This window comes from Polaromonas sp., assembly GCF_039932935.1.
Classification (GTDB): domain Bacteria; phylum Pseudomonadota; class Gammaproteobacteria; order Burkholderiales; family Burkholderiaceae_C; genus Polaromonas.
The window spans coordinates 169,505-221,667 of sequence record NZ_JBDTPB010000039.1; the positions used below are offsets into that span (position 1 = coordinate 169,505).

Below are 52,163 nucleotides of genomic sequence, written 5' to 3' on the forward strand. Positions count from 1 at the left end.
CTGGCTGTTGACCACACCGTTGATGTTGAGGCGAAACGGCCCGGACGTGCCGTTGGCGCGGAACTCTTGCACCAGCTGTGTCGTCGCGGTGCGACTGGCGAAACCTTCCACGGTTACGGCGCCTTCCTGGTAGCGACCTTTGACACCATTCAGGGCACGGGAGTATTGCGTGAGCTGGCGCGCAGCATTGTCACTCTGGGTGGAGTAGTCGCCCAGCAGCGCGTAGTTGGTGCCGTTTTGCAGCATCACATACAGCTTGCCCGTCGACTGGGCGTCAAAACCCCGAGCCGATGAGTCGCCGTACACCGGATAAAACTGGTTGGGCTGGATATCGCGGAACAGCGCTGTGTCGGAGGGTTTGTCGGAATCGTAGGCCAGCGTCAGCAGCGAAGAGCCCAGCACCTTGCCTTTGAGAAACAGCGCAGTCCGCGCAGCCGCGTCGCCCTTGCCGCCGGAAAGGCTGCGCGATGTGCTCCGTATTTGCCGCTCAAAAACATCCCCGCTTTGCGCAGGCTGCAAGGCCGAAGGATTGAGGCTGCGCAGGTTGAGGGTGCCCTCCACGATACCGGCGGCAATCATGGGCCGCAGGTTGGGCATGAATTCAATCACCGCTGCCGACTTGACCGTCCCGCTGGCGATGCCCAGCTCCGCTTTCCCGGGCTGCGCAGGAGGCAGCAGCAGGAAGCGGCCTTCCCCGCCTTCGACAAACACTTGCGTGCCCGGCTGGCGCGCATCGAGATCGGGGGTCTGCCACTGGCCGAGGCTGGCCTGCAGGGTCACCTGGGTGCGCGCGGCAACCGGCAGCCCTTGCGCGTCACGCAGGGAGATGGTGATGGGAACGGCCGTTGCGCCGTCGGCAATCAGCTGCGGCGGTGCGCCCACTTCAATCTTTGCCAGCGCGCCCGGAACCAGCACCGTGACCTGCGCTGTTCCCCGCGCATTGCCGAAGCTGTCGACAGCGCGCACGCCCAGCGTGTTGCGGCCGGGCCGGAGGTCCACCCCGATGTACTCCCAGGCCACCACGCGGTTTTTTTCCAGGCTGCTTTTTTTGCCGACTTGCGTGACGGGCACCACCTGCCCGTTGAGGGTGACCTCGAACGTGGCGCCTAAAGGGCCTTTCACGCGCACGCGGGTCTGCGCTGATGGCAGCACCTGGTCATTGACAAGCCCGATGAAACCGGTCTCAGCATTGAGTTCTGGCAGGAGATCCTCCAGCGGCGGCATTGCCTGCCCGGTTTCAGTGCCAGTGCCGGCCGCCACGGAAGGCTGCGCCTCAGGAGCGATTTGCAAAGGGGTGTAAATCGGCTTCGGCAGACCCTGGGCGTTAGGCGCGTAGGGTCCGCCCGGATCGCCTGCGGCGCCCAGCGTGCCCGGCAGCGGCGCCGCCGAACCAGCGGGACTGTTGTTTTGCAGCGCCCCTGGCAAGCCGAGCGCACCGCTGGAAGGAAGCGTCCGGCTGTCCACCGTAGAGGCGCTGCGGTTGGTCTGCAGCAGCAGGCCCGCAGCCTGTGTGATCTCTGATGAGTTGCCCAAGGCCTTGCGGCGCGCCGCGATCTGCTCACGGATGCCGGGGGTGCATTCGGCGATGGCAAAGTCGGCTTTGTGGAGTTCGCCGTTGGTCAGGTCCAAAAAACGGCTGGCAGCGTCGAGGGCATTTCGATTGTTGAGCACCTGGAGCGAGGCACCCGCAGGCAATGTGATGCTGTCGACCTTGGCGACGTGGGTGCGTGGCTCCAGGCCGTAAAAGCTGTATTTGCCTTCTTCGTCCGTCACGGCATAGGTGCCGTCTTCCAGATAAATACGAACGCCCGGAATACCGGGCTCACCCGCGTCCTGCACACCGTTTCGGCTGCAATCGGCAAACACCTTGCCGATGACATAGGCCTTGTTGGAAAACACACCGCCCACAACCTGCACGCGAACGCTGGACCGGTTGGAGCGCACAGCGCCGCTGGCCGCCTGCGCGGTGTTGATGCCGTCGCCACCCTGGCTACCTACGCCGACGCGCACGCGGTAGGTCAGGGTCGGCTGCGCGCCGGAAGCAATCGAGCCCACCGCAAACTGCAGGCTTGGGCCTGCGCCGCCCGCCGGATCGGCGAGGGGGCTTCCGTCAAGCCGCGCGGTGCCGCGTACGTAGGCAAACCCGGCCGGCAGACTGTCACTGACGACGACGCCGGGAAGTGCCCCGGCGCTGACATTGTTGAACTTGATCGAGTAATCAACAAAGTCCCCGACCTCGGCTGTCTTCTTGTTGGCCGTCTTCTGGATAAACAGACCGCCCGCACTGGCACCCGGATCCAGCGGTACATCGAAATGCACTGCCACGCCAGCCACCAGGAAACTGCCACCGTAAGAGCCGGGCGTATCGATCAGCCGCCCTGCGGGCTGCAGCCCCGCAGGAAGCAGGGATGGAAAGGTGAAACCCGCCGGTTGGGTAATTACCAGCTTGTATGTACTGTTGGCCACCAGCGGAAACTCATAAAACCCGTCAGCCGCCGTCACGACAACGCTGGGAGCCGGCGTCACACCGTCGACCTGGAATATGACAGCCGGCCCACCGGGAACGCCGCCGTTGCCTGCTCCGGTCACGTCGATCAGCGCCACTGTGGCGCCGGCAACGGGCTGGTTGGTGGCCGAGTTGAAAACAACACCCGAGGGGTCGACCAGCAGTGTCGTCGAAGCCGAGACAGTGATGCCTCCGCACGACGAGATTGTGGCCGTCACGGTGTCGTTTCGCAGCACTTCCAGTATGCCGTCCCCGGAAGCCACGGTATGCGACGCACCGTTGGCGGTGGGCACCGAAGGCTGTATCCGGAAGATGCCCGTATTGGGACCGGTTTCCACGGCGATGAAGGTCTCGATATCACCGGTTAGCCGGCTGGAAAGGGTGACCGGCACGGTGCCTACTACCGTTGCGTCGGCGTTGCATATGGACGCATTGGTCTGCACGAACAGCGGACGGCCGGGTGTGCCCAGCGTGGTCTGGTTAGCGTAGCTTGCAGTGCTGTAAAAAACAATGTCTGCAGCATACGACGGCAACGCCAGCACCACGGTGTTGCTGGCCGTGGTCAGTGGCGCGGCGGCGTCGGTCCAGTCGGCGTACGCGGCGCCGCTCACGTTACCGGAGGCGTTCGAATTCACCATGACGCTGAACTGCCCCTGGAACAGTCCGCCCTGCGGCAAGGTAGCGATGGCCCAGGCCACTGCATCCACTGTGGCCCCGCCGGGTACCGACGTGACATAACTGTTGGCCGCGGCGCCCAGCAGGTGGTAGAGCGTTTGAGCACCCGGGCTGGTGGAGGGCTGGGCCGCGGTGAAGCCTGTGTTCAGCGGAACCGGGGCACGCAAAATAAACAGCGCGGCCGGCGCGCCATTGACAAGCACGTTCGCGGGAGCTGCGGCCATGTTGCCGTTGTTAATGGCCCTTGCATTGAAACTGAGAGGGGCGCCTTGCGTTGCCGTAGCAGAGGAAGCCGAGTAACTCACCTGGACCGCCGCGCCATTGGTGAGGTTGAGGGTATCGGTATTGACAGCGTTCGCGCCCTGAAGCTGGCTCGAAGCACTTAAGGTAATTTGAGCAGTCTGCCCGGGTGTGGCGCCCGGCGGTATCTGGCCGGTGATCAACAGCCCCGCATTGGCGCCTACACCGAGCATCACAACGCCGCCGGCAGGAACCACGGGCTCACCGGCGTCGGCCAGGCCGTTGCCATTGACGTCCAGCACCACTTGAAGGTTGAGCGGCGTGAAGGCGCTGCCGCCGGCAACACTGGCCGTGACCAGATAGTTCGTTGTGCTGTTGCCGGTATTGGCCAGATTGTGGCTGACCGTGAACGTGGCGCCCGTTCCAATCAGAAGATTCTGGCTGGACGCCAGTGTAAGGGCCTCCAGCACCGCCACCGTGGTGTTCACAGTGTTGGAGGTGAGATGGACCGACAGGCCTGTGGCCGCATCAACAAAGGTGGCCGTTGCCGTGTTGCTGATCACCGTCCCCGCCGGGCTCGGCGCTGCCTGTGCCGCAACCCAGAAGAGCAGCAACATGCAGGAAATCAGCAGCTTGCGCAGCAGGCGGAAAAGCATGGTTGACGGACTTGTTGGTTCGGTTTGCGGCAGGACGTCGCTTTCCAAAGAGCACACACGTACTCTTTGAAAAGCGGGGAAGCTTGGTGCCTCCCCGCGCTGAATCAACGGGAATTAAGGGTCGATCCGCACGCCGAAAGTCATCAACGCCGACTGACCCGGGGTCAGGGTGCCGATCGTTGCAGTGACGGTACCGGCGGAGCCTACGGCTGGCTGGGTCAAGGTTCCCACCGACGTGGTGGCTGCACTGCTCAACTTGGTATAGCTAGGCGTTGCATCGGACACCACCACGGTGGTCGCGTTGGCCGACCCCACATTGGTCACCGTGATCTGGTACAGCACGCACTGGTTGGGCCTGGCGCTCAGGGTGGCTGCGGCATAAACCGTACCGCCGTTAGGGCCCGCGCAGGTCGTGTCCAGGGCTTGCGCCTTGGTCAGGGTCAGATTGCCGGCGATCACCGTGGTGCTGTCCACAGCGGTTGCTACGACAGGAACTGTTGTCACGTAACTGCCGTTGCTGGTGGTCACGGTGATGGTCGTTGCGTCCACTGCGCCAGGCGTTGCACCGCTGGGCGCAATCACCTTGTTGAACACGGTGACGGCTGCGCCAGGAGCCAGGCCGGCGGGCAGGACGCCCGCAGCATGCAGGTTGCCGGAAATCAGGGGGTCGGTCGCATCCAGCACACCGTTGCTGTTCGCGTCGTAGTACAGCGACGACGTCCAGCCGGCCTGGTTGTTGGCGGAGGACAGGGCGATCGTGCTGACCGTTCCGTTGCCTTCGATCACATTGCCGGTGTTGGTCAGGGTGTGGCTGTACACGTAGGAGCCGCCGGGGTAGGTCTGGCCCGCGCCGTTGGGCGTGAAGGTGACCGAGCGCACCGCATTGACCGTCACGGCATCATGCAGCGTGTCCGAGGCATTCGACGTGGGGGACAGCGTGCGGAAGTACAGCTGGGTGGTTCCGGCGGCAAAGCCGGAAGGCACATTGACCAGCGCGCAGACCACAACATTGCCGCCAGCAGCCACGGAGCCGGTGTTGGTGATGGTCGCACCGGTCGTCGAGCAGTTGCCCGCACCGCCGTCTGCACGGAAGCTGACCGTCCAGCCGGCCGGCAGCGTCACGCTGGCAAAGGTACTGACCGTACTGGCGCCCAGGTTGTAGCTGTCCGGCGAAGGGCCGGTGTTGTTGGCCACGATCGTGAAGGTTGTGGCCGCGCCCGGATTCAGGGTATTGGTTACCTGTGCGGCGGCTTCACCATTGGCAAATACGCCGACGCCGGGAACACCCACCGCGGTCGGCAGGTTGTTGGTGGCGTCAACCGCTGCGGCGGACACAGCGGTCAGCTGGTCGTTCGCGCTGGCGGTCTTGGTCGGATCGAACACGGAGGTAGCCGTCTTGGCGATGATGAAGGGCGCGCCGGCACCGGTCGCGTTCGGCGGCAGCGTGGCCTTCAGGATCACGTTGTAGATGGCGCCCGCGGCCAGAGGGCCGGTGTCAACGGTACCGTCGCTGTTCGTATCGACCAGCGGGGTTACGCCATCGCTCTTGAACAGCTGGAAGGTGGTCCCCGACGGGAAGTTGCCGGCGCTCAGCGTGATGTTGAACGTGTCCGAACCATTGCCGGTGTTGGTCACGATGTTGGTGAAGCTCACCGTGGAACCAGGAGCAGCCGGCCCGGCAACCGTGGAGCCCGTCATCGTGACGTTGGCAGCCTGCAGAACCGTGAAAGGTACGGTATTGGAGGAGCCGGTCACCGTGGCGGCGCCGTTGTTGTAAGAGGTCGTGGCCGTGTTGTTGAGCACGCCAGGTGCGGTGCCTCCGGCCACCGTCACGCCGAAGCTGATGGTGCCCGATTGACCGGCCGTTACCTGGTTAAGCGTGACCAGCAAGGTCTTGGTGCCTACGGTGTAGCTCGAAGTCAAGGTGTTGGGCGCCGAGCCGCTGGAACCACCGCTGTCGCTCAGCGCTGTGGCGCCTGTCACGCTCCAGCGTGCTGAGGCCGGGGTGTAGGTCAGGCCAGCCGGCAGAACGTCGGTGACCGCCACGGCAGTCGCCGTGCTGTTACCCGTGTTCGTATAGGTCAGGGTGTAGGTGATGGCCGTGCCGGCGGGGCCGCTGGAAACGCTGGCCGATTTGGTCAACGTGACAACCGCATTGGTGGTCACGGTCGTTACATCGGTGTTGGACTGGGTCTTGGTCGGGTCGAACACACTGGTGCCGGTCACCGTGATGGTGTTGGTCTGTGCTGCCGTAGCAGTGCCCGGCAAAGTGGCGACCACGATGTACTTGAAGAGGCCGCCCGCAGCCAGTGCGCCGGTCGATGTGATGGCGGGGCCCGTCGGCGTGCCGCTGCCATTATCGGCAAAGATCTGGACGCTGGCCATGGAGAACCCGCCAGTGTTGCTGGTGGTCAGGTTGAAGGTGTCCGTGCCGTTACCCGTGTTGGTCAGGGTGTGCGGGTAGTACACCACGCTGCCGGGCGTTGCGTTTTGCGCGCCGTTGGCGGTCAGGGTCAAGCTGGCGATCTGTTGCACCGTGGTCTGCACCACGTTCGATGTCACCGTGCGCGTCTGGCCCGATGCATCCGAATAGGTGGCTGACGCCTGATTGCTGATGGACGTGCCTGCGGGCGGCGGCGCGGCATGTGCCGCAAAGCCGGCCAGCGCGAGCGCGAGCGCAACGAACAATCCCACAATCCAGTGGGTAAAGAAGTGCTGCAGCCCTAAAGGCTGCGGACTGGTGGGATTGGCATACATGGCTTTTTTCTCCTGGCTACAAGACAACGGTGGATCAACTGACGGTTAACAAAAAACAAAAAGGCGAATGCGCTGACCAACCGTCGAAAAGCGCAATTGCAGGGGGACCCGGGCCGTTATCACGGCTTGGCGGCCGGCACGGCCGCAGGTGAATCGATGCGTACACGCAGGCTGACGACAGTGCTCGCGCCCGCAGCCAGGGTGCCGATTTCCCAACGCAGGGCGCGGTAGTCGGCCAGCGGAACAGGCTCTTTACGGACGCTGCCGTCGGCCTGTTTGACCATGCGGGTCAGCGGCATGGGGGCGAAGACGTTGCCGTCTGTGGAAGCCAAAGCCAGCGCGGGGTCGGCGCTTGCGGCAATCAAGGTGGTGCCGGGAGGCACCGGAACGGTCGCCAGAAGCTTGTCCGCCGCTGCCGCGCTGGTGTTGCGATACGTAGCGCTGTATTGCAGGACATCTCCGGGCTTTCCGTCACCGGCTGGCTTGAGCACCGGCTTTCCGGCCACCAATTCCACTCGCTGCGCGAGGAGCTGGGAAGACACGGGCGAGGCTTGCGCCAGTACGGCTTGGCCAAGCGCCAAACCAGCGGCAAAAATGCAAAATTTCAGAGCGGATTTCATTGATAACGTCCTTTCGTGACTCTTGGCACCCATGGCCCCGGAGAGTCATCGGGGCAGTGCAGGCAACATGTGGCGCCTAAAATGTGATTAGTCGTAACTTTATGTTACTTATCGATTTTTAGGGGGATAACCGTCTCACGAAGTGCACTTTTTGACTAATAAAAAGCAGATTTTCGTGAAATACCGCGCAAGAATGTATCAATACGGATGAATGTTCGGTCAATTTTTGACATTACACACAAAAAGTTACATTTCAAATTATGGCAAAATCACCACGATATTTAGGGAAATTAATTCGAAATTCTTAATTTCATCTTTGAGCAGAGAAAATTCCCTATCTAGATGTAACAAAGAAAAACACAGTGTGATTTCCAGTGCAGCCGGTGTCGAACCGGTGTCGAACCGGTGCGGAGCGTCGGCGAGTGGGCGCTCTGCAGAGAACGCCCTGTAGAGACGGTGGGGACAGGGACCGGGAGGCAACAGAATGAGCGCAGGCCTCCCCGCAGCCAGGGCGATGGTCAAGAACCCCTTCTTTACTGACGCAAGGCCTGACGGCGACGCGCAGCATCCCCACACCGAAGTTGCAGGGCTCCTGCGTGGCGCGAACCCGGCGGCCGCGCAGAAAGCGGGTGCTACTTCACCGCGTCGCGCAAACGCGCAAACACTTTCCAGAAAGCCGCTTCCTGGGTGGTCGCAAAGTTGATGCGCATCAAGGTGCCGGGTTTTCGCACGGCGTGAAACAACCCACCAGGCGCGATCAGGTAACCCTCGTCCAGCATGCGCTGCGACAACGCGTCGGTATCGACGCCGGTATCCACCCAGCCGAACAGCCCTGCGGGCTCAGCGGCAAAGGTGCAGCCGTGGGCCAGGGCCAGCTTGACGCTGCGCGCGCGCGCGCCGTCAAGCCGGGTGCGGATGCGCTCGGCGTGGCGGCGCAACTGGCCCTGGTCTATACACCAGGCAAGCGCTTTTTCCAGCAAGGCAGGTGTCGTCAGCGTGGCCAGCAGTTTGGTGTCCAGCAGGCGCTCGACCAGGTCGGGTGGAGCCGCCATGAACCCCACACGCCAGCCGGGCGCCAGTATCTTGGCGAAGCCGCTGACATAGATCGTGCGCTGCAGGCCATCGAGCGCGCACAGCCGCGTGGCATGCTCGGGCGCCAGATGGCTATAGGTGTCATCTTCAACAATGTGAAAGTCATGCTGCATGGCCAGCTGCAGCACGCGATGGGCGCTGCCAGGGGTGAGGCAATAACCGGTGGGATTGTGAAACACGCTCACGCTGACAAACAGCTTGGGTTGGTGAATTTCACAGTACTGCGCCATGACCTCCAGGTCGGGCCCGTCGGCCCGGCGAGGCACCGCCAATATCCGCATGCCAAGGGCGTCAAGCCGCGCAAATTCCACAGCCCAGCCGGGCTCCTCCACCATCACGCAGTCGCCGGCGCGCAGCAGGGTGCGGCTCACGATGTCCAGGGCGTGCGTGGCGCCGACGCTGGTGATGATCTGTTCGGGTGCCGCGTGCACATTGAGCGCGCTGAGCTTCTGCGAGAGCGCGCGGCGCAGGCCGCTATCGCCCATGGGTTCACCGTACTGCAGCGAAAAATCCCGCAGCGCGCTGACACTGGTGACTTTGCGGACGGCAGCCGGCATGAAGGTGGTTTCGAGCCAGTCCGACGGAAACACGCCCATGCCGGGCTGTGGCTTGTTGCTGACCTTGTGGAACATGCCGCGGATCAGCGCTGTGGCATCCACCGGCGCCTGGCGCGTTGCCATCCAGCTTGCGGTGCTCCATGCCCCGGACGGGCCACCCGCTGCAGCATCCATTTTTTCGGCTGCTATGTTTTTAGTAGCTGCAGGCACCCTTGGAGCCTGCGCCAGCACCGCATTGAGTGAAGCATCACGAACAAAAAAACCCCGGTTCTTGCGCGCCACCACCAAGCCTTGCGCCAGCAGCTGGTCATAGGCCGCCACCACGGTGGAGGCGCTGACGCCCTGCTGCTCGGCACACAGCCGCACGGAGGGAAGGCGCGCACCCGGCGCCAGCAAGCGGCTGCGAATGCGCTCGGCAAAACGCGCCGACAACTGTTCGGTCAGAGACTGCGATGCGGTTTTCATCAACATGGTTTGTGCGGCCTTCGGCGCTGTGAATACGGTAGGTGTGCTGGCAATTTAACCAATACAGTTTTGTCATTTGTACCAACAACTGTATTGGTAGTGTATTGTTTTCAACTATAAAGTCTGAAGCATGAATTGGCAAGAATTTACCGCTCTACTGGTGCTGGCCACGGCAATGAGTTTTTCGCCGGGGCCCAACACCACGCTGTCGACCGCACTTGGCGCCAACCACGGATTCAGGCGCGCGCTGCCCTTTGTCTGCGCTGTGCCGGTGGGCTGGGGCGTGCTGCTGCTGGTGTGCGCGCTGGGCCTGGGGGCGCTGGTGGTGGCGGTGCCGCTGCTGAGCTGGGCCGTCAAGATCATCGGCGTGGTCTATCTGTTGTGGCTGGCCTTCAAGGTTTCGCAGTCGCGCCAGCTCAGCCAGGCCGATGCCGACCGGCTGAATGTCACCTTCTGGCAGGGCGCGGCGCTGCAGTTCGTCAACATCAAGGCGTGGATGCTCGCGCTGGCCATCGTCAGCGGCTGGATCGCCGGGCGCGAAGAGCCCGCCATGCGCCTGGCCACCGTGCTGCCCGTGATGCTGGCTTACGCCTTTGTGAGCAACTTGGTCTACGCGTTGGCCGGCTCACTGCTGCGCGACTGGCTCACGGGACCGGCCGGCAGCGGCCGGCGGCTTCGCTGGTTCAACTATGTGATGGCCGGCGTGCTGGTGGTCACGGCGATCTGGATGCTCTTTATATGAACCCGGGCACATCACAAATCACCAAAGGCCTGTGGCTGGGCCTGCTGGGCATCGTGATCTTTTCGGTCACGCTGCCGATGACACGCCTGGCCGTGGGCACGCCCAACGCGCCGCAGATGTCAGGCGTCTTCATCGCGCTGGGCCGCGCGGTGGTGGCCGCGGGATTGTCGGCCGTATTTTTGCTGGCCACACGCGCGCCCTTTCCCCGGCGCGAAGACTGGTGGCCGCTGGCCATCACCGCAGGCGGCGTGGTGTTCGGCTTTCCGCTCTTCACCTCGATTGCCATGCGTTACGTAGAGGCCGTGCACGCCAGTGTGATCGTCGGTGTGTTGCCGCTGGCCACTGCGGCGGTGGGGGCGCTGCTGCACCGCCAGCGCCCTTCCGCCGGCTTCTGGCTTTGCGCCGTACTGGGCAGCGCGCTGGTCGTGGCCTTTGCCATGCTGCGCTCAGGCAACGGCGGCCTGTCGATCAGCCTGGCTGACCTGCTGCTGCTTGCTGCCATGGGCTGTGCCGCAGTGGGTTACGGTTACGGCGCCAAGCTTTCGCAACACATGCAGGCCGAGCACGTGATCTGCTGGGCGCTGGTGCTGGCACTGCCGCTGACCTTGCCGCTGGCGGCATTCAGCTGGCCCACTGAACCGATCAAGGCATCCGCCTGGTGGGGCTTTGCTTATGTGGCAGTGTTTTCGATGTGGCTGGGCTTTTTTGCGTGGTACCGCGGTCTGGCGCTGGGCGGCACGGTGCGCGTGAGCCAGGTGCAATTGGTGCAGCCGTTTTTGTCTATGCTGTTTGCCGTGCCGCTGCTGGGCGAGCGCCTGGACGCGGTGACCGTGGGCTTCAGCCTGGCGGTGATCGCCACGGTTTTCATCGGCAAGAAAATGCCGGTTCACCCTTCCACCAACGCACCCAGCCCGCAGCTGCAACCGAGGAAGACCTGATGTACTCCGCCGCCTTTATTTTTGAACCCGGCACTTACGATGAGCGCTTTCACGCGCTGGACGCCTTGATTGAAGAGGCCGCGCTCGCCACCCCGGGTTACCTGGGCGCCGAGACCTGGCGCTCGCCCGACGGCACGCGCAACAACGCGACCTACTTCTGGGACAACCAGGAAGCGCTGCGCGCGTTTTCCGCCCACCCCAAACACCTGGAAGCCAAGCGCCAGTACACCAATTGGTACAAGGGATTTCATATCGTCATCTCGCAGGTTTTGCGCTCTTACGGCGACGGCACGATTGCCCACGTCACGCCCAATCAACGCAAGGCGGCCTGAGCCGCCGCTCCGGCCTCTGCGCAAACCCTTTCAACCAATATCCGTACTCCAAGGAATCCACGCATGACACCCGAACAACGTTTGCAGCAACTAGGCCTGATTCTTCCGCCCGTGGTGACGCCCCGCGGCAGCTTTGAAGCCTGGGTGCTTGATGGCTCGATGCTCTATCTGTCCGGCAAGGGCTCGCCCCTTCGGCAGGACCTGTCCCAGGTACCCAAGGTCGGACGCGAGATCAGCGCCGACGAAGCGCGAGCCCATGCGCACGAGGTCGGCCTCAACCTGATCGCCACCATGAAGTCTGCGCTCGGTGAACTCTCTCGTGTGCGTCGTGTCGTCAAGCTGCTGGGCATGGTCAACGCCACGCCTGACTTCACCGGGCATACGGAAGTGATCAATGGGTGCTCTGATTTGATGGTGCAGGTTTTTGGCGACGCCGGCCGTCACGCGCGATCAGCGGTCGGTGTGAGTTCCCTGCCGCGCGGATTCGCCGTGGAAATCGAAGCCATCGTGTCGATCACGGAGTAAGCAGCATGCAGATCGATGGAATCCCCTTCGGCACCACCGACTGGTCCGGCATCGAGCGCACCGAGCATTCAGCCCTGGAAGGCAAGGCCTTCTGGCGCACGCAGCAGTTTGGCGAGGTGCGTGTGCGCATGGTCGAATACACCCCCGGCTATGTGTCAGACCACTGGTGCAAGAAAGGCCACGTGCTGCTCTGCCTGCAGGGGCAGCTGCACACCGAGCTCGAAGACGGCCGCCGCTTCACGCTGGAGCCCGGCATGAGCTACCAGGTGGCCGACCAGGCCGAGGCGCACCGCTCCACGTCGCCGCTGGGTGCGACGCTGTTTGTCGTGGACTGACACGATCGTTGCTGAACAAAGCCAAGGTGACCTCATGCACATAGCCATCCTCACATTCGACGGATTCAACGAACTGGATTCACTCATCGCCTACGGAATGTTGAGCCGTATTTCATTGCGGGGCGATACCGACTGGAAAGTCAGCATTGCCAGCCCGACGCCGCGTGTGACATCCATGAACGGGCTGACCATCGACACACACATCGGCCTGAAGGAAGCCAACCAGGCCGACGCCGTACTCATCGGCAGCGGCATGAAGACGCGTGAGGTCGCAAATGACGCGTCCGTCCTCGGCCAGCTTCAGCTGAATCCGCAAAGGCAACTCATCGCTGCACAGTGCTCCGGCACCTTTCTGCTGGCCAAGCTGGGCCTGATCGGCCAGGTGCCAGCCTGCACAGACACCACCAGCAAGCCCTGGGTGCAGGCGGCCGGCGTCAAGGTGTTGAATCAGGCTTTTTTTGCGCAGGGCAACATTGCCACGGCAGGCGGTTGCCTCTCTGCCCAATACGTGACGGCCTGGCTGGTCGGGCGGCTCAAGGGTGCGGCTGATGCCCGGGAAGTGCTGCACTACTTTGCGCCAGTCGGTGAAAAAGACGAGTACGTGGCGCGCGCGTTGTCGCATATCAGTGCGCACCTGCCCGAGCAGGCGGCACTCCCGGCGACTTCCGGCGCAGAATGAAAGTGTTGCTTCGAAGAAATTTTTGACCCGGGCTACCTTTAACAGCCCCAAGCAGGAGAGTGAGATGAGCAAGATGGAATGGACCCAGGCGAAACGCGCCCACAAGATGAACCCCTCGGTGATCCGCGAGATCCTGAAGGTCACCGAAAAGCCCGGCATCATCAGCTTCGCCGGCGGGCTGCCTTCGCCCAAGACCTTTCCCGTCGCCGCCTTTCGCGAAGCCTGCGACAAGGTGCTGCGCGAAGACGGCCACGCGGCGCTGCAATATGCGGCCAGCGAAGGCTATGCCCCGCTGCGCGAAATGGTGGCCGCCATGTTGCCCTGGGACGTCGACTCGGCGCAGGTGCTGATCACCACCGGCTCCCAGCAGGGCCTGGATTTGATCGCCAAGATCCTGATCGACGAAGGCAGCCGCGTGCTGGTGGAAACGCCCACCTACCTGGGTGCACTGCAGGCCTTCACGCCGATGGAGCCTGAAATCGTTGGCGTGGCCAGCGACGACGAAGGCGTGGATATCAAGGACCTCGCAGCCAAAGCCGCCGGTGTCCGTTTCTTTTATGTGCTACCCAACTTCCAGAACCCGACCGGCCGCACCATGACCGAGGCACGCCGCGCCGCACTGAGCGCCGAGGCCGCGCGCCTGGGCCTGCCCATTGTTGAAGACAACCCTTATGGCGACCTGTGGTTTGACACACCGCCGCCGCTGCCGCTCACCGCGCGCAACCCTGAAGGCTGCATTTACATGGGTTCGTTCTCCAAAATCCTGGCGCCCGGTTTGCGCCTGGGTTTCCTGGTCGCCCCAAAGTCGCTGTACCCCAAGCTGCTGCAGGCCAAGCAGGCCGCCGACCTGCACACGCCCGGCTTCAATCAGCGCATGGTGGTCGAGACCATGAAGGACAACTTTCTGGACCGCCACGTGCCCACCATACGCGCGCTCTACAAATCGCAGCGCGACGCCATGCTCGCCGCGATGAAACGCGACATGCCGGAAGGCGTGAGCTGGAACACACCCGCCGGCGGCATGTTCCTGTGGGTGCGCCTGCCCGAAGGCATGAACGCCATCGATCTCTTGCCCAAGGCGGTAGAGCGCAATGTCGCCTTTGTGCCGGGCTGGGCTTTCTATGCCGACCATGCCGATGCGCGAACGCTGCGTCTGTCGTTCGTAACGTCCAGCGTGGAGCAGATCAACATTGGCATCGCCGCGCTGGCTGCCGCCATCCGCGAGCAATTGCCTGCCGGCGTTGCTAAAGAGCTGCGCGCCGCATGATGGACATGGGCACTTTGTCGCTCTTCGTGTTGGCGGTGCTGGCGCTTTTCCTGTCGCCCGGCCCCAACATGGCCTTTGTGTTGTCGCACGGCCTGGCGCATGGCGTGCGCGGCGGCTTCGCGGCCGCCATCGGCATCTCGGCGGCAGACCTCGTTCACACGCTGTGCGCCGCCACCGGCGTGACCGCGGTGGTCGCGGCCTGGCCGCCCTCCTTCGACGCGCTGCGTTATGCCGGCGCGCTGTATTTGCTGTGGTTGGCCTGGCAGGCCTTGCGCCCTGCTGGCGCACGCAGCGCCGCTCAGGCCACTTCCGCTGGTTTCGCCGGCTTCGCGCGCATCGTGCGCATGGCGCTGCTGAACAACCTGGTCAATCCAAAGGCGCTTCTGTTTTTCATGGTGTTCCTGCCGCAGTTCGTCAACCCGGCGCGCGGCCACGTCACGCTGCAGTTGCTGGTGCTGGGCGTGCTGTTGTCGGCCATGGCGCTGGTGTTCAACACCATGCTGGGCGCTTTCAGCGGGCAGATCGGGCGCCGCCTGCAGGCGCGGCCCGGCGCCGCGAAATTCCAGCGCGGCTTTTTGGCCTTTGTCATGGCCGGGCTCGCGCTGCGGCTGTTGTTGCTTGACCGTCCCTCCAAAGGAATCTGATCCATGAGCATGCTTCATCTCTGGGGGCGCATCAGCTCCATCAACGTGCGAAAAGTCGTGTGGGCCGCGCAAGAGCTGGGCCTCACGATGCAGCGCACCGATGCCGGTGGCCAATTCGGCATCGTGAAAGAGCCGGGCTACCGCGAGAAGAACCCGAATTCGCTGGTGCCGCTGATCGAAGACGGTGAAGTGCGCCTCTGGGAGTCCAACGTCATCGTGCGTTACCTCTGCGCCAAACATTCGCATGGCGATTTTTACCCTGCAGGCTTGCCTGAGCAGTTTGCCGCCGAGCAATGGATGGACTGGCAGCAGACCACCTTCAACCCGGCCGGCCGCGCCGCCTTTATCCAGTGGATCCGCACACCCACGGAGCAGCGCGATCCGGCGGTGATTGCGCAGTCGGTGGCTGCCACCGAACCCCTGCTCGCCTTGCTGGACGCGCACCTGGCCAACCACGCCTTCATCGGTGGCGAGCGCTTCGGCATGGCCGATATCCCGCTGGCCTGCGAAATGCAGCGCTGGTTTGGCCTGCCGCAGCCACGCGCCGCGCGCCCGCACCTGGACCGCTGGTACCAGGCCATCCTGGCACGGCCCGCCACGCACGGTGTGCTGGACCTGCCTTTGTCATAAATCCTGAAAACCTGATCTTCAAACTCACCTGGAAAACTGAAAGCCTCCATGAAGCAGCGCGCATTCAAGCAAATCGATGTGTTTACCCCCACCCCTTACTTCGGCAACCCCCTGGCCGTGGTGATGGACGGTACCGGCCTGGACGAAGCCGCCATGCAGCGCTTTGCCCAATGGACCAACCTTTCGGAAACCACTTTTCTGCTGCCGCCCACTGAAGCCACCGCCGACTACGGTGTGCGCATCTTCACGCCCGGCGGTGAACTGCCTTTTGCCGGCCACCCGACGCTGGGCAGTTGCCATAGCTGGCTGCAGGCGGGTGGACAGCCGCACAGCAAAGACTTCATCGTGCAGGAATGCAAAGTGGGCCTAGTGAAGATTCGCCGCGAGCCTGGCACGCAGCGCCTGGCCTTTGCCGCGCCGGCCCTCAAGCGCTCCGCACCCAGCCCCGCCGTGTTGGCCCAGGTGGCCGGCGCGCTGGGACTGAAAGCGACAAGCATCCTCACCGCCCAATGCCTGGACAACGGCCCACTGTGGTTGGGCCTGCTGTTGGACAGCCCCGACACCGTATTGCAATTGACACCCGACCATAAAGCGCTGGCCAAGCTGGGCATCAAGGTCGGCGTTGCCGCACGATACCCGCGTGAAGACACGGCGCCGCTGATCGCGCGGGCCAACCGCGAAGCCAGGGCTTTTGCGGCCTCAGCGCCTGCAATTGCACCTGACTTTGAAGTGCGCGCTTTTGCCTCGCCCATCGGCGTCGACGAAGACCCCGTCACCGGTAGCCTCAATGCCAGCCTGGCGCAGTGGCTGATTGCCGAGGGCCACGCGCCCGAGCGCTACACCGCCTCACAAGGCGTCTGCCTGGGACGCGCAGGCCAGGTGCACATCGAGCGCGATGCGGCAGGCCAGGTTTGGGTGGGTGGCGAATCAGTCACCTGCATTGACGGAAGCGTGACGCTTTAAACCATGGAGCACATCACCACGCCGCCATTGGCTTCGCAAGTCGACCACCTCGTGGTCGTTGCGACCAGCCTTGTCGAGGGCGTGCAGTGGTGCGAACGCGTGCTGGGCATCACGCCCGGGCCTGGCGGTGAACACGGGCTGATGGGCACGCACAACCGGCTGTTCACGGTGGCCTCGCCGGCCTTCCCGCGGGCCTATTTCGAAATCATTGCGATCAACCCGGAAAAGCAAAACCCGCGTGTGGCGCCGGCCAGACGCTGGTTTGATCTGGATGACCGGGAGCTGCAACTGCGGCTGGACAAAACCGGCCCGCAACTCGCGCACTTTGTGGCCTCTACGTCCCGCGTGCAGGCCGCGGTAAGAGCGCTTGACGGCCTGGGGCTGGACCGCGGCGAAGTGCTGGAAGCTTCGCGCAAGACACCGCAAGGCCTGCTGTCCTGGAAGATCACCGTGCGCGAAGACGGCCAGCGGCTGTTTTACGGCGCACTGCCCACGCTGATCCAGTGGGGTGACTCCCATCCAGCCGACGGCATGGCGCCATCGGGCGTCACGCTGCAGTCGCTGCACGCGAGCCACCCGCGACCCGACGCGCTGCGTGGGGGCTATGAAGCCATCGGCCTCGCGGGCGTAGGCCTGGCGGAGGGCCCGCCCAATCTCATCGCCACGCTGCAAACACCGCGCGGCCTGGTCACGCTTGACTCCAAAGGAGCCTGAAATGTTGTCAGCCATAGAACTTGCCTGGTTTGCCCTCGCCGCCCTGGTGCTAGTGCTCACACCCGGGCCCAACATGATTTATTGCATCTCGCGCACGCTGTGCCAGGGCCCCCGCGCCGGCATGGTGTCGCTCAGCGGCGTGGCGCTGGGATTTGTGGTGCACCTGCTGGCCGCGTCCTTCGGGCTGACGGCGCTGCTGCTGGCCGTGCCGCTGGCCTTTGACGCGATCAAGGTGGTGGGCGCGGCCTACCTGCTGTGGATGGCCTGGCAGGCCGTCAAGCCGGGTGGCCTGGCGCCCTTTGAAACGCGCGAACTGCCGCAGGACCCGCCGCGCACGCTGTTCCTCATGGGCTTTATGACCAACCTGCTCAATCCCAAAGTGGCGATGTTCTATCTCTCCTTCTTCCCGCAGTTCCTGCACCCTGAACGCGGCGACCTGCTGCTGCAAAGCCTGACGCTGGGCGCGGTGCAGATCAGCGTGAGCACCGGCGTCAACACCGTGCTGATCTGCTTTGCCGCGGCCATCGCCGGCTTCCTGAACCGCAACATCAGCTGGATGCGCGTGCAGCGCTATGTGATGGGCACGGTGCTGGGCCTGCTGGCGCTGCGCCTGCTGACCGAAAAACGGGCGGCCGCATGAGCCGCCGGGCCGTTCCCAGGGCGAACACCGCAGCGCGCAGAGTGAGGGCTACCCAATGAGTGCCGTGCTGGACCGCCCAACGAATCTGGAGAACAACATGCTGCCTTCGCTGCAAGAGATTGAAGATGCGGCGCGTGTCGTCTACCGCGAATTCCAGGCCACGCCGCAATACCGCTGGGGCCTCTCCAGCCAGCGGCTGGGCACCGACTGCTGGATCAAGCACGAGAACCACACACCGGTGGGCGCGTTCAAGCTGCGCGGCGGGCTCACCTACTTTGACGGGCTCAGGCAACGCGGCGACATGCCGAAAGAAGTCATCAGCGCCACGCGCGGCAACCACGGCCAGAGCATAGGTTGGGCCGCGCGTGCCCACGGCGTGGCCTGCACCATCGTGGTTCCGCATGGCAATTCGATCGAAAAAAACGCCGCCATGCGCGCCCTCGGCGTCACGCTGATCGAGCACGGCAACGACTTCCAGGAAAGCCGCGAGTTCGCTGTTGCCCTGGCCGCCGAACGCGGCGCCCACATGGTGCCCAGCTTTCACGCCGACCTGCTGAGCGGTGTCAGCACCTATTGGTGGGAATTCATGCTGGCCGTACCCCAGCTCAACGTGGTCTATGTGCCCATAGGCCAGGGCTCGGGCGCCTGCTCGGCCATTGCAGCCAAGCTGGCGCTGGGCCGCACGCTGCGCATCGTCGGCGTGGTGAGTGCCCACGCCACCACTTATGCCGATTCACTGGCTGCCGGACGCGTGGTGGAAGCACCCGTCACCACACAGCTGGCCGACGGCATGGCCTGCCGCGTTGCCGACCCCGCCGCGCTCGACATCCTGCTGCCGCACCTGGACCGCGTCGTGAAGGTGAGCGACGCCGAAGTGGCCCAGGCCATGCGTGACCTGTACACCGACACCCACAACGTGGCCGAGGGTGCGGGTGCCGCGAGTTTTGCCGCAGCCATGAAGGAGCGCGGCCAGCTCAAAGGCCAGGTGGTGGGCACCACCTTGTGCGGAGGCAATGTGGACCGGACCGTGTTTGCGGGTGTCCTCGCCGGGCCTCAAGCCTGAGTTGCTGCGGCCTGCCGGATCCCGCCCGGGTCAGCGGGCCGCGGGCATTGCCAGGCGCGGAGCCAGGGCTGAAAGCATTCGCAAAACAGGAACCGGGACCAGCCTGAACAGCAAGGCGAGGTGCCGCAGCGGCACCCGTGCCTTGAGGATGGCGCCGTAATCACAAGAGGCCTCGTGCGGAAAGTAGTTTTCCCGGACCGCGACGATGTCTCGCCACCCTTTGCCATGGTAGTAGCGCAACTGCGGATCAACAGGCAGGCCTGACCGGGTCGCCCGCGCATAGGCCTCCACGGATGCGCCGGGATGGCGATCGAGATGGCGTTTCAACCCCGGCATCGGCGAGCCCAGGAATATTTCGCTGTATCCGCGTTTGAGCAGGTAGAGGTAATAGAAGGCCAGAAGCTGGAGTGCCGCACCGGGATCCACACTGGTCAGGCTGATGCCGAACATGCAGCGCGTCCGCGTCTGAGGCGGCCCCCCCAGGTCGGCGCTTTGCGCCCAGCTGCCGGGCTCCGTCCATTCGGCATCATGGGTGGGCTTCGCAAAGACAGAGCTCAGAAGCTCGCCGGTGCGGGCGCAGAAAGCGCCGCCACACAGGTCGGGATAGGCCGCCATCCTCGCCCGGAAGTCCGCTGCGCCGGCCGCCTGTTCGGCGGTCCACTGCCTGCGTTCGAGTTCCAGCAGCGCGGGAATGTCGTCCGCCCGTAAAAACCTTGTCCTGAACCTGCGTTGCTCTGGTGCTGAAGCCTTGGCCAAAACGGTGTCCTTTCGTTGAATCAACAGGTGCTAGGAGGTGGGTACTCAGCTGGCGGCATGGCAGGTGCATCGCCTGCCGGGAAAAGGCGTTGCGTCGTGGATGAGCTGGCGCGTACCCGTCAAAAGCCACAGGCCGACAACACTCGGCACCGATCCGAAAAATCCGCCGAGGAAAATGCTGCTTTCCAGGTTGACGACTTCATGCCACCAGCCCTTTGGCACATAAATGGCGTCACCCGGATGGAGATCGGCAACAAACAGCGAGGCTTCAGGCAGCTTGCGCGCGGCGAGCCCCTGGATTCCGATGTCGGCCAGCCGCGCCCAGCGGTCGTACTTTGACGACAGTGCCCCTTGCGACTCAACCACACCGGGCCGTGCCAGATAAAACCGCTTGGCGCCCCGCAGCAGGACCGCCAGGTTGTCCAGCAGGTCATAGTGCAGGCCCGTGTGGGCGCCTCGCGGCCCAATCCATGCGCTGCTGGAGACATGGCTACGCGGGGGAAGCAAAGCCTGCGTGTCCACGTCTGTTCGAAGCGCGGGAAATTCGTGCAGCAGGTCGAACTCTTTGAGGTGCGCGGTGCTGGCCCCTTCTCCCCAGATCGGCCCGTTGGACGCCAGACTGCCGACGCATGCGCGAAAGGTCGACAGAACGAATCCGGTTTCTCCCAGCTCCCGGTTACCGAGCACCAGTTTCACGGGCCGGTCCCCGCCCCGTGTCGCGAGATAGTCAAATGTCCAGCGCTGTGTCGCCGGCCATTGCAGAGCGGCGCCACGCATGACACAGGGAACCCGCGCGCCGGAGTCGATGATGTGCGTGCCCTGGTGCTCATCCACAGGCGCCAGCAAGCCGGGGTCAATGTCTGGAATCATTTGAATTTATGGGTGATGGCCAAAGCATGGGACACGTACGTTGCAGTACCGTGACAAAAACAATTCGCACCAGGGTGTTACTTCGCCGGTCGCACGTGCGACTGGCGCGCGGCGGGCGATTCGCCACAATTTGCCCATGGGAACCCTCTACCTCGTGCGCCACGGCCAGGCCTCGTTTGGCGAAGACGATTACGACGTGCTCAGCCCCATGGGGCGCCAGCAAAGCGTGCGGCTGGGCGAGTACTTCAAGTACAAGGGCATCGCCTTTGATGCCGCCTTCACCGGCACGCTGAACCGCCAGATCAACACCTTCGCCGGTATTTGTGAAGGCATGGGAATTGAACTGCAAGCTGCGCAACGTCCCGGACTCAACGAGTACGACAGCCATGCGGTCATAGGCGCCATCCACCCGCACAAGCTTGAAAAACCCACCACACCCGAGGAATACCGCGGCCACTTCCGCCTGCTGCGCGATGGCCTGGCGCAGTGGATGGCCGGAGTGGTCAGCCCCAGAGGCATGCCCAGCTACACCGAATTTGTTGCCGGTGTTACCGACGTGCTCGACCACATCCGGACCACCCACACCGGCAATGTGCTGCTGGTTTCCAGCGGCGGGCCTATCTCGACCGCTGTCGGTCACGTGTTGGGTACCAGCCCCGAAACCACGATTGAGCTCAATCTGCGCATACGCAACTGCTCACTCACCGAGTTCGCCTTTAACCCAAAACGCCACATGCTGGTGACTTACAACACCCTGCCGCACCTGGACGCGCCCGAACACGCAAGCTGGGTCACCTACGCCTGAGCAGCCGATCCGGCGGGGACTCCGTGGTTTTTCCGCCATTGCCCAATTCACGGCAAGCAAAGATACTTTGCGGCAACATGACCGCCGCCGTCCTGATGCCCAGCCTTCGCTCCGCCGGAATTCGCCTTTACGGTGAAACGGCCGGCGCGCTGGCGGCGGCCACTTACAGTTTTCTGATGCAGCTTGAGAAGCTCGGCCTGCAGGACGCGGTCGAAACGGCAGAACTTACCGCAAGCTCCCCCTCCGCCAGAAGTTTTTGCCTGCCGGCCGGACTCGCCGCACAATGGGCGCCGGCCCTGGACACCCTGGGCCTGGCAGAACGGCTGCAGCTGCACACGCTGGACAGCGACGAAGACCTGGAACGCGAAATCCTCCTGGCCATGCTGCTCAGCCCCGTCGCCTTCGACTTTCCGAGCCATGCGGAACTCGCGTCTGCTGTGCGCATACGCCGCAACATCGTGCTGGCTGCGCGCAAGACAGCTTTGGCGTTCCACACGACCGAGGTCGACCGGCCCGAAGACTGCTGGACCTATTCTGAAGACCACGGGTTCACCGTCATGCCCGGCCACGCGCTGATTCCCGCGCTGGAAAAAGCCACCCAGCCCGAGGCCTCCGGCAAGCTGTATTCCTTTTCTTGCTACCGTGCGACCGAATACGTCATCCTGCTGGCCATTGCACAGGAACTCGAAGCCTGCAACCCGCCGCTATTGGCCGCATTGCAGCAGCGCTGGGAAAAGAGCGCCATCATGTCAGGCAAGTTCCACGACGTGTTCCTGCGCGAGTACGGCACCATGGAGCAGCCGCTGCCACCCAAATACTATGTGCCGGGTGACCGCCTGTGGTTCCGCAATCCCGATGCGCACTCTTCCGATGTATCGGGCTATGAAGGCTCCTGGGTGTTCTATCTGGGTGCCGGCCTTTTTACCAACTTCTGGAAACGTGACCAGCCCTACACGCTGGTGGACAAATGCCTGGAGCTTTTTCACTGGCGGCACGCCACGTACACCGACGACGCTGGCGAGCTGCGCATCGACGAAGCTGTGGTCGAGGCCCGCGTTAAAGCGTCACGGGCCGACCCGTCGGAAACAGCCCGCATCCTGGCGTTGATGTTGCGCATGCGTGAGCCCAAGGGCGTCTATGAATCGGGTGGGTGCATTGATACCTCCCGGGAATATCCCCGCTGGGTCGGTCCCGGTACCGCAGACATGTCGCTGCCGACGGCGTGAGACGCAGGCCCAGCCCGAAACGCTATCAAATTAATAGCTGCTTGCGCCCGTCCCTCAACGGCTTCAGGCACTTTTCTCTTGAATTTTCAGCGCCAGATTATTTCAGTGAGCCGCTGACGCGCCAGACGACATTGCCCACGTCGTCGGCGACCAGCAGCGTGCCGCGCCGGTCCATCGCCACGCCCACCGGCCGGCCGTAGGCGTGACCTTCCGCGCTCAGAAAGCCGGAGAGCACGTCGACCGGCAAACCCGCCGGCAGGCCTTGGCGAAACGGCACAAACACCACCTTGTAGCCGCTGTGCGGCACGCGGTTCCAGGAGCCGTGTTCCCCGATAAACACCCCCGCGGCCAGCGATGGCGACAATGCGCTGCCTTCTGAAAACACCATGCCCAGGGGCGCCACGTGCGAGCCCAGCGCGTAGTCGGGTACCACCGCTTGCGCCACCAGGTCTGGCTGCGGTGGTTTGACGCGGTCATCAACGTTGCGTCCGTAATAGCTGTACGGCCAACCGTAGAACGCGCCGTCGCGCACCGACGTCAGGTAGTCGGGGACGAGGTCGCTGCCGATCTCATCGCGCTCGTTCACCACTGTCCAAAGCGCACCGCTGCCGGGCGCCCATCCCATGCCATTGGGATTGCGCAGGCCCGAGGCAAAGACACGGTGGCTGCCGGTTTTGGGGTCGACCTCCCATATGGCGGCGCGACCGGCTTCGGCGTCCATGCCGCGTTCGCCGACATTGCTGTTGGAGCCCACCGTCACGTACAGCTTGCTGCCATCAGGACTGGCAATGAGGTTCTTGGTCCAGTGGTGGTTGATCGGGCCGGCCGGCAAGTCCACCACTTTGGTGGGGGCAGCCGTGATGCTCGTCTGGCCTGCCTGGTAGGGAAAGCGCACCACGGCGTCGGTGTTGGCGACATACAAATCGTTACCCACCAATGCCATGCCGAAGGGCGAATTGAGGTTTTGCAAAAAGACCGTGCGAACTTCCGCCCTGCCGTCTCCGTCAGCATCGCGCAGCAAGGTGATGCGGTTGGCACTGGGCACACCGGCGCCGGCCCGGCCCATCACCTGCTTCATGATCCAGCCCTTGATGCCCTTGCTGTCCTCGGGTTTGGGTGGCGCATTGCTTTCGGCCACCAGCACATCGCCGTTGGGCAATACATGCAGCCAGCGCGGATGGTCCAGCCCGGCGGCCAATGGTGTCACCCCCAGCCCGGCCGCAGGCGTGGGCATGACGCCCTCGGGCCAGCCTTTGGCCGGCGCGATGTTCACTGTCGGGAACAAGGTCTTGTTGGGCTTGGGGAGAGTGGGGTTGGACCCCATCCCGGCCTCCGGCGGCAACAAAGCCGTGTCGCCGCATGCCGCCAACGCGCAGGTGAGCGTCACGCACAGTACCGGAAGCTGCCAGATGCGTTGAAAGGCTGTGGGTCGCATGAAATCTCCTGAAGATGGGGGCAATGCCGACGCCGGGCGCTCCGCATGGCGGGCACCGCTTCAGTGTGGGCCAGCGACACGCAGCCCAGCTGTCAGCAGGCCCCACCAACGATTGTCAGCGCACGCCGACCTGCGCTAGCCGGGCAGTAGCGGCAAGTCGGCCTTCTTCAGCGTGCGCAGCACAAAGCTCGACTTGCTGTGGCGTATGCCCTTGATCTTGTAGAGCCGCTCGCGCAACAGGCGCTCGTAATCTTTGGTGTCTTGCACGGCGATGCGCAGCAGGTAATCGTATTCACCCGACACCAGCCACGCCTCGATCACTTCTGGAATCGCGGCCAGCGTTTCGCCGAATTTCTCCAGCGTGTTGTCGGAGTGGCTGTCGAGCGTGACCTGCACCATCACCGTGTCGCCCAGACCCAGCGCCTGCGCATTGAGGCGCACCGTGTAGCCCTCGATCACGCCGGCTTCTTCCATCTTCTTGATGCGGCCCCAGCAGGGCGAAGGGCTGAGGCCCACGGCTTGGCCGATGTCTTGCAGGCTGGTGCGCGCATCGGCCTGCAACACCTGAAGAATTTTCCGATCTAAAGCGTCCATTCAGGTAATTTATCTGAAATTCTATGATTTGCAGATTTTTTATCTGTTTTCAGCAAATTCAGCAGCAAATCAGGCAAATTATTCGGCGCGCCCCCAGCGATACTTTCTTCCATGGCAGCGGGCTTACCGGTCCGTCTGGCAAGACACAGCCCCCAGCGCGTTACCGCCCGCTGGGGGCTTTGATTTTTATGGCAATCGAATCAGCCGGTCGCGCATTGCAGGCGCAACTCCAGGCACACGCCACTGCCCAGGTTACGCGCAGTGATGGTGCCACCCATCTTGGCCATATACGTTTTGGCGACAAACAAGCCCTGCCCGCGCTGGCCCGCTGCGCCGGTGTCTGGCTGGTCGGACACGCCGTACTCGAAGATTTTGTCCAGCAGTCCGGGCTCGATCTGCGGACCCTGGTTGCTGATGGCGATCACCGCCTCCGGCGCGGTGCCTTCCTGCGCCTGCTGCGACAAGGTGATGCGGATCAGGCTGCCGGGCAAACGGTAGCGCTCGGCATTGCGCAGTACGTGCGACACCACATCTTCCAGCGAGTATTCATCGGCACGCACTGTCACAGCCTGGGTCAGGGGCTCAAAGGCCACGCCGGGAATGCCTGCGGCTTCGGCATTGCGGGCGACATGGCTCAGGAATTCGTTGGCGTCGAGCGTCTGCACATTGAGCGCGGTGGATTCAAAGGCTTCGCTGGGTGAGGCGCTGCCGTACAGCACGCGCACGGCCTGCTGCATGCGGCTGATGTAGCGGTGCGCCGGATCGTCCGCATTGCCGTGCAGCACCATGAGCGACTGCAGCGGCGACATGATTTCGTGGCCCACCGCGTGCCAGGTGTCTTTTTCCTGGGCCACGCGAATCTGCTCGCGGCGCACGTCTTCGTTCACGCGTTGCAGCAGGTCTTGCAGGCCGCCGGCCAGCACGCCCAGCTCGTCACCACCGCGCAGGTCGGCCAGGTCGACCGTCGCCAGGTTGTCGCTGGCACGAACGCCCTTGGACACGGTGGCGGCGCGGCGGGTCAGCTCGGTGATGCGGCGGATTATGCGCAGCTCGATGGCCAGCCAGGTCATAAAAATCGCCAGCAGCATGCCGCCCACAAACCACGAAACGCGGGTGGCCACGGCTGTCAGAACCTTGTTGACGCTGCGAATGTCGCCGGTCAACGAAAGTTCATAGCGGCCCAGCGGCGTGCTGATGATCTCGGCACTGGTGACGGGTGCGTCGTAACCATCCACCTGCAGCCGGCGGATCAGCCAGGCGATCAGGGGAGACGACCGCTCCGTCGTTTCCACGCCGGACAGCGACACGACCTCCGTGCTGGTGTCCGCGATGCCCAGCTTGCGGATGCGCAGCTTCTCACCAGGCAACAGCAGAGGGGTGAGCTCCGCCCATGAAAAGGGCGCCGTGGCGCCGTCGGCATTGCTGTCGAACAGCGGCTTGCCCTCACCGGGCGCCAGCATTTCCACCTGCACCTTGACCTGATCCAGGTCGGCCGGCGGCCAGACAATGCCTGCTGGCCCTTTGGAAAACAGCGCTTCGCGAAACAGCTCCACCGGCAGGCGCACGCTGACGAAGGAACGCCGGGCGCAGTCCGGCCCCGCAGCCGGTGCACCGTCCAAGCAGCGGCCGTCTTGCCACAGCCAGCCGCGGAAATCACGCACAGGCCGGCTTGCGGGCGTGATGGGACCCTCATCCACAAAGCCCACCAGGCGCCCCCTGGCGTTGGCGAAAGGGGAAACGTTGCGGCCCTCCTCCGTGGCCTGCATGGCCTGGAAGGGCGCGATCCAGCGGTAGCGCTGCCCGCGCATCTCGACCGTGATGCGGGCGCGATGCGCCAAACCCAGATCCAGCGTGCCCGAGGTGTGGGACACCAGCGGGCCGCTGTTGAAGCTGCCGACAGCGTAGATAAAACCGCCGGCAAAAGGGTTGTTGCCGACAGCCACACACATCGATGCCGCATCGGGATATTGCACCAGGCAACCGGCCATCTCGATGGCCTGCTGCGCTTTGTTGCGGTCGTCGAAGTCGAGCGCCGAGAACGGCAACACCAGCGGGCGCAGCGGTGTCACTTCATGGTCGTAAGCCGTGGGATTGAGCAGCACGAGCTGACCCGTGGGGTGGCGCAGCTTGGCGGCAATCTGCGCCTGGTTTTTGCGAAAACCATCCTGGTAGTTGCGGTAGCTGCGCTCTTTTTCGTCTTGCAAAACAGCCAGCGCCAGTGCAATGGTGGCCAACCCCAGCAGCAAAAAAGCGCCACGAAAAAATACACGCAGACCGAAAGGCACCCGTGCCGGCAACAGGCGCTCGACGCTCAGGCTGGTGGGCAGCTTCACGCCTTGCCTTTGCCGCGCAGAGGTTCGGGCGCTTCGGCCCAGCGAAAGCCGCGCATGGGAATGTTTTCAATGCCGTCAAACGTCGCGTCGATTTCCCGGAACGCATCGCGGATGGTGCTGACATGCTTGCGGATGTTGTCGCGGTTGCGTCCGCTTTTGACCACCTGGTACAGCTCGTCGTAGCTCACCACCTCGCCGCGGCGGGTGTGCAGCGCCGCCAGGATGCGCTGCGCGGTCAGCGGCAGGTTCACGCGCTGGCCGCGCCAGATGGCCGTGTTCTGGCGCAGCGGGTCCAGCTGCAGTTCGGGGCCGTCGACGGCGGGCGCCTTGCCTGCCGGTTTGGCCTTGGCGCTGCGCAGGATATCCAGGAAGGTCTCGATGAAATCGGCCTCCTCAAACGTGGTTTTTTGCAGGTAGTCCCAGGCGTCCAGGGCTTTCATGATGCTGCGGTAGATGGCAGCCGGCATGGCGGACACCACCAGCACAGGCGTGGCGTGCTGCTGCTTGTTGATGGCATTGATGATGGCCACACCGGCATGGCGCTCGCGCCCCAGCTCGATGTCCAGCACCACCGCGTCGTATTCCTCGCGGGCGACTGCGGCCTCGGCGTCATCGCGGTTAAACCACTGGTCGACCTGGATGCCCGGCCGGGCCGATTCAATCCAGCCCTTGAGCTGGTTGCTCATGGGCAAGTCGTCTTCAATTACGGCAATTTTGGTCATGAGGCGTGCGGCAAGAAGGGGGTGGCGCCATTATGGGTGCCGCCTGCGGTCAGCCGTGTGAGTGTTTCTTCCGTTGGCGGAGCTTTGTCGCCGCCAAACCGCGCAAAGACACCGCGTGCACGCATTGAATGCTCCGGGCTGGATTCGAACAATGGAGGCCAGAGAAAGCGCAACCCGCGCCTCTCGCCAAACCAACCGGAGGAGCCCACCATGAACCCACGTCTTAACCGTATCGCCCTGCGCATCCGCGCCATCTTTTCCAGAGGGGTGCGCGGGACCCGCCGTGTCGCCGCCACCGGCGTGCGCCGCGCCGCCAGTGCCAGCGGCCTGATGATCGCCACCGCTGCGGCTGGCGCGGCGGGCTACCTGCTGTGGGTGCACCCACCCATGGAGTCTGTGGCGCGCGGCAACGTGGCCATTCGCACCAACCAGCTGACCGGCGGCGTTGACGAGTTCCGCGAAGGCTCCCTGCTGCTGCTGCCCGGCCTGCACGAAGTGCGCACCTTCTCGCTGCGCGACCAGGTCTACCGCCCCGAAGGCAGCAGCCGCGCCGACGGCCCCTCGCCCTTCCAGTCGGTGGAAGGCATGTCGCTGGGCGTGGACCTTACGGTGCGTTATGCGCTGGACCCGGCCAAGGTCAATGCACTGGCGCAAAAACTGCCCGACGACATCGCCGGCCAGATCATGCAGCCCGCCGTGCAGGGCGTGATCTACAAGACCTTCACCCGCTACACCGTACGCGAAATCTTTTCGAGCAAGCGCGCCGAGATCCAGCAGCTCATTGAAGCCGAGCTCAAACCCAAGCTTGCGGCCGACGGGATTTTGCTGCGCACGGTGCAGATGGGCAAGGTGGACCTGCCGGCCGACTACCGCCGGGGCATGGACACGCTGCTGGCCGAAGAACTCGCGACGGAAAAGATGCGCTACACCCTGGCCCTGAAGGAAAAGCGCGTGAAGGAGACCGAGCTGGACGCGATGGCGGAGAAAGTGCGCCGCGAAACCAATGCGCAAGCTGCCGCCAGCGAGCAGGTGATTGCCGCCAGGGCGCAGGAAGAAGCCATGAAGCATGTGCTGCCCTTCAAGCAAAAGCAGATCGAGCAGCGCCAGCTGGAAGCCGAAGCCGACAAGCAGTCGCGCATCCGTACGGCCGAGGGCAGCGCCCAGGCGCGGCGCATCGAAGCCTCCGGCGAGGCGGATTCGCGCCAGAAACTGGCAGACGCCGAAGCCTACCGGCTGGATCGCGTGGGCAAGATCAACAGCGAACAGATGGCGCGCGAAGGCGTGCTGATCACGCGCCACCCGCTGCTGATCCAGAAAACCATGGCCGACAAACTCAGCGACAAGATCACCGTGATCATCGCCCCGCCCTCCACCGATGGCGGCTTCGTGGGCGCGGGTTTGTTGGGCGGCTCGCCCAAGGCCGGCCGCACCGTGGCGCAAGCACCCCGCGGCACTGACACGCAAGACGACAAAGAGGCCGAATAATGATCACCACCGCACTCCTGACCCTCGCCATCGTGACGCAGGACCAGGCTACCCTGCGCGCCGCGCCGCGCGATTCGGCGCCGCAGCAAGCAGCCCTCTGGCAAGGTGACGCGCTGGAGATCCGCGGCCAGCGCATGGACTACCTGCAGGTCTACGACCACAGGCGAGAGCGCGCGGGGTTCATCCATGTGAGCCAAGTGCGAACCGTCTCACTGCAGCCCGAAGAAGCGCCGCAGCTGTTGTCGGTGGTGCGTTTCCTGCGCGAAAGCCCCGGCGCTGAAGCCCTGGGCATTGCCTACACGGCCGCTTACCTCAAGGCGGCGCCGGCAGACGCCATAGGCGCGGAAGCCTTTGACGCGCTGGGCACCATGGCCGAACGCCTGGCGCGCCGCGCCTCGATGAAGCACGGCAAGGCCACCAGCGACGTGATTTCAGCGCACATGGAGGTCGCGGCTTTTTACGGTGTGACCTTCAAGGGCTATGAGCAAGGCGGCAGCATGCAGCTTTGCTACAACGGCGAGGCGTTTCGCCGCGTGCTGGCGCTGCCTTCAGACGCGGAGCAACGCGCCCGTGCCGCCCTGGCCGTCACCCGCCCCGACTGCATGAGCCCCGACCTGCACCCGCAGGAGCGCCTGGCGCTGGACCAGTGGCGCGCCGAGGTCCTGGACAAGGTCAGCGCCGTGCAGTTCGCCCAGTTGTCCGAAGTCAGCAAGAACCGATTGCGCCTGCGCCGCGCCGGCGTGCATGCCAGCCTGGCGTTCGAGCAGGCGCGCCGGGCCGAGGCGCCCGCAGCGGCCGCCCAGCGCGCGCTGGCGGAACTCGCGGCAGTGAACAAGCCGGAATTGACGGACAACGACAGGCAGGACTACAACGACGCGGCCATCCGCGTGGGCGCTTCGCGCTGGGCCGCTGAAACCGCCCTGCCCCGTTTGGCCAAATTGACGCTGGCCACGGAAACGGGCCAGGCCGGCGAAACCTGTGTGGCGCTGTATGAAAACAAGGCCGACGGCAAACCTGGCAAGGACGCCGTGGCGAAGCGTTGCACCTACGGCATTGTGTGGGCCGCTTCCGCCAGCGCCCATCCGGACGGCAAGGCCCTGGCGCTCGCGGTGCAGCCGCTCGACGCCTGGCGCGAGCTGTGGGTGTTCCGCAAGAGCGCCGGGCAATGGACGATCGAAGTGCTGCCGCCCGCCAGCAATGGCCCCGAACTCGGTTATGTGGAATTTGCCGGCTGGGTGCGAGGCGCTCCGCAGATGCTGTTGGCCCGCGAGACTCGCATTGCGGGGCGCCTGCGCCGCAGCTTTGAGGTGGCGCGCATGGACACCTTGACGGCTGAGAAACAGGCCGGCGACCCCGGAACGCTGGCTGCCTTCGGTCGCTCGCAGGACGCCGCGTGGAAACGCCAGACCGTGATCCTGCGCTAGAACCTGCTCCTAAAAAGCCGTTTTATCGCTCAGCGTGTCGGCCGGCAGCTGGTCAATCTGTACCAGCAACTGCGCCAGGCTGCGGCCCGCCGAGCCGAGCAGCGCGCAGCCCTTGTCGGCCGTGGCGGCTGCCGCATTGCCCACGGCGCCCTGCGGGTTGTAATCCTGCATCTGCCAGGCCAGCTTGGCGCTGCGGCCGTCGCCCAGGATACTGAACTTCCCAGCCCTGTCCTGTGAGGTCGAATGAAAGTTCTGCGCCTTGGCCATGTCGACCTGCTCCGGCTTGAGCGCCAGCATCATGGAGGTTTCGATCTCACCCGCATGGATGCCGAAGCGGTGCTCTTCGGCGCTGAACAAGTCGTTCACTGATTTGCCATCTTCACCCGTAAGCGGCAAATTGAACCAGTTCACGCTGTAGACCAGCATGCCAAGGCGCGCCCGCAGGTCGCGCGCGACCACATCGAGCAGGCCGACCTGGCCACCGTGCGAATTGAGAAGCACCAATTTTTTGACGCCCGTCTGCGCGACGGATTCGGCCAGCTCGGTCCAGAGCCGGATCACCGTTTCGGCTTTCAGCGTGAGCGTGCCGGCGAAGCGGGTGTGCTCGGGGCTGAAGCCGATCGACTGCGTGGGCAGAAACAGCACCGGCTGTGCAGCCGGCAAATGCGGCAAGGCAGCCTCAATCACGCCCTCCACCAGTGTCGCATCCACATTGAGCGGCAGGTGCGGGCCATGCTGCTCCACTGCGGCCACCGGCAGCACCGCGATGCAGCGAGCAAGGTCCAGGCGTGCGAAGTCCGGGCTCTTCAGGTCAGACCAGAAGCGGATGGGGTGGGCGGCTTTGGAAGTCATGCCTGTATTTTCAGCTAACTGGGGATCGGGGCCGGCAGCCGGCGCCAGGGCAAGAGCCCGGGGCCATTTTTCATGGCAGGAAAAAGGCTCAGACGCTATCAATTCAATAGCTGCTTGCGCCCGTCATTATTGGGTTTCAGAACTTAATCGTTCTGAAAACGTTCAAATCTCGATCTTGCTGCCCAGCTCCACCACGGAGTTGTTGGGCAGGTTCAGGAAGTCTGCCGCACCGCTGGCGTTGTGGTGCATTTGCGCAAACAGCTTCTCGCGCCAGGGCGCCATGCCGCCACCTATGGTCGGAATCACGGTGTCCCTTGAGAGGAAGTAGCTGGTGGTCATGGACTCCAGCTCGCAGCCGCGGCCTTTGATCTGCTGCAGCGCCTTGGGCAAATCCAGGTCGTTCTTGAAACCGTAATGGACATTGACCTGCCAGCAGTCGTGGCCCAGCGATTCGATCTCCAGGCGCTTGTTCATGCCGATCCAGGGGATTTCGTGGTTGCGCACTGTGACGAACAGGTTCTGCTCGTGCAGCACCTTGTTGTGCTTGAGGTTGTGCAGCAGCGCGTTGGGCACGCTGCCGGGCTCGGCAGTCAAAAATACGGCCGTGCCTTCAACCCGCGCCGGCGGGCTGACGAAGACCGCGTCAAGAAAGCTGGGCAGGTCGATGGCATCGGCGCGCAGCTTTTCATTGAGCAGGTGGCGGCCTTCCTTCCAGGTGATCATCAGCGTGAAAACGGCGCCGCCTATCAGCAGCGGGAACCAGCCGCCCGCGAACAGCTTCATGAGGTTGGAGGCAAAGAAGGCGAAGTCGACGACAAAGAAAGCGCCGGTGGCGGCGATACACAGGCCGAGCGGGTACTTCCAGCCGTAGCGGATCACATAGAAGGTCAGGACAGTGGTGATCAGCATGTCAGTGCACACCGCGATGCCATAAGCGGCCGCCAGGTTGCTTGACGAACGGAACATCAACACGGCCAGCACGATGGTGATAAAGAGGCCCCAGTTGACGAAGGGCATGTAGATCTGGCCTGTGTCGCGCACGCTGGTGTGCTGGATATTGAGGCGCGGCAAATAGCCCATCTGGATGGCCTGCTTGGTCACGCTGAAGGCGCCGGTGATCAGGGCCTGCGAGGCGATCACCGTGGCCATGGTGGCCAGGCACACCAGCGGCAACAGCGCCCACTCGGGCGCCATCAGGTAGAACGGGTTTTTCACGGCGGCTGGGTTGCCGATAAGCAGGGCGCCCTGGCCGAAATAATTAAGCACCAAACAGGGCATGACCACCGTGAACCAGGCCAGGCGGATGGGTTTTTTGCCGAAGTGGCCAAGGTCGGCGTAGAGCGCTTCAGCACCCGTCACGCACAGCACCACGGCGCCCAGGATGATGAAGGTGGTACCGGGGTTGGCCCAGATGAAGCGCAGCGCGTGGTGCGGGCTGATGGCCCAGAGGATTTCCGGATGGGAAGCGATTTGCGAAATGCCGAGCACAGCCAGCACGGCAAACCACAGCAGCGTGATGGGGCCGAAAAATTTTCCGATGCCGGCGGTCCCGTGTTTTTGCACGGCGAACAGGCCAAACAGGATGACCAGGGTGATCGGGATCACGCCCTGGGTGAACGCGGGGGAAACCACCTCGAGTCCTTCGACGGCCGACAGCACCGAGATTGCCGGGGTGATGACGCCGTCACCGTAAAACAGCGAGGTGCCGAAGATGCCGACGATCAGCAGCGTCTTGCGCAACTGGGGCTTGTCCTTCACGGCCGTGGAGGCCAGCGCCAGCATGGCGATCAGGCCGCCTTCGCCGTTGTTGTCGGCACGCAGCACCAGCGCCACGTACTTGATCGACACAATGACCGTCAGCGTCCAGAAGAAGATGGACAGAATGCCGTAAACGTTGTCGGGGGTAAAGGGTACGTGTCCGGATCCGAAAACTTCCTTGACGGCATACAGGACGCTGGTTCCGATGTCGCCGTAAACGACGCCGATGGCGCCCAGGGTGAGCGCCGCGAGGGATGATTTTTTACTGGACACAAAAACTTCCCGTCTTTGCCTTTGACCGGGATAACAAGGTCTGGGCGGCGGGAATGGTTACCTTTGGGATGGCTATTTTGCGCCCAGGCACCCGGCTTGCAAGTCGGCAAACGCCCCTAAAACCAACAATTCACGTTTTTGTTGCACCGCAACAACTTGTAACAACCATGGCTGGCTGGCACCGATGAAGCCAGCACGGACAGGCGGATGCTGGGTGCTACTCTTTTGATAGCTGCTTGCGCACGGCCTGCCTTGGCTAGAGACCTAAAAGATCCACAATTCGGACCGTCGCGCGGACACAAGCTCCCCGACTTACGGAGCGGCCGCAGGCAGGCCGGCTTTGCCGGATGCCTTGCGGTGTCCCCTGCAAGGGGAAAAGGAACTACACGAAGCGCAGCGAAGTGAGATCGATAGGGGTGTGCCCAGTCCTTAGTCATACACCTCGGCGTCCGGGTCTGTGGCCTCAAGTTCGTAACTTGCGGCCAGCATGGCCAGCCGGGCGATCACGCCATACATATAGAAACGGTTGGGGCTGCTGGAGCCGGGCTTTTCGCCGGGCTGCGGCAGGCGGCCGCTGTCGGCAAAGGCCAGCGGCACAAAACTGGCGCCGGGTGCGTTGAGGTTTTCGTCCACGCCGCGTTCGGCATGCACGCGGTAAAAACCGCCCACCACATAGCGGTCCATCATGTAGACCACGGGCTCGGCCACTGCGTCGTTGACGCGCTCGTTGGTCAACACGCCCTCCTGGATGATCACTTCAGACAGCGGCTGGCCATCTTTGGTCGTGCTCATCTTGTTCTTGGTCTTGCGGTTGAGCTGGTCGAGGTCCTTGACGTCACGCACCGTCATGATGCCCATGCCGTAGGTGCCGTTATCGGCCTTGACGACGACGAAAGGCTTTTCGTTGATGCCGTATTCCTTGTACTTGCGCTTGATCTTGGTCAGCAGCGCATCGACGTTGGTGGTCAGGCAGTCCAGGCCGGTCTCTTCGGCGAAATTGACTTCGCCGCACTGCGCAAACATGGGGTTGATGAGCCATGGGTCTATGCCCAGCAGCTTGCCGAAACGCTTTGAGACCTCTTCATAGGCCTTGAAATGCCGTGACTTGCGGCGTACCGACCAGCCCGCGTGCAGCGGCGGCAACAGGTACTGCTCGTTCAGGTCCTCAAGAATGCCGGGGATGCCGGCCGACAGGTCGTTGTTCAGCAGAATGGTGCAGGGATCGAAGTCTTTGAGGCCCAAACGCCGGTCAGTGCGGATCAATGGCTCGATCGTGATGGTCTCGCCCGTCGGCAGGTTCAGGGTGGTGGGCTCCTTGATGTCGGAACTCAGCGACCCAAAGCGCACATTGAGGCCAGCCTGGTGAAAGATGCGCTTGAGCTGCAGCACATTGGACAGATAGAAACTGTTGCGCGTGTGGTTCTCGGGCACGACCAGCAGGTTGCGCGCCTCGGGGCAGATTTTTTCAATCGCGGCCATGGCGGCCTGCACTGCCAGCGGCAGCATTTCGGGCGTCAGGTTGTTCCAGCCGCCGGGGTAGAGGTTGGTATCGACCGGTGCGAGCTTGAAGCCGGCATTGCGGATGTCGACCGAGCTGTAAAAAGGCGGCGTGTGCTCCATCCACTCCAGCCGGAACCAACGCTCGATGGCGGGGGTGGAGTCCAGGACGCGTTGTTCGAGTTCGTTGATGGGGCCGTTCAGGGCGGTGATGAGGTGCGGAACCATTCGGCCACTTTCGATGAGGGGATCTGTTATTTACTTCGGTTATATCTGACCGAATTCTAGGGAGATTGGGATGGGTTGCCGGGGTTACAAGGGGTAACGCCAACCCAAGCCATCCAAAAATCCGTGGGCCGGGCTCGCGGCCCGGCATGGCTTCAGGAGCGGACTTCGCCCTGGCCCAGCACCACGTATTTGAGGGACGTGAGCCCCTCAATCCCGACCGGCCCGCGCGCATGGAACTTGTCGGTGCTGATGCCGATTTCGGCGCCCAGCCCAAACTCGAAACCATCAGCGAAGCGGGTGCTCGCATTCACCATCACGCTGGCTGAATCCACCTCGCGCATGAAACGCTGTGCATGCATGTGGTCGCGCGTGAGGATGGCGTCGGTGTGGTGGCTCGAGTACTTGTTGATGTGGGCGATGGCTTCGTCAACGCCCGCCACCACCTTGATGCTGATGATGGGTGCCAGGTATTCCTCGTACCAGTCCTGCTCGGTCGCGGCCTTGAGGTTGCCGCCCTTGACGCCGGCCAGGATGGCCAGTGCTTCGGCATCGCAGCGCATTTCCACGCCCTTGGCGGCGTAAATCGCGCCGATTTTCGGCAAGAACTGCGCCGCCACGCCGCGCGCGACCAGCAAGCCTTCGCTGGCATTGCAGGGGCTGTATTTTTGCGTCTTGGCGTTGTCCGCCACATTCACCGCCATGTCGATATCGCAAGGGTCGTCGACATACACATGGCAGTTACCGTCCAGGTGCTTGATGACCGGCACCTTGGCGTCGCGGCTGATGCGTTCGATCAGGCCCTTGCCGCCGCGCGGAATGATCACGTCCACATACTGCGGCATGGCGATCAGGTGGCCCACGGCTTCGCGGTCGGTGGTGGGCACCAGCTGCACGGCCTCTAGAGGCAGGCCGGCGTCTACCAGCGCCTGCTGCACCAGCGCGGCCAGTGCCTTGTTCGATTCAATCGCTTCAGAGCCGCCGCGCAGGATGCAGGCGTTGCCGCTTTTGATGGCCAGCGCCGCGGCTTCAATCGTCACGTTGGGGCGGCTCTCGTAAATCATGCCGAACACACCGATGGGCACACGCATCTGCCCCACGCGGATGCCGCTGGGCTGCTCTTTCATGCCGATGATGTCGCCAATCACGTCGGGCATGACGGCGAGCTGCTCGCAGCCAACCGCCACGGTTTCAATGATTTTGGGCGTGAGCTTGAGGCGGTCCAGCATGGGGCCGGCCAGGCCCGATGCCGTGCCGCGCTCGATGTCGCGCTGGTTGGCGGTTTGCAGCGCCGCCACGTTCTGGCGCAGGAGGCTGGCCAGGTTCAGAAGTGCTCTGTTTTTGATAGCGGCTTGCGCACGCGCCACTTGGGCTGAAGCCACTTTTGCCTGTGAACCCATGGTTTGCATGAGCGCCGGGATTTCGCTGCGGGCAGCCAGGGCGTTGGGGGAGTCGGGCGCGTTCATCCTGCTATTTTGCCTCTAATCATGGCAAGGAGCCTGTCGGGCGTGGAGCGTCGAAAGCGAAAATCGGCCGCCGGGGGGGACAGTTTTGCCGGGTTTGCAGGCCCATAGCCCAGCTATGGGACAAAAAGACGGCGAAAAATGGACCACTGCGGTCGATTTGCAGCCGACGATTCTCAAGTCCGACAGGCTCCTAGAGATCAGTTGGCGGCGCGAACGCCGCGGCGTTGCATCATGTCGCGACTCATGGCCTGCAGGGCTTGCGCCGTCAGCACTGCCTGCGCGGCGGGGTAAGCCAAACGGTCTTCGTCCGCCAGGTGCCGTTCATACAGACCGGCGAAGCGGCTCAGTGCCGCCGTCTGGGTCGCCGTCAGCGCAACCCAGCCGGCCACCGGGCCCTCGGCGATCTCAAGCAGCACGCTGCGCGCCGCGGGCCAGGCCGCTTCCATATCCCGGTGATCCTGCAGCAGGCGCTGCACCACGGTGCGCAAGCCTGCATCGGGCCCGGCCAGCAATGGCGGGAACACGTGCAGCTCTTCGTCCTGGTGATGCAGCGGTGCGGCAAGGTCAAAGTAACGCATCACGTCGCGGGCCGCCTGGCGCACCGAATCGTCGCGGCCACGTTCAAGCATGTGCTGCTGCAGGCGAACCAGCAGTGCGAGCATGCGCTCTACCCGCTCATGGCAGGCGGCCAGCATGTCGAAAGGCGCCTCGAACCCGGCACCTGGCATATGCACGCCGGGAAGGGAAGCAGGCCGCGCGACCCGGCGCATCACTCCCATGTCAACCGAACTGCACGGGTTGCCCTTGCGGGTCAAACGGAATAAACGCGCCGATGTTGCCCTGCTTGATGGACTCGACCATGCGCTGCAGCGGCTCCTCCGCATCTTCGGAGGTCGGTGCACGGTTCATCGAACCCGACATGGCCGCGGCAAACACCAGTCCCCAGTGGTGACCGAACTGGCTGGACTCCTGCGCCAGCGCGGCAAAAGAGCTCAGTTCCTCAGGGCTCTTGTCGACACACATCAAGGGGACCAGCGCGCCGCCCTGGCCGGCCTTAAAACGTTCGCGCTGCACCGGCGAGCTGTCCTCGGGCAGCTCTACGCCGGTAAATACGAACAGCAGACGCTGCGGCTCGGGTTGTGCGCGGGCGGCCTGCAGCAGGTCGTCAAAACTCAGAATGTCCATGGGTCCATCCAGTCTCAGGAATTAAAAAAGATCCGACGGCTCGTGCCTCGGTGCGGCGCCGTCGGCAGAAAGGCTGCTTACAAAATCAGCCGGTACCGGCCTCAAGCGGGGGGGCTTGCGCGACTGGGCCGTCCCGACGCTGACAAAACACAGGGCATGTTCGCCGTCTGCCAGGTCGAACAGCCGGCGCAGCCCCCCGGACTTGAGCGCCTTGCCGCTGGTCAATGACGAACCATAACCCAGGGCCGTGGCCATGAGCAGTATGTTCTGCACAGCACAACCGGCCGAGACCATGCGTTCAGGCAGGTCGACCCCGGCATCGCCACACTCGCCATCGACCACCACCAACATGAGCAAGGGGGCACGATGCGCTTTCTCACAGGCCTGCACGATCTGTTCAGGGGTGGCCTGCGCGTCCCGCTCCACCAGCGCTGCGCCAAATACCGCGGCCAGCCGGGCGCGCGCTGCTTGCGGCACCAGCACAAAACGCCAGGGCAGCAATTGCCCATGGTCGGGCGCGGTAGCGGCGGCGTTCAAGATCATGCCGAGCTGCTTCGCGTCGGGGCCGGGTGCCGCCAGTCGCTTGGGCAAAATGGTCTGGCGCGACTGCATGAGGGCCGCCGTGAGCTGCGCCGGGTCGGCCTCGGCCGCGACGACTACCGGGGTCTGACCGGGAAAGGCAAGCAGGTTCATCAACTTGCTTTCAACCGGGACGCCCGTCGGCACGCAGGCGGCCATACCAGTTACCCAGGCGCACACCCCACACCCCCATGACCCCAGCCCACAACAAGACAGCCGCCAGCAGCAGCCATGCGGCAAAGGCAGTTTGCGCCGCCGCGCCAATGCGCAACAGCGTTGCCGCCTGCAGCAGCAAAAAGAGGGTCCATGCCAGCCTGTCCGCCACCAACGCGCGTCCGCTGTGGCCACAGGACACACGTGTCACCATGGCCAGCATCAGCGAAGCCAGGCAGCCCATCGTCAAGGCATGCAGCGCGCCGAGTGCCAGGACGGGGGAGTCCTGCACCAGGCCAAGCAGCTGCGCCATACCACCCAGCACAAGCGTCAGACCGAACCACAGAAAGCCGATGTGCAACATGGCGAGCAGCCGGTTTTTCAGACTTTGCATCAGCCCCCATACCACGGCCAGCCAGAGGAACACGCCCCCTGCTGCCAGCTCTAAAACGCCATGCAGGGCGACCCAGGCCACACCAACCGTCCCCTGCGGACGGCCCTCCAGTTCAATCCATACCGCGGCCACCTCAAAGGCAGCCACAGACAGCATGAGCCATAACACCCAGAATGGTCGCCAAGCGTTGATAAAAGGCAATGCGCTGGAAGTAAAAAACGGAATCATGCGGTGCGCCACCGAGACATACACCACGACCACAAATCCCCACAGACCGGAAAGCACGCAGGCACGCGCCACGGCGGGCGAGCCCAGCAACAAGCTCAGTGGCAGCGCCGTCAGTGCAAGGCACCCCACGATGCAGGCCACGCCAATGGCGCGGGCATGCACCTTATCCGGGGCCGGACTGCGCAGCAGCAAGCCCCAAAATATCGAAGTTATCCACGTCAGACCGGCTGCCGATATCAACATCCCCGCCAAGGCTATCGGGCGATACAGGTGCGCACCCGCCAGGCAAACCAACCAACCCGTTGCCTGGAGTAGCAGCGGTATCAGCAACTGCCGGGGCGCGGGCGCCTGAACGCCCAGCCATTTCGGCCCAGCGGTAAAAAGAAAGCCCGAGAAGAAAAGCGGCAAAAACCCGAAGGTCATCACTGCGCTGTGCATCAGCGAGGGCGACAACGCATAAGACAAGTTGAGCGCCGTGCTGACACGGTCGAGCTGCACCAGGGCCCACCAGGCCCCGGCAGTCACCAGAATCACCATCGCGAGAAAAAATGCCAGCCGGTGCGGTGCCTGCAACAGAAGGCCCGTCCGCCAGCGGCGGTCAACCCCAGCAGGCCCGTTGGCCGGCCATTGGCCGGAGCGCGGCTGCGGATTGGGCACAACATGTTCAGTCATCCACAAACCCCCAGATGGCCGCACTGGGTGCAGTAGTCGCAGCCGTCCTTGCGGATCACTGCGTGTGCACCGCACTCGCTGCATTTCTTGCCCGCCATCACCGGCGGCGCAAGGGCAAGGTCGATCTGCGGCTCTGCCGCAAGCGCCGAGCCGGTCGCTCGCTGGTCAGCGCGCCGCGCGATGATGTTCTGTACCGCATAGGCAATGGCGGCCACTTCCGAGTCGTGCCACAGCGGCACGCGCGTACCGTCGGCTTTTTCGTAGGTTCCGAGCCGCACCGGACCGCGGTCCCAAGCCACCTTGCGCATGTCGCTGAGCGCACGCTCAAGAAAACCTCCGCGTGCGGCCAGCGAAAGCATTCGCATGCTGGAGGTGATCCACTGCTGCGACTCGCCGCTCTGGCCCACAGGCATGAAAAATTCGATGGCCCGCTCGACTGTGCCGTCTCCCGAAGCGGTCGGCACGGGCAAAAAGGACACCACGATATAGAGTGTTTTGCGCCCCTCCTGCGTCCAGTAATCCACTTTTTCCGCCACTGCCGATAACGCGCCCTTGGGACGGCTTTCGATCACCGTGCGCATCGGGTCCACGGCAGGCGCTGCTGCCGGCGTGGCTTCAGGGTCTGCATGGGTTTCGAGCACTGAGCCGAGGATGGCGTTGGGCCGATAAGTGGCCAGGCCCTTGAGCTTGGCACGCCAGGCCTGCTGGTACAGGCCCTTGAAGTCTTCGTACGCGTAGTCGACCGGCACATTGACGGTTTTGGAAATCGCGGTATCCACAAACGGTTGAACCGCTTCCATCATGCCAATGTGGCTGTCCGCCGACATCTCGAGCGCCGAAACAAAGTAGCCGGGCAGCTTGTCCACATCGCCGCCAAGTTCACGGTACAGGCGCCAGGCATGGTCTTCCACCGCATATTCGGTGGTGCTGCCGTCGGACTCGCGTTTCTTGCGCCTGTACATCCAGGAGAACGGCGGCTCAATGCCGTTGGAAGCATTGTCGGCAAACGCCAGGCTGACTGTACCGGTCGGGGCAATCGACAGCAGATGGCTGTTGCGAATGCCGTTGGCGCGTATGGCCTGCTGCAAGGCGGCCGGCAGGCGACTGGCAAAGGTGCCCGCGGCCAGGTAGCCTTCGGCATCGAACTTCGGAAACGCGCCTTTTTCTTTCGCCAGCGCCACCGACGCAGCATAAGCCGCATCCCGCATGGAGACGGCGATACGCGCCGCCATCTCGCGCCCCTCGGCCGCATCGTAGCGCAGGCACAGCATGGCCAGCGCATTGCCCAGGCCGGTGAAACCGACGCCAATACGGCGCTTGGCGGCGGACTCGGCCTGCTGCTGCGGCAGCGGCCAGAACGTGACGTCCAGGACATTGTCAAGCGCGCGCACCTGGGTTGTCACCGACTTCGCGAAAGCCTCGAAATCAAAATCCGGCACACCGTTGAAGCCAAAGGGATGACGCACAAACCGCGTTAGAATGATGGGCCCGAGGTCGCAACAGCCGTAGGGGGGAAGCGGCTGTTCGCCACAGGGATTGGTCGCCGCGATCTCTTCACAATAACGCAGGTTGTTGTCCTGGTTGATGCGGTCCAGGAACAGGATGCCGGGCTCGGCGAAGTCGTAGGCCGAGCGCATCACGGTATCCCACAACTCGCGTGCCGCCACGGTCTGGTAGACCCACAGTCCGTCGGTCCGCTGGAATGCACCCTGCTCCATCAAAGGTGCACCGGGTTTGGCCTTGTGCACCAGTTCCCAAGGCTGGTCCTCGGCCAACGCGTGCATGAACGCGTCTGGCATGCCGACCGAAACATTGAAGTTGTTCCAACGACCGGGCGTGCGCTTGGCAGTGATGAACTCGTGCACATCCGGGTGATCTATGCGAAGCACACCCATCTGCGCGCCGCGCCGCGCACCGGCGCTCTCCACGGTGGAGCAGGACTGGTCAAAGACGTTGATGTAGCTACAAGGGCCAGAGGCAATGGACGCGGTGCCTTTGACTTCAGCGCCGCGCGGACGGATGCGGGAAAAGTCGTAACCCACACCGCCACCGCGCCGCATGGTTTCGGCCGCTTCGCGCAAGGCTTCATAGATGCCGGGATAGCCGCCGTCATCAACGCCCTGGATGCAATCGCCGACGGGTTGCACAAAGCAGTTGATCAAGGTGGCCTGGATGGCAGTGCCGGCCGCGCTCATGATGCGGCCTGCGCCAATCGCACCTGCGTGCAGGTTCTCGAGGAACAGCGCTTCGTGTTGGGCCCGCTCCGCCTCAAGCTCGACTGAGGCCAGGGCGCGCGCTACGCGCCGGTACAGGTCTTCCACGCCGGTCTCGCCGGGTTTGAGGTATTTTTCCTTCAGCACGTCGTGGCTGATGGGCTGGGTGGCAGTCAGATCCTGAGGCCGCCCGAAGGGATCGCGTTTCATGCTTGTGCTCCTGCAACAGACGCTGCTGGCCGAATGCCACCAAGCAGCCACTGCATTAATTCTTGCACCGAACAGATCCGGTCGCCGAACGGCAAGCTGGCAGCACCACGGAAGAAAAGGCCTTTGCGCGTATCGCCCTCGAAGGCGTGACCGAGCTGCTGGTCAATGCAGAACTGGCCCATGCCAGCCACGCCGTCGCGCAGGCCGCAATGAGCGAGGCAGTCGAACGACATGTTGCATTTGGCCTTGACATGGGCTGCCGCCTGGAGCAGGGGTTCAAGCCGGATGTATTTTTCCAGCCAAGGTGTGCGTACCGCACGCGCGGGCAGGCCTGCCACGCTGATGAACTCCACCATGTCTTCCGGTTTGGCTTCGGCCAACACCCTCTTGAAGGCGGGGTCGGCATCGCACTCCTGGGTGACGGCAAAGGCCGTACCCAATTGCACGGCCGACGCGCCCAGAGCCTGCAGGCGCAGGATATCGTCCCGGCAGTTGATGCCGCCGGCGGCAATCAACGGAATTTCGCGTTCAATGCCGGCCGTTTTGAAAAACTCCAGCACCTGCGGAATGACCACCTCGAAATCGAAGCGGCTGTCATGCAGGTCCGCGACTTTGGCGGCGCCCAGGTGGCCGCCCGCAAGGCCGGGATGCTCAATCACGATGGCATCGGGCAGACGCCCTTTTTTTTGCCACTTGCGCACCAGCAGTTGCACCCCTCGCGCGTCCGATAAAATGGGGATCAACACTGCGTTGGGATAGTCCCGCGCCAGCTCCGGCAAATCAAGCGGCAGACCGGCACCAACCACCAGCGCATCAGCCCCACTGTCCAGCGCCTGGCTCACATAACCTTCGTAGGCACTGAGGGCCTTCATGACATTCACGGCAATCAGGCCGCGGCCTTGTGCCAGCCGACGGGCCTTGCGAATTTCCCGGTCAAGCGCCTCGAAATTGGCGGCATCGATCAAGGCACGGGCATCGGGCTCCTTGTTCAAGTGGCGCGTTTTGGCCATCAGGTCAGGATGCAGACGCCGCAAATCCACGGACGACAGGGTGCCCACGCCGCCCAAGCGGGCCACCGTGCCGGCCAACCCTCCCGCAGAAACACATACACCCATCCCGCCCTGCACCACCGGGATCAGCTCCTTGCCGCCAATGCGCCAGGACCGAAGGCCCGAATCGTCGGCAAGTGTCTGCAACACTGCCGCCGCCGCGATCGAATTGGTGCTCGCCTTCGCGGCAAGGTCAATTGCTGATGATTTGTCCATCGTGCTCCACATAAGGTTGATACGGGCCAGTGCCGCTGTTGGAGGCTATCGCGGCAGGAATGAAACTTCCTTGTCGTACATCAAAGATGTGGATTTCGCCGTCCTCAATGACGTAATGCCAGCCGTGCAGAGTCAAAGCGCCCTTCTCCACCTCACGCCGGACCATGGGATAGGCCATCAGGCGCTCGAGTTGCAACACCACGATGCGCTGCTCGGTGCGGCGCAGGGCCTCGGGGCTGGTCTGGACCGGCAGCAAGGCCTCGCTCGCCAGCTTGAGCCACGCCTGCAGTGCCACCGCTTCCTCAGGCACACCTTCGTACGCAGCACGAATGGCGCCGCAGTGGCTATGGCCACAGACAATGATGCGCTCCACATGCAAGCTGAGCACCGCGAACTCGATCGCCGCCGTGGTGCCATGGAGCCCATGTGAGCCGTCATAAGGCGGAACGAAGGCCCCCACGTTGCGTACGATGAAAAGCTCGCCCGGGCCGGCACCGGTCAGCAGGTAGGGCACTACGCGCGAATCCGAGCAGCCAATGAACAGCGTCTTTGGGTGCTGTCCCTGCGACACCAGATCCTGAAAGGACTGCTGGTGCAACGGAAAGTAGTCAGAGTGAAAACGCCGTAAACGCAGCAGCAGCTTGTCTGCGGGGGCGGCGTTTTCGGTCATTGCACCAGGGGAGAATCTGCGCCCTCAAGAGCGATGCCTTCTATCTCCGCCTCCCCCACCAACAGGCTCATGTACTGGTGCAACGCCCGCGCGCGCGACTGCATGGTCAGCAAAGCCGCAATGCGTTCGCGCACTTCCTCATACGCCGGCTGGGTGCCGCTGCGGCGCTCCAGCACGTCAATGATATGAAAACCGAAACGTGTGTGGAACAGACGCGGATGCACGCCGGTGCCGGTTTGCGCATGCTGGAGGTGAAACAGTTCCGTCGCCAGTTCGGGCGCACAGTCGTCAGGCCCTATCCAGCCGAGATCACCGCCCTGAGCGCTGCTCGGGCAGTTGGACAACTCGGCAGCCAGCTGCGCAAAACGTCCGGGGGCCACGCCCTTGTGCGACAGTTCCAGCAAGGCACGCTCGGCATGCACGGTGAGTGCCTGGACGTTGACACCGGGCGTGACAGCAAACAGGATGTGCCGCACATGCAGCGCCTGGCCCACCAGAAACTGCGCCTTGTGGGCTTCGTAATAACGCCGGCCCTCCTCGTCGGTAGGCCGGGGCGTTTGCACCGACTGGTCCACCATGGCCTCGATGACTTCGCGCTCGGCTTGGCCCAGCTCTGGCGCGCTCGACACTGCGGGGCTCAGGAACAGGCCCTGGCGCACGGCCTCCTGCCTGAGCAGTTCGGCATAGGCCAGCTCGCGCAGTGTGCCCGTGTCGGGTCGTTGTCCGGGGACATGCAGGCTGACGCCGTTGACGCTGGCGGTCGGCAGCTCAGGCGCAGCGGCAGGGCCGCCGCACTGGCACGCGCCGCTGCCACAGCCCTGGGCAGCAACGGGGGATGGGGAGGATGAGATGTTCATGGTGGTGATCCAGTTCTCGGTGTTAACGGTTGCGGCTCGACTCGGCCCCGGGGACACCCAGGCGGCGGCTGCGCACGAGCTGGTAGGGACGGAAGAGGTAGGCGACGGATCCGAAGCCACTCCACACATGAACCAGGCGGCTGAAGGGGAACAGCAGGAAGATGGTCATCCCGAAAACAATGTGGAAGCGGTAGGGCCAGGGCAGCACGGCCAGCGCTGCAGAATCCACCTCGCGCAGGGTCAGAATGCGCTGCGCCCATTCGGCCAGGATCAGCATCACGCTGCCGTCGGCGTGTCCCCACGAATAGGGCAAGGTGATCAGGCCCACCACCAGCTGTGTCCACAAAATCAGCAAGATCGCCAGATCGGTCTTGTGGCTGGTGTAGCGGATGCGCTCATCGAACATGCGGCGGTAAATCAGCATCGACAGGCCGATGAAACAGATGAAGCCGGCAGTGCCACCCGCGTAGATTGCCATGCGCTGCTTGGTCGCGGCGTCCATGAAAGCGCCATACACCGCGTGCGGCGTCAGCAGGCCGACCAGATGACCGAAGAACAGGAACAGGATGCCCACATGGAACAGGTTGCTGCCCCAGCGCAGCAGGCCGGTGCGCAGCAACTGCGAGGAGTCGCTTTTCCAGGTGTACTGGTCGCGGTCGAAGCGGATCAGACTGCCGAGCAGGAAAACGGTCAGGCAGATGTAGGGGTAGACACCAAAAAGAAATCCGTGAAGTCCGGGGCTCATGCTTGTGCTCCTTGGTTGGGGCGTGCCTTGCGCACATGCGGCACGATGTGAATCGGCTGCGGCTGATCCGGCCTGGCCTGGCCTTTGGACGAGCAGCCGTCAAAGACGACCGGCTCTTCCCAAACCGTGTCGATAAGCTCTTCAGCCGCGATCTGCACCGGCTGGGCCTTCTCTCCGGCCAACTCCAGCAAGGCACCCAGCACGGAGGCATAGCCGCTTTCGCGCTGCTGCAGCGCCGCGAAAATCGCGTTGAAGATATGCGCCATCTCGGCCAGAAACGCGCGCGCCTCGCGCGGCGGCTGGGTCGAGGTGAATTCGAGCACCACCGGAAGAAAATCCGGCATCTCACCTTCGGCCAGGTACATGCCGGCTTTCTCGTAGGTCTGCGCCAGGTCAATCATGGCCGGTCCGCGATCACGCGAGTCGCCGTGCACATGCTCAAACAGGTGCAGCGATGTGGCGCGGCCCCGGTCGAACAACTCAACATAAGCCGCCTCGGTCTCAAGCGCCGGCGCAAGCGCAAGCGCTTCGACCAGTGCATCCAGCTCGGCCAGACGCTGTGGCTCCAGCGCGCGCTCTTCGTGCAGCGCCTCGCGCAGCGCGCCCAGATGGCTGCGCAGTTCGGCGTCGGGATAAGCAAGCAGCCGGGCCAGCACGCGCAGGCTCTTCGAAGCCACAGCAGGGGTGTTGTTGAAAAGTGCCATGGTTCAGACCTCCACCTTGATGGGAATAGTGCGTTTCTTGTTGCCGCCAAACAGGCTGACGTCGCTGGCGCCGTCGGAGCAACCATTGCCGAAGGTAAAGCCGCAGCCGCCGCGCATGTCGAATGCGTTCTCGGCATATTCGCGGTGGGTGCTCGGGATCACGAAGCGGTCTTCGTAGTTGGCAATCGCCATGATGTGGTACATCTCCTCGACCTCGGCCACGGTCAGACCGGCCTGCTCCAGCACCGCCAGGTTTTGCACCTGGTCCACGTGCTTGCTGCGCTGGTAGGACCGCATCGCCAGCATGCGTTGCAGTGAACGGATGACCGGTGCTGTGTCACCCGCGGTCAGCAGGTTGGCCAGGTACTGCACGGGAATACGCATCTGCGCGATGTCGGGCAGCTCGCCATTGATGCCGATCTGGCCGGCATTGGCCGCCGAGGTGATGGGCGACAGTGGCGGCACGTACCAGACCATGGGCAAGGTGCGGTACTCGGGGTGCAACGGCAGCGCCACCTTCCACTCCACAGCCATCTTGTAGACCGGGCTGCGGCGCGCACCCTCCAGCCAGGCTTCGGGAATGCCGTCCTTGCGTGCCTGTTCAATCACCTTCGGATCGTTCGGGTCCAGGAAGATGTCGAGCTGGGCCTGGTACAGGTCTTTGTCGTCTTCCACGCTGGCCGCTTCCTGGATGCGGTCGGCGTCATACAGCACCACACCGAGGTAACGGATGCGGCCCACGCAGGTTTCGCTGCAGACGGTCGGCTGGCCGGCTTCGATGCGCGGGTAGCAGAAGGTGCATTTTTCGGCCTTGCCGCTCTTCCAGTTGTAATAGATTTTCTTGTACGGGCAGCCCGAAACACACATGCGCCAGCCCCGGCATTTATCCTGGTCGATCAGCACAATGCCGTCTTCCTCACGCTTGTAGATCGAGCCCGAAGGGCAGGACGCCACGCAGGCTGGGTTCAGGCAATGCTCGCACAGGCGCGGCAAATACATCATGAAGGTGTTTTCGAACTGGCCGACCATATCTTTTTGGACCTGGTCGAAGTTCGCCAGGTTGGCGTCCTTGCTGCGCTTGGAAAACTCGCCACCGAGAATCTCTTCCCAGTTCGGACCCCATTCAATCTTTTCCATGCGCTTGCCTGTGATCAGGCTGCGCGGCCGCGCCGTCGGCGTGGCCTTCATTTCCGGCGCTGCCTGCAGATGGTCGTAATCGAAGGTGAAAGGTTCGTAATAGTCGTCGATCTGTGGCATGTTGGGGTTGGAGAAGATGCGCATCAGCAGCTTCCACTTGCCGCCCTGGCGCGGCTCGATGGAACCGTCCGCCTTGCGCACCCAGCCGCCATTCCATTTGTCCTGGTTTTCCCACTCTTTGGGGTAACCGATGCCGGGCTTGGTCTCGACGTTGTTGAACCAGGCGTATTCCATGCCGGGCCGGCTGGTCCATACGTTTTTGCAGGTGACCGAACAGGTGTGGCAGCCAATGCACTTGTCCAGGTTCAGCACCATGCCGATTTGTGCGCGTACCTTCATGCTGCTTCTCCCATTTGTTGCACGGCGAACGCACGTTCGTCATCGCGTGGCGTGTCCAGCCAGTCCACCTTGTCCATCTTGCGCACCACGACGAATTCATCGCGGTTGGTGCCTATGGTTCCGTAGTAGTTGAAGCCGTAGGAGAGCTGCGCGTAACCGCCGATCATGTGGGTCGGCTTGAGCACGATGCGCGTCACCGAGTTGTGGATGCCGCCGCGCTGGCCGGTGATCTCCGAACCCGGGGTGTTGACGATTTTTTCCTGCGCGTGGTACATCATCACCATGCCCGGCTTGACGCGCTGGCTGACGACAGCCCGCGCGGCAATCGCGCCATTGACGTTGTAGGCCTCGATCCAGTCGTTGTCTTCCACGCCGATGAGCTTGGCATCATCCTCACTGAGCCAGATGATCGGCCCGCCGCGGCTCAGCGTGAGCATCAACAGGTTGTCTGTGTACGTTGAGTGGATGCCCCACTTCTGGTGCGGCGTGATGAAGTTCAGCAGTATCTCGGTGTTGCCGTTGGTACGGATACCGTGCACACCGGCGGTCGCCTTCAGGTTCACCGGCGGCCGGTAGCTGGCCAGGCCCTCGCCGAAAGCCAGCATCCACGGGTGGTCCTGGTAGAACTGCTGGCGGCCCGTGAGGGTGCGCCATGGGATCAGTTCGTGCACATTGGTGTAGCCGGCGTTGTACGACACGGTTTCCGATTCGATGCCGCTCCAGGTTGGCGAGCTGATGATCTTGCGCGGCTGCGCCTGGATGTCGCGGAAGCGGATCTTCTCGTCTTCGCGATGCAGCGCCAGATGCGCGTGCTCGCGACCAGTCTGCTTGCCCAGCGCCTGCCAGGCCTTCACCGCCACATGGCCGTTGGTTTCAGGCGCGAGTTGCAACACCATTTCGCAGGCATCAATGTCGCTGTTGATGCGCGGCATGCCTTGGGTCACGCCAGGCTCAGTCACCAGGCCGTTGAGTTCGCCGAGTTGCCGCACTTCGGTTTCGGTGTTCCAGGCAATGCCCTTGCCACCATTGCCTATCTTGTTCAGCAAAGGGCCGACGGCCGTGAAACGTTTGTAGACGTTGGGGTAGTCGCGTTCGACCACCTGCATCTGGGGCGCCGTCTTGCCGGGCACCAGCTCACACTCGCCACGCTTCCAGTCCTTCACTTCAAAAGGCTGGGCCAGCTCACCCGGGGTATCGTGCATCACCGGGGTCAGCACCATTTCCTTCTCGACACCAAGATGGCCCTCGCACAACTCGCTGAATTTCTTCGCAAAGCCCTTGTAGATTTCCCAGTCGCTTTTCGATTGCCACACCGGATCCACCGCAGTAGACAGCGGATGAATGAACGGGTGCATGTCGCTGGTGTTGAGGTCGTTTTTTTCGTACCAGGTCGCGGTGGGCAGCACGATGTCGGAGTACAAGCAGGTCGTACTCATGCGGAAGTCGAGCGTGACCAGGAGATCCAGCTTGCCTTCAGGCGCCTTGTCGTGCCAGACCACTTCTTCAGGCTTGCCGTCTTCAGAGCCCAGGTCTTTGCCCTGCACGCCGTTGTCTGTTCCGAGCAGATGCTTGAGGAAGTACTCGTGACCCTTGCCCGACGAGCCGATGATGTTGGAGCGCCAGACAAACATGTTGCGCGGCCAGTTGTCTGGATGGTCCGGGTCTTCGCAGCTCATCTTGAGCGAGCCATCCTTGAGGGACTTGACGACATAGTCTTTCGCATCCAGGCCCGCGGCCTGCGCGTCTCTGACCACCTGCATGGGGTGGGTCTGCAACTGCGGTGCGCTCGGCAACCAGCCCATGCGCTCAGCCCGCACGTTGTAGTCGATCATGCTGCCGCCGTAGAGTTTTTTGTCGGCGAGTGGAGACAGCACCTCGTCCACGCCGAGCTTTTCGTAGCGCCACTGGTCGGTGTGCGCATAGAAGAAACTGGTGGAGTTCATCTGCCGGGGTGGGCGGATCCAGTCGAGCGCGAAGGCCAGTGGCGTCCAACCCGTCTGCGGCCTCAGTTTTTCCTGGCCCACGTAATGCGCCCAGCCGCCGCCGCTCTTGCCGATGCAGCCGCACATCATCAGCATGTTGATGACGCTGCGGTAGTTCATGTCGCTGTGGTACCAGTGGTTCATGCCGGCACCGATGATGACCATGGACCGGCCTTCGGTCTTGTCGGCATTGTCGGCAAACTGGTGTGCGACAGCGATGATCTGGGCACGCGGCACACCGGTGATCTGCTCCTGCCACGCGGGGGTGTAAGGGCTGTTGTCGTCAAAGTCGGCGGCGGCCAATTCACCGGGTAAACCGCGGGGAATGCCGTATTGCGCGACCTGCAGGTCAAACACCGTTGCAACCAGGGCGGAGCGCTCCTCGCCTGCTTTGCCGAGCGAAATGCGCTGTACCGGCACGGTGCGCACCAGTACATCGCTCTGCTCGTTGTTGGCGAAGTGTTCGTGGGGGATACCGCCGAAGTATGGAAAGCCGACCTTGGCGCTGTCAGCACTGGGGGCATCACCCTCCATCACCGACAGCTTGAGCGTGACCTCGTCGCCCTGGCGCGCTTCTTTGGATTCCAGGTTCCATTGCCCGGCGTCGGCACGGCCATCGGGGCCCCAGCGAAAACCGATGGCGCCGTGTGGCAGCACAACCTTGCCCTGCGCGTCGAAGGCCACGGTTTTCCACTCGGGGTTGTTCGCCTGGCCCAGCTTGCCGTTGAAGTCGGATGCGCGTACATAGCGGTCTGGCACCATGACGGTTTCACCGGTTTCCATCTGGTGCTCTTTCAGCATCACCAGCATGGGCAGGTCGGTGTAGCGGCGCGCGTAGTGGTCGAAGTAGGCCGAACGCGGTTTGCCATTGCCACCGAAGTAGAAGTCCTTCAGAATCACGTGGCCCATGGCCATGGCAACTGCAGCATCGGTGCCCTGTTTGGGGTGCAGCCACAGGTCGGAGAGTTTAGCGACCTCGGAATAGTCCGGCGTGATCGCCACGGTTTTCGTACCCTTGTAACGGACTTCGGTAAAGAAGTGCGCGTCGGGGGTGCGCGTCTGCGGCACGTTGGAACCCCAGGCAATGATGAAGCCCGAGTTGTACCAGTCGGCCGACTCCGGCACGTCGGTCTGTTCACCCCAGACCTGCGGGCTGGATGGAGGCAGGTCGCAATACCAGTCGTAAAAACTCATGCACACGCCGCCTATCAGCGACAGGTAGCGCGAGCCGGCGGCGTAACTGACCATGGACATCGCAGGGATCGGCGAGAAACCAATGATGCGGTCAGCGCCGTGCTTCTTGATCGTGTGCACGTTGGAAGCCGCAATGATCTCGTTGACCTCGTCCCAGCTGGAACGCACAAAACCGCCAAGGCCGCGCACGCTCTGGTAGTCGCGCCGCTTGGCGTCGTCACGCACCACCGCCGCCCAGGCCTCCACTGGCGGGAGCGTCAGGCGCGCCTCGCGCCAGTGCTTGAGCAGGCGTGCGCGCACCATCGGGTATTTGACGCGGTTGGCGCTGTACAGGTACCAGCTGTAGCTGGCACCGCGCGAGCAGCCGCGCGGCTCATGGTTGGGCATGTCCCAGCGCGTGCGCGGGTAGTCGGTCTGCTGGGTTTCCCAGGTGACGATGCCGCCCTTGACATAAATCTTCCACGAACACGATCCGGTGCAGTTCACACCATGGGTGCTGCGCACGATCTTGTCATGCGCCCAGCGGTTGCGGTAGGCGTCTTCCCAGGTCCGGTCTTCGGCGGTGGTGACGCCGTGCGTCCCGGAGAAGGACTCCCGGGGGTTGGAAAAGTGGCTCAGTCGATCAAGAAAATGGCTCATGATTGGCTCCGTCGTTCATGCATCTGTTCAGGGGCACCCGCGGAACCGGCTTTGCCGGGCCGCTGGGTGCGCCCCCTTGAGGGGGAGGCGCCGAAGGCGCTTCGGGGGTGGGTCATATCGTTCAGGGGTTTTTGATCTCGGCGCCGCGGCGCAGGTAAAACCACCAGTTGAGGACC

At 63.3% G+C, this 52,163-nt stretch carries 45 protein-coding genes (1 of these 45 cut by a window edge); 17 read left to right on the forward strand and 28 right to left on the reverse strand.

The genetic code is table 11. From position 1 onward, the window contains the following. From ABI546_RS06845 to ABI546_RS06865, 5 genes are all read right to left on the reverse strand, one after another. Positions 1-4,077 carry the 5' portion of an SdrD B-like domain-containing protein gene (locus tag ABI546_RS06845; RefSeq protein ID WP_348045378.1) on the reverse strand. The gene continues 1,968 nt to the left of window position 1, outside the view, so 4,077 of the gene's 6,045 nt are visible here — the first part of the coding sequence; the start codon lies at positions 4,075-4,077; its stop codon lies beyond the left edge, outside the window. 114 nt (positions 4,078-4,191) lie between these two features. Next, the gene (locus ABI546_RS06850) at positions 4,192-6,834 is read right to left on the reverse strand and encodes a hypothetical protein (RefSeq protein ID WP_348045380.1); all 2,643 of its coding nucleotides are present in this window, start codon (positions 6,832-6,834) and stop codon (positions 4,192-4,194) included. A gap of 119 nt (positions 6,835-6,953) precedes the next feature. After that, the gene (locus tag ABI546_RS06855) at positions 6,954-7,454 is read right to left on the reverse strand and encodes a hypothetical protein (RefSeq protein WP_348045382.1); all 501 of its coding nucleotides are present in this window, start codon (positions 7,452-7,454) and stop codon (positions 6,954-6,956) included. A 258-nt stretch (positions 7,455-7,712) separates the two neighbouring features. Continuing rightward, the gene (locus tag ABI546_RS06860; protein ID WP_348045384.1) at positions 7,713-7,976 is read right to left on the reverse strand and encodes a hypothetical protein; all 264 of its coding nucleotides are present in this window, start codon (positions 7,974-7,976) and stop codon (positions 7,713-7,715) included. A 110-nt stretch (positions 7,977-8,086) separates the two neighbouring features. Next, positions 8,087-9,574: a PLP-dependent aminotransferase family protein gene (locus ABI546_RS06865; RefSeq protein ID WP_348045386.1), complete on the reverse strand. Its 1,488-nt coding sequence runs from the start codon at positions 9,572-9,574 to the stop codon at positions 8,087-8,089. Between the two features lie 124 nt (positions 9,575-9,698). On the opposite strand from ABI546_RS06865, the gene ABI546_RS06870 reads away from it, so the two are divergent. From ABI546_RS06870 to ABI546_RS06930, 13 genes are all read left to right on the forward strand, one after another. Further along, the gene (locus ABI546_RS06870; RefSeq protein ID WP_348045388.1) at positions 9,699-10,310 is read left to right on the forward strand and encodes a LysE family translocator; all 612 of its coding nucleotides are present in this window, start codon (positions 9,699-9,701) and stop codon (positions 10,308-10,310) included. Continuing rightward, positions 10,307-11,248: a DMT family transporter gene (locus tag ABI546_RS06875; protein ID WP_348045390.1), complete on the forward strand. Its 942-nt coding sequence runs from the start codon at positions 10,307-10,309 to the stop codon at positions 11,246-11,248. The genes ABI546_RS06870 and ABI546_RS06875 overlap by 4 nt, the downstream gene beginning before the upstream one ends. Beyond that, positions 11,248-11,580, forward strand: coding sequence for an antibiotic biosynthesis monooxygenase (locus ABI546_RS06880; protein ID WP_348045392.1), 333 nt, complete (start codon positions 11,248-11,250; stop codon positions 11,578-11,580). The genes ABI546_RS06875 and ABI546_RS06880 overlap by 1 nt, the downstream gene beginning before the upstream one ends. Before the next feature lie 63 nt (positions 11,581-11,643). Then, positions 11,644-12,105 (forward strand): RidA family protein, encoded by a 462-nt coding sequence (locus ABI546_RS06885; protein WP_348045394.1) that lies wholly within the window; start codon positions 11,644-11,646, stop codon positions 12,103-12,105. A gap of 5 nt (positions 12,106-12,110) precedes the next feature. Continuing rightward, positions 12,111-12,440, forward strand: coding sequence for a DHCW motif cupin fold protein (locus ABI546_RS06890; protein ID WP_348045396.1), 330 nt, complete (start codon positions 12,111-12,113; stop codon positions 12,438-12,440). 34 nt (positions 12,441-12,474) lie between these two features. Beyond that, positions 12,475-13,119 carry a DJ-1/PfpI family protein gene (locus ABI546_RS06895; RefSeq protein ID WP_348045398.1) on the forward strand — a complete coding sequence of 215 codons (645 nt, stop codon included), beginning with the start codon at positions 12,475-12,477 and terminating at the stop codon, positions 13,117-13,119. A 73-nt stretch (positions 13,120-13,192) separates the two neighbouring features. After that, complete coding sequence (locus tag ABI546_RS06900) at positions 13,193-14,386, forward strand: PLP-dependent aminotransferase family protein (protein WP_348045475.1); 1,194 nt, start codon at positions 13,193-13,195, stop codon at positions 14,384-14,386. After that, positions 14,383-15,030: a LysE family translocator gene (locus ABI546_RS06905; RefSeq protein ID WP_348045400.1), complete on the forward strand. Its 648-nt coding sequence runs from the start codon at positions 14,383-14,385 to the stop codon at positions 15,028-15,030. Before ABI546_RS06900 ends, ABI546_RS06905 begins: the two co-directional genes overlap by 4 nt. Before the next feature lie 9 nt (positions 15,031-15,039). Continuing rightward, positions 15,040-15,660: a glutathione S-transferase gene (locus tag ABI546_RS06910; RefSeq protein WP_348045477.1), complete on the forward strand. Its 621-nt coding sequence runs from the start codon at positions 15,040-15,042 to the stop codon at positions 15,658-15,660. A gap of 48 nt (positions 15,661-15,708) precedes the next feature. After that, positions 15,709-16,623 (forward strand): PhzF family phenazine biosynthesis protein, encoded by a 915-nt coding sequence (locus tag ABI546_RS06915; RefSeq protein WP_348045402.1) that lies wholly within the window; start codon positions 15,709-15,711, stop codon positions 16,621-16,623. A gap of 3 nt (positions 16,624-16,626) precedes the next feature. After that, positions 16,627-17,337, forward strand: coding sequence for a VOC family protein (locus ABI546_RS06920; RefSeq protein ID WP_348045404.1), 711 nt, complete (start codon positions 16,627-16,629; stop codon positions 17,335-17,337). 1 nt (position 17,338) lies between these two features. Continuing rightward, complete coding sequence (locus tag ABI546_RS06925) at positions 17,339-17,977, forward strand: LysE family translocator (RefSeq protein WP_348045406.1); 639 nt, start codon at positions 17,339-17,341, stop codon at positions 17,975-17,977. Positions 17,978-18,032: 55 nt separating this feature from the next. Next, complete coding sequence (locus tag ABI546_RS06930; protein ID WP_348045408.1) at positions 18,033-19,040, forward strand: threonine dehydratase; 1,008 nt, start codon at positions 18,033-18,035, stop codon at positions 19,038-19,040. Between the two features lie 30 nt (positions 19,041-19,070). Here ABI546_RS06930 and ABI546_RS06935 read toward each other — a convergent pair whose 3' ends face one another. Together ABI546_RS06935 and ABI546_RS06940 are read right to left on the reverse strand one after the other, a co-directional pair. Further along, a complete protein-coding gene (locus ABI546_RS06935) occupies positions 19,071-19,820 on the reverse strand; it encodes a hypothetical protein (protein ID WP_348045410.1) in 750 nt (249 codons plus the stop codon). A 21-nt stretch (positions 19,821-19,841) separates the two neighbouring features. Beyond that, on the reverse strand, positions 19,842-20,666 hold the full coding sequence (locus tag ABI546_RS06940; RefSeq protein ID WP_348045412.1) for a cupin-like domain-containing protein: 825 nt from the start codon (positions 20,664-20,666) through the stop codon (positions 19,842-19,844). A gap of 136 nt (positions 20,667-20,802) precedes the next feature. On the opposite strand from ABI546_RS06940, the gene ABI546_RS06945 reads away from it, so the two are divergent. Together ABI546_RS06945 and ABI546_RS06950 are read left to right on the forward strand one after the other, a co-directional pair. Next, complete coding sequence (locus ABI546_RS06945) at positions 20,803-21,471, forward strand: histidine phosphatase family protein (RefSeq protein WP_348045414.1); 669 nt, start codon at positions 20,803-20,805, stop codon at positions 21,469-21,471. Between the two features lie 77 nt (positions 21,472-21,548). Then, positions 21,549-22,697, forward strand: a complete 1,149-nt coding sequence (locus tag ABI546_RS06950) for a hypothetical protein (protein WP_348045416.1) — start codon at positions 21,549-21,551, stop codon at positions 22,695-22,697. Between the two features lie 97 nt (positions 22,698-22,794). Here ABI546_RS06950 and ABI546_RS06955 read toward each other — a convergent pair whose 3' ends face one another. From ABI546_RS06955 to ABI546_RS06975, 5 genes are all read right to left on the reverse strand, one after another. After that, complete coding sequence (locus ABI546_RS06955; protein WP_348045418.1) at positions 22,795-24,132, reverse strand: sorbosone dehydrogenase family protein; 1,338 nt, start codon at positions 24,130-24,132, stop codon at positions 22,795-22,797. Positions 24,133-24,267: 135 nt separating this feature from the next. Continuing rightward, the gene (locus ABI546_RS06960) at positions 24,268-24,726 is read right to left on the reverse strand and encodes an Lrp/AsnC family transcriptional regulator (protein WP_348045420.1); all 459 of its coding nucleotides are present in this window, start codon (positions 24,724-24,726) and stop codon (positions 24,268-24,270) included. Then, on the reverse strand, positions 24,714-24,839 hold the full coding sequence (locus tag ABI546_RS06965; RefSeq protein WP_348045422.1) for a hypothetical protein: 126 nt from the start codon (positions 24,837-24,839) through the stop codon (positions 24,714-24,716). Before ABI546_RS06965 ends, ABI546_RS06960 begins: the two co-directional genes overlap by 13 nt. An 87-nt stretch (positions 24,840-24,926) precedes the next feature. Beyond that, a complete protein-coding gene (locus tag ABI546_RS06970; protein ID WP_348045424.1) occupies positions 24,927-27,059 on the reverse strand; it encodes a HAMP domain-containing sensor histidine kinase in 2,133 nt (710 codons plus the stop codon). Beyond that, positions 27,056-27,781 (reverse strand): response regulator, encoded by a 726-nt coding sequence (locus ABI546_RS06975; protein WP_348045426.1) that lies wholly within the window; start codon positions 27,779-27,781, stop codon positions 27,056-27,058. Before ABI546_RS06975 ends, ABI546_RS06970 begins: the two co-directional genes overlap by 4 nt. Before the next feature lie 210 nt (positions 27,782-27,991). Between ABI546_RS06975 and ABI546_RS06980 the strand changes: the two genes are divergently transcribed. After that, complete coding sequence (locus tag ABI546_RS06980) at positions 27,992-29,266, forward strand: SPFH domain-containing protein (protein ID WP_348045428.1); 1,275 nt, start codon at positions 27,992-27,994, stop codon at positions 29,264-29,266. Further along, positions 29,266-30,690, forward strand: coding sequence for a hypothetical protein (locus tag ABI546_RS06985; protein ID WP_348045430.1), 1,425 nt, complete (start codon positions 29,266-29,268; stop codon positions 30,688-30,690). Before ABI546_RS06980 ends, ABI546_RS06985 begins: the two co-directional genes overlap by 1 nt. A 9-nt stretch (positions 30,691-30,699) precedes the next feature. Here the strand turns inward: ABI546_RS06985 and ABI546_RS06990 are convergent, their stop codons facing one another. The 16 genes from ABI546_RS06990 to ABI546_RS07065 form a co-directional block, all read right to left on the reverse strand. After that, complete coding sequence (locus tag ABI546_RS06990) at positions 30,700-31,542, reverse strand: creatininase family protein (protein WP_348045432.1); 843 nt, start codon at positions 31,540-31,542, stop codon at positions 30,700-30,702. A gap of 162 nt (positions 31,543-31,704) precedes the next feature. Further along, positions 31,705-33,573, reverse strand: a complete 1,869-nt coding sequence (locus ABI546_RS06995; RefSeq protein WP_348045434.1) for a potassium transporter Kup — start codon at positions 33,571-33,573, stop codon at positions 31,705-31,707. Positions 33,574-34,002: 429 nt separating this feature from the next. After that, positions 34,003-35,298, reverse strand: a complete 1,296-nt coding sequence (gshA, locus tag ABI546_RS07000) for a glutamate--cysteine ligase (protein WP_348045436.1) — start codon at positions 35,296-35,298, stop codon at positions 34,003-34,005. Positions 35,299-35,450: 152 nt separating this feature from the next. Continuing rightward, positions 35,451-36,761 (reverse strand): glutamate-5-semialdehyde dehydrogenase, encoded by a 1,311-nt coding sequence (locus tag ABI546_RS07005; protein ID WP_348045438.1) that lies wholly within the window; start codon positions 36,759-36,761, stop codon positions 35,451-35,453. Between the two features lie 197 nt (positions 36,762-36,958). Continuing rightward, the gene (locus ABI546_RS07010) at positions 36,959-37,489 is read right to left on the reverse strand and encodes a hemerythrin domain-containing protein (protein ID WP_348045479.1); all 531 of its coding nucleotides are present in this window, start codon (positions 37,487-37,489) and stop codon (positions 36,959-36,961) included. A 52-nt stretch (positions 37,490-37,541) separates the two neighbouring features. After that, entirely contained in the window at positions 37,542-37,946 is a 405-nt protein-coding gene (locus ABI546_RS07015) for a ribonucleotide reductase subunit alpha (RefSeq protein WP_348045440.1), read from the reverse strand. Between the two features lie 21 nt (positions 37,947-37,967). Next, the gene (locus ABI546_RS07020) at positions 37,968-38,639 is read right to left on the reverse strand and encodes a nitroreductase family protein (RefSeq protein WP_348045442.1); all 672 of its coding nucleotides are present in this window, start codon (positions 38,637-38,639) and stop codon (positions 37,968-37,970) included. Between the two features lie 10 nt (positions 38,640-38,649). Beyond that, positions 38,650-39,972: an NnrS family protein gene (locus tag ABI546_RS07025; RefSeq protein ID WP_348045444.1), complete on the reverse strand. Its 1,323-nt coding sequence runs from the start codon at positions 39,970-39,972 to the stop codon at positions 38,650-38,652. Continuing rightward, positions 39,969-42,395, reverse strand: coding sequence for an adenosylcobalamin-dependent ribonucleoside-diphosphate reductase (locus tag ABI546_RS07030; RefSeq protein ID WP_348045446.1), 2,427 nt, complete (start codon positions 42,393-42,395; stop codon positions 39,969-39,971). Before ABI546_RS07030 ends, ABI546_RS07025 begins: the two co-directional genes overlap by 4 nt. After that, positions 42,392-43,660: a nitronate monooxygenase family protein gene (locus ABI546_RS07035; RefSeq protein WP_348045448.1), complete on the reverse strand. Its 1,269-nt coding sequence runs from the start codon at positions 43,658-43,660 to the stop codon at positions 42,392-42,394. Before ABI546_RS07035 ends, ABI546_RS07030 begins: the two co-directional genes overlap by 4 nt. Beyond that, positions 43,638-44,330 (reverse strand): carbonic anhydrase, encoded by a 693-nt coding sequence (locus ABI546_RS07040; protein WP_348045450.1) that lies wholly within the window; start codon positions 44,328-44,330, stop codon positions 43,638-43,640. Before ABI546_RS07040 ends, ABI546_RS07035 begins: the two co-directional genes overlap by 23 nt. Then, entirely contained in the window at positions 44,327-45,187 is an 861-nt protein-coding gene (locus ABI546_RS07045; RefSeq protein WP_348045452.1) for a peptidylprolyl isomerase, read from the reverse strand. The genes ABI546_RS07040 and ABI546_RS07045 overlap by 4 nt, the downstream gene beginning before the upstream one ends. Before the next feature lie 22 nt (positions 45,188-45,209). Beyond that, positions 45,210-45,932, reverse strand: a complete 723-nt coding sequence (narI, locus tag ABI546_RS07050) for a respiratory nitrate reductase subunit gamma (protein WP_348045454.1) — start codon at positions 45,930-45,932, stop codon at positions 45,210-45,212. After that, on the reverse strand, positions 45,929-46,636 hold the full coding sequence (gene narJ, locus ABI546_RS07055) for a nitrate reductase molybdenum cofactor assembly chaperone (protein ID WP_348045456.1): 708 nt from the start codon (positions 46,634-46,636) through the stop codon (positions 45,929-45,931). The genes narI and narJ overlap by 4 nt, the downstream gene beginning before the upstream one ends. 3 nt (positions 46,637-46,639) lie before the next feature. Further along, positions 46,640-48,172, reverse strand: coding sequence for a nitrate reductase subunit beta (gene narH / locus ABI546_RS07060; protein ID WP_348045458.1), 1,533 nt, complete (start codon positions 48,170-48,172; stop codon positions 46,640-46,642). Further along, positions 48,169-51,987, reverse strand: a complete 3,819-nt coding sequence (locus ABI546_RS07065) for a nitrate reductase subunit alpha (RefSeq protein WP_348045460.1) — start codon at positions 51,985-51,987, stop codon at positions 48,169-48,171. The genes narH and ABI546_RS07065 overlap by 4 nt, the downstream gene beginning before the upstream one ends. Between the last annotated feature and the right edge of the window lie 176 nt (positions 51,988-52,163).

Excerpts from the sequence above, each read along its gene's own strand:
- ABI546_RS06850 (WP_348045380.1), bottom strand. The coding sequence starts at position 6,834 with ATGTATGCCAATCCCACCAGTCCGCAGCCTTTAGGGCTGCAGCACTTC.
- ABI546_RS06855 (WP_348045382.1), bottom strand. The coding sequence starts at position 7,454 with ATGAAATCCGCTCTGAAATTTTGCATTTTTGCCGCTGGTTTGGCGCTT.
- ABI546_RS06865 (WP_348045386.1), bottom strand. The coding sequence starts at position 9,574 with ATGTTGATGAAAACCGCATCGCAGTCTCTGACCGAACAGTTGTCGGCG.
- ABI546_RS06870 (WP_348045388.1), top strand. The coding sequence starts at position 9,699 with ATGAATTGGCAAGAATTTACCGCTCTACTGGTGCTGGCCACGGCAATG.
- ABI546_RS06875 (WP_348045390.1), top strand. The coding sequence starts at position 10,307 with ATGAACCCGGGCACATCACAAATCACCAAAGGCCTGTGGCTGGGCCTG.
- ABI546_RS06880 (WP_348045392.1), top strand. The coding sequence starts at position 11,248 with ATGTACTCCGCCGCCTTTATTTTTGAACCCGGCACTTACGATGAGCGC.
- ABI546_RS06885 (WP_348045394.1), top strand. The coding sequence starts at position 11,644 with ATGACACCCGAACAACGTTTGCAGCAACTAGGCCTGATTCTTCCGCCC.
- ABI546_RS06890 (WP_348045396.1), top strand. The coding sequence starts at position 12,111 with ATGCAGATCGATGGAATCCCCTTCGGCACCACCGACTGGTCCGGCATC.
- ABI546_RS06895 (WP_348045398.1), top strand. The coding sequence starts at position 12,475 with ATGCACATAGCCATCCTCACATTCGACGGATTCAACGAACTGGATTCA.
- ABI546_RS06900 (WP_348045475.1), top strand. The coding sequence starts at position 13,193 with ATGGAATGGACCCAGGCGAAACGCGCCCACAAGATGAACCCCTCGGTG.
- ABI546_RS06905 (WP_348045400.1), top strand. The coding sequence starts at position 14,383 with ATGATGGACATGGGCACTTTGTCGCTCTTCGTGTTGGCGGTGCTGGCG.
- ABI546_RS06910 (WP_348045477.1), top strand. The coding sequence starts at position 15,040 with ATGCTTCATCTCTGGGGGCGCATCAGCTCCATCAACGTGCGAAAAGTC.
- ABI546_RS06915 (WP_348045402.1), top strand. The coding sequence starts at position 15,709 with ATGAAGCAGCGCGCATTCAAGCAAATCGATGTGTTTACCCCCACCCCT.
- ABI546_RS06920 (WP_348045404.1), top strand. The coding sequence starts at position 16,627 with ATGGAGCACATCACCACGCCGCCATTGGCTTCGCAAGTCGACCACCTC.
- ABI546_RS06925 (WP_348045406.1), top strand. The coding sequence starts at position 17,339 with ATGTTGTCAGCCATAGAACTTGCCTGGTTTGCCCTCGCCGCCCTGGTG.
- ABI546_RS06930 (WP_348045408.1), top strand. The coding sequence starts at position 18,033 with ATGAGTGCCGTGCTGGACCGCCCAACGAATCTGGAGAACAACATGCTG.
- ABI546_RS06940 (WP_348045412.1), bottom strand. The coding sequence starts at position 20,666 with ATGATTCCAGACATTGACCCCGGCTTGCTGGCGCCTGTGGATGAGCAC.
- ABI546_RS06945 (WP_348045414.1), top strand. The coding sequence starts at position 20,803 with ATGGGAACCCTCTACCTCGTGCGCCACGGCCAGGCCTCGTTTGGCGAA.
- ABI546_RS06950 (WP_348045416.1), top strand. The coding sequence starts at position 21,549 with ATGACCGCCGCCGTCCTGATGCCCAGCCTTCGCTCCGCCGGAATTCGC.
- ABI546_RS06955 (WP_348045418.1), bottom strand. The coding sequence starts at position 24,132 with ATGCGACCCACAGCCTTTCAACGCATCTGGCAGCTTCCGGTACTGTGC.
- ABI546_RS06960 (WP_348045420.1), bottom strand. The coding sequence starts at position 24,726 with ATGGACGCTTTAGATCGGAAAATTCTTCAGGTGTTGCAGGCCGATGCG.
- ABI546_RS06965 (WP_348045422.1), bottom strand. The coding sequence starts at position 24,839 with ATGGAAGAAAGTATCGCTGGGGGCGCGCCGAATAATTTGCCTGATTTG.
- ABI546_RS06975 (WP_348045426.1), bottom strand. The coding sequence starts at position 27,781 with ATGACCAAAATTGCCGTAATTGAAGACGACTTGCCCATGAGCAACCAG.
- ABI546_RS06980 (WP_348045428.1), top strand. The coding sequence starts at position 27,992 with ATGAACCCACGTCTTAACCGTATCGCCCTGCGCATCCGCGCCATCTTT.
- ABI546_RS06985 (WP_348045430.1), top strand. The coding sequence starts at position 29,266 with ATGATCACCACCGCACTCCTGACCCTCGCCATCGTGACGCAGGACCAG.
- ABI546_RS06990 (WP_348045432.1), bottom strand. The coding sequence starts at position 31,542 with ATGACTTCCAAAGCCGCCCACCCCATCCGCTTCTGGTCTGACCTGAAG.
- gshA (WP_348045436.1), bottom strand. The coding sequence starts at position 35,298 with ATGGTTCCGCACCTCATCACCGCCCTGAACGGCCCCATCAACGAACTC.
- ABI546_RS07005 (WP_348045438.1), bottom strand. The coding sequence starts at position 36,761 with ATGAACGCGCCCGACTCCCCCAACGCCCTGGCTGCCCGCAGCGAAATC.
- ABI546_RS07010 (WP_348045479.1), bottom strand. The coding sequence starts at position 37,489 with ATGCCAGGTGCCGGGTTCGAGGCGCCTTTCGACATGCTGGCCGCCTGC.
- ABI546_RS07015 (WP_348045440.1), bottom strand. The coding sequence starts at position 37,946 with ATGGACATTCTGAGTTTTGACGACCTGCTGCAGGCCGCCCGCGCACAA.
- ABI546_RS07020 (WP_348045442.1), bottom strand. The coding sequence starts at position 38,639 with ATGAACCTGCTTGCCTTTCCCGGTCAGACCCCGGTAGTCGTCGCGGCC.
- ABI546_RS07025 (WP_348045444.1), bottom strand. The coding sequence starts at position 39,972 with ATGACTGAACATGTTGTGCCCAATCCGCAGCCGCGCTCCGGCCAATGG.
- ABI546_RS07030 (WP_348045446.1), bottom strand. The coding sequence starts at position 42,395 with ATGAAACGCGATCCCTTCGGGCGGCCTCAGGATCTGACTGCCACCCAG.
- ABI546_RS07035 (WP_348045448.1), bottom strand. The coding sequence starts at position 43,660 with ATGGACAAATCATCAGCAATTGACCTTGCCGCGAAGGCGAGCACCAAT.
- ABI546_RS07040 (WP_348045450.1), bottom strand. The coding sequence starts at position 44,330 with ATGACCGAAAACGCCGCCCCCGCAGACAAGCTGCTGCTGCGTTTACGG.
- ABI546_RS07045 (WP_348045452.1), bottom strand. The coding sequence starts at position 45,187 with ATGAACATCTCATCCTCCCCATCCCCCGTTGCTGCCCAGGGCTGTGGC.
- narI (WP_348045454.1), bottom strand. The coding sequence starts at position 45,932 with ATGAGCCCCGGACTTCACGGATTTCTTTTTGGTGTCTACCCCTACATC.
- narJ (WP_348045456.1), bottom strand. The coding sequence starts at position 46,636 with ATGGCACTTTTCAACAACACCCCTGCTGTGGCTTCGAAGAGCCTGCGC.
- narH (WP_348045458.1), bottom strand. The coding sequence starts at position 48,172 with ATGAAGGTACGCGCACAAATCGGCATGGTGCTGAACCTGGACAAGTGC.
- ABI546_RS07065 (WP_348045460.1), bottom strand. The coding sequence starts at position 51,987 with ATGAGCCATTTTCTTGATCGACTGAGCCACTTTTCCAACCCCCGGGAG.